The organism is Imhoffiella purpurea, from assembly GCF_000585215.1.
Taxonomy (GTDB): Bacteria; Pseudomonadota; Gammaproteobacteria; order Chromatiales; family Chromatiaceae; genus Imhoffiella; species Imhoffiella purpurea.
The window spans coordinates 1-42,678 of record NZ_AONC01000042.1 but is presented as its reverse complement, the minus strand read 5'-3'; the positions used below and the strand labels follow the sequence as shown (position 1 = coordinate 42,678).

General features: G+C 64.9%; 36 protein-coding genes. 9 read left to right on the top strand and 27 right to left on the bottom strand.

Features of this window, described 5'->3' with window-relative positions; translation table 11 throughout:
- A partial coding sequence (locus tag D779_RS22910; protein ID WP_043755275.1) for a hypothetical protein occupies positions 1-247 on the bottom strand: 247 nt, incomplete at its 3' end.
- Positions 244-1,641, bottom strand: a complete 1,398-nt coding sequence (locus D779_RS14205) for a tyrosine-type recombinase/integrase (RefSeq protein ID WP_198295723.1) — start codon at positions 1,639-1,641, stop codon at positions 244-246. The genes D779_RS14205 and D779_RS22910, both read right to left, overlap by 4 nt.
- 1,107 nt (positions 1,642-2,748) lie before the next feature.
- Between D779_RS14205 and rnk the strand changes: the two genes are divergently transcribed.
- On the top strand, positions 2,749-3,162 hold the full coding sequence (rnk, locus tag D779_RS14195; protein ID WP_043755288.1) for a nucleoside diphosphate kinase regulator: 414 nt from the start codon (positions 2,749-2,751) through the stop codon (positions 3,160-3,162).
- A gap of 197 nt (positions 3,163-3,359) precedes the next feature.
- On the opposite strand, the gene D779_RS14190 is transcribed toward rnk, so the two are convergent.
- Positions 3,360-4,241, bottom strand: a complete 882-nt coding sequence (locus tag D779_RS14190; protein WP_043755270.1) for a LysR family transcriptional regulator — start codon at positions 4,239-4,241, stop codon at positions 3,360-3,362.
- A 208-nt stretch (positions 4,242-4,449) separates the two neighbouring features.
- On the opposite strand from D779_RS14190, the gene D779_RS14185 reads away from it, so the two are divergent.
- Positions 4,450-5,091, top strand: coding sequence for a TusE/DsrC/DsvC family sulfur relay protein (locus D779_RS14185; RefSeq protein WP_043755286.1), 642 nt, complete (start codon positions 4,450-4,452; stop codon positions 5,089-5,091).
- A 15-nt stretch (positions 5,092-5,106) separates the two neighbouring features.
- On the opposite strand, the gene D779_RS22290 is transcribed toward D779_RS14185, so the two are convergent.
- The 3 genes from D779_RS22290 to D779_RS14175 form a co-directional block, all read right to left on the bottom strand.
- Positions 5,107-5,256, bottom strand: a complete 150-nt coding sequence (locus D779_RS22290; protein WP_232424195.1) for an NnrS family protein — start codon at positions 5,254-5,256, stop codon at positions 5,107-5,109.
- A gap of 72 nt (positions 5,257-5,328) precedes the next feature.
- Positions 5,329-6,618: a citrate synthase gene (locus D779_RS14180; RefSeq protein WP_043755268.1), complete on the bottom strand. Its 1,290-nt coding sequence runs from the start codon at positions 6,616-6,618 to the stop codon at positions 5,329-5,331.
- A 2-nt stretch (positions 6,619-6,620) separates the two neighbouring features.
- Complete coding sequence (locus D779_RS14175; RefSeq protein WP_043755265.1) at positions 6,621-7,604, bottom strand: aldolase catalytic domain-containing protein; 984 nt, start codon at positions 7,602-7,604, stop codon at positions 6,621-6,623.
- Positions 7,605-7,898: 294 nt separating this feature from the next.
- Here D779_RS14175 and D779_RS14170 point away from each other — a divergent pair, with 294 nt between their 5' ends.
- From D779_RS14170 to D779_RS14160, 3 genes are read left to right on the top strand one after another with little or no spacing between them, the layout of a single operon-like run.
- Positions 7,899-9,116: a DUF3419 family protein gene (locus D779_RS14170; RefSeq protein WP_043755263.1), complete on the top strand. Its 1,218-nt coding sequence runs from the start codon at positions 7,899-7,901 to the stop codon at positions 9,114-9,116.
- Positions 9,113-9,841, top strand: coding sequence for a class I SAM-dependent methyltransferase (locus tag D779_RS14165; protein WP_043755260.1), 729 nt, complete (start codon positions 9,113-9,115; stop codon positions 9,839-9,841). The genes D779_RS14170 and D779_RS14165 overlap by 4 nt, the downstream gene beginning before the upstream one ends.
- A gap of 59 nt (positions 9,842-9,900) precedes the next feature.
- The gene (locus tag D779_RS14160) at positions 9,901-11,862 is read left to right on the top strand and encodes an acyltransferase family protein (RefSeq protein WP_157726411.1); all 1,962 of its coding nucleotides are present in this window, start codon (positions 9,901-9,903) and stop codon (positions 11,860-11,862) included.
- On the opposite strand, the gene D779_RS14155 is transcribed toward D779_RS14160, so the two are convergent.
- The 12 genes from D779_RS14155 to D779_RS14105 all read right to left on the bottom strand — a co-directional run bounded on the left by D779_RS14155 (position 11,822) and on the right by D779_RS14105 (position 27,279).
- Entirely contained in the window at positions 11,822-12,280 is a 459-nt protein-coding gene (locus tag D779_RS14155) for a protein tyrosine phosphatase family protein (RefSeq protein ID WP_052348147.1), read from the bottom strand. The two genes, D779_RS14160 and D779_RS14155, sit on opposite strands and share 41 nt — an antisense overlap.
- Positions 12,281-12,353: 73 nt before the next feature.
- Positions 12,354-15,491, bottom strand: a complete 3,138-nt coding sequence (locus tag D779_RS14150; RefSeq protein ID WP_043755258.1) for an efflux RND transporter permease subunit — start codon at positions 15,489-15,491, stop codon at positions 12,354-12,356.
- On the bottom strand, positions 15,488-16,711 hold the full coding sequence (locus tag D779_RS14145) for an efflux RND transporter periplasmic adaptor subunit (RefSeq protein ID WP_043755256.1): 1,224 nt from the start codon (positions 16,709-16,711) through the stop codon (positions 15,488-15,490). Before D779_RS14145 ends, D779_RS14150 begins: the two co-directional genes overlap by 4 nt.
- 88 nt (positions 16,712-16,799) lie before the next feature.
- Complete coding sequence (locus D779_RS14140; RefSeq protein WP_043755254.1) at positions 16,800-17,216, bottom strand: HIT domain-containing protein; 417 nt, start codon at positions 17,214-17,216, stop codon at positions 16,800-16,802.
- Positions 17,217-17,286: 70 nt separating this feature from the next.
- Positions 17,287-22,503 (bottom strand): EAL domain-containing protein, encoded by a 5,217-nt coding sequence (locus D779_RS21210; protein WP_157726410.1) that lies wholly within the window; start codon positions 22,501-22,503, stop codon positions 17,287-17,289.
- Between the two features lie 116 nt (positions 22,504-22,619).
- Positions 22,620-22,958: a YfiR family protein gene (locus D779_RS23295; protein ID WP_408606015.1), complete on the bottom strand. Its 339-nt coding sequence runs from the start codon at positions 22,956-22,958 to the stop codon at positions 22,620-22,622.
- A gap of 36 nt (positions 22,959-22,994) precedes the next feature.
- Complete coding sequence (locus tag D779_RS14125) at positions 22,995-23,768, bottom strand: competence/damage-inducible protein A (protein WP_043755252.1); 774 nt, start codon at positions 23,766-23,768, stop codon at positions 22,995-22,997.
- A 2-nt stretch (positions 23,769-23,770) separates the two neighbouring features.
- On the bottom strand, positions 23,771-24,193 hold the full coding sequence (locus tag D779_RS14120; RefSeq protein ID WP_043755250.1) for a PaaI family thioesterase: 423 nt from the start codon (positions 24,191-24,193) through the stop codon (positions 23,771-23,773).
- Positions 24,194-24,204: 11 nt separating this feature from the next.
- Positions 24,205-24,327, bottom strand: a complete 123-nt coding sequence (locus tag D779_RS23150) for a hypothetical protein (protein WP_269747392.1) — start codon at positions 24,325-24,327, stop codon at positions 24,205-24,207.
- Positions 24,328-24,375: 48 nt separating this feature from the next.
- Positions 24,376-25,023 carry a uracil-DNA glycosylase gene (locus D779_RS14115; protein ID WP_043755246.1) on the bottom strand — a complete coding sequence of 216 codons (648 nt, stop codon included), beginning with the start codon at positions 25,021-25,023 and terminating at the stop codon, positions 24,376-24,378.
- A 4-nt stretch (positions 25,024-25,027) separates the two neighbouring features.
- Positions 25,028-25,609, bottom strand: a complete 582-nt coding sequence (locus D779_RS14110) for a DinB family protein (protein ID WP_043755244.1) — start codon at positions 25,607-25,609, stop codon at positions 25,028-25,030.
- The gene (locus D779_RS14105) at positions 25,606-27,279 is read right to left on the bottom strand and encodes a glutamine--tRNA ligase/YqeY domain fusion protein (RefSeq protein WP_043755243.1); all 1,674 of its coding nucleotides are present in this window, start codon (positions 27,277-27,279) and stop codon (positions 25,606-25,608) included. The genes D779_RS14110 and D779_RS14105 overlap by 4 nt, the downstream gene beginning before the upstream one ends.
- A 153-nt stretch (positions 27,280-27,432) precedes the next feature.
- Between D779_RS14105 and D779_RS14100 the strand changes: the two genes are divergently transcribed.
- Positions 27,433-27,750: a DUF1840 domain-containing protein gene (locus D779_RS14100; protein WP_043755240.1), complete on the top strand. Its 318-nt coding sequence runs from the start codon at positions 27,433-27,435 to the stop codon at positions 27,748-27,750.
- A gap of 13 nt (positions 27,751-27,763) precedes the next feature.
- On the opposite strand, the gene gltX is transcribed toward D779_RS14100, so the two are convergent.
- Positions 27,764-29,179 (bottom strand): glutamate--tRNA ligase, encoded by a 1,416-nt coding sequence (gene gltX / locus D779_RS14095; protein WP_043755238.1) that lies wholly within the window; start codon positions 29,177-29,179, stop codon positions 27,764-27,766.
- A 102-nt stretch (positions 29,180-29,281) separates the two neighbouring features.
- Between gltX and D779_RS14090 the strand changes: the two genes are divergently transcribed.
- Both D779_RS14090 and D779_RS14085 read left to right on the top strand, forming a co-directional pair.
- Positions 29,282-29,653, top strand: coding sequence for an Mth938-like domain-containing protein (locus D779_RS14090; protein WP_043755236.1), 372 nt, complete (start codon positions 29,282-29,284; stop codon positions 29,651-29,653).
- Between the two features lie 27 nt (positions 29,654-29,680).
- Positions 29,681-30,364 carry a hypothetical protein gene (locus D779_RS14085; RefSeq protein WP_043755234.1) on the top strand — a complete coding sequence of 228 codons (684 nt, stop codon included), beginning with the start codon at positions 29,681-29,683 and terminating at the stop codon, positions 30,362-30,364.
- Positions 30,365-30,485: 121 nt separating this feature from the next.
- Here D779_RS14085 and D779_RS14080 read toward each other — a convergent pair whose 3' ends face one another.
- The 8 genes from D779_RS14080 to mtnA all read right to left on the bottom strand — a co-directional run bounded on the left by D779_RS14080 (position 30,486) and on the right by mtnA (position 41,132).
- Positions 30,486-31,352 carry a prephenate dehydrogenase gene (locus tag D779_RS14080; RefSeq protein WP_043755232.1) on the bottom strand — a complete coding sequence of 289 codons (867 nt, stop codon included), beginning with the start codon at positions 31,350-31,352 and terminating at the stop codon, positions 30,486-30,488.
- Entirely contained in the window at positions 31,349-32,461 is a 1,113-nt protein-coding gene (gene hisC / locus D779_RS14075; RefSeq protein ID WP_043755230.1) for a histidinol-phosphate transaminase, read from the bottom strand. The genes D779_RS14080 and hisC overlap by 4 nt, the downstream gene beginning before the upstream one ends.
- Before the next feature lie 157 nt (positions 32,462-32,618).
- Positions 32,619-33,716: a prephenate dehydratase gene (gene pheA, locus D779_RS14070; protein ID WP_043755227.1), complete on the bottom strand. Its 1,098-nt coding sequence runs from the start codon at positions 33,714-33,716 to the stop codon at positions 32,619-32,621.
- 15 nt (positions 33,717-33,731) lie between these two features.
- Positions 33,732-34,901 carry a phosphoglycerate dehydrogenase gene (locus D779_RS14065; protein ID WP_043755225.1) on the bottom strand — a complete coding sequence of 390 codons (1,170 nt, stop codon included), beginning with the start codon at positions 34,899-34,901 and terminating at the stop codon, positions 33,732-33,734.
- A 110-nt stretch (positions 34,902-35,011) separates the two neighbouring features.
- The gene (gene serC, locus D779_RS14060) at positions 35,012-36,094 is read right to left on the bottom strand and encodes a 3-phosphoserine/phosphohydroxythreonine transaminase (RefSeq protein WP_043755222.1); all 1,083 of its coding nucleotides are present in this window, start codon (positions 36,092-36,094) and stop codon (positions 35,012-35,014) included.
- A gap of 26 nt (positions 36,095-36,120) precedes the next feature.
- Positions 36,121-38,751 (bottom strand): DNA gyrase subunit A, encoded by a 2,631-nt coding sequence (gene gyrA / locus D779_RS14055; RefSeq protein WP_043755220.1) that lies wholly within the window; start codon positions 38,749-38,751, stop codon positions 36,121-36,123.
- Between the two features lie 162 nt (positions 38,752-38,913).
- Positions 38,914-39,963: an EAL domain-containing protein gene (locus tag D779_RS14050; RefSeq protein ID WP_232424194.1), complete on the bottom strand. Its 1,050-nt coding sequence runs from the start codon at positions 39,961-39,963 to the stop codon at positions 38,914-38,916.
- 113 nt (positions 39,964-40,076) lie between these two features.
- Positions 40,077-41,132 (bottom strand): S-methyl-5-thioribose-1-phosphate isomerase, encoded by a 1,056-nt coding sequence (gene mtnA, locus D779_RS14045; RefSeq protein ID WP_043755218.1) that lies wholly within the window; start codon positions 41,130-41,132, stop codon positions 40,077-40,079.
- A 68-nt stretch (positions 41,133-41,200) separates the two neighbouring features.
- Here mtnA and D779_RS14040 point away from each other — a divergent pair, with 68 nt between their 5' ends.
- The gene (locus D779_RS14040) at positions 41,201-42,523 is read left to right on the top strand and encodes a TRZ/ATZ family hydrolase (protein ID WP_043755217.1); all 1,323 of its coding nucleotides are present in this window, start codon (positions 41,201-41,203) and stop codon (positions 42,521-42,523) included.
- The last annotated feature ends 155 nt before the right edge of the window (positions 42,524-42,678 follow it).

Sequence of the window (42,678 nt, the reverse complement as noted above, 5' to 3'; positions counted from 1 at the left end):
CCTGTGGATCGGGCTGCAGCGCGCGGCTGATTTCGTGCTCGCTCTTGAGGCTCAGCGCTCTGCAGGGGCGAGTTATGGGTAAAGCCATGACCCCTGGGAAGGTGGTAACAACCGCCTCCGCTCCATCTGGAATGACGGCCACGAATATCAGCCCATCATGTCCGTGGGTGCCAAGCGCCAATGCGTCCTGCTCCGTGATGCCTAACCGCTGAGAGAGCATCGGCAGGGTATAGAGAGACTGTCTCATTCCTCGCCCTCCCCCAGCTGGCGCCGGGTCAGGTCGAGCAAGAGCCGCTGCTTCTCATCCTCGCTGAACCCGGCCAGCAGATCGGCCAGCCGTCCATCCGTGGTACGCGGTGTCAGTAGCCCGGCATCCCCTAGGATCGTGTCTTCGATGGTCTGCGAGTAGTCCAGCAGCTCATCCAGCCCGAGACGGATATAGCCCTCTGTGACCTCCTCCGCGTGGCTCATGTGGTTGAGTAGCCGCTTGATGACCACGGCGGGGATGGATGCCCGGCTGGCTGCGCTGGTCCAGACGCGCCTCAGATCGTGGGGGATGACCCATAGGCCGGTGCGCTCCTGGAGTTCCATCTGGAGCTTTCGGCAGTTGTTCAGCGGCTTGCCTTCTCGCCGCCCTGGGAAGATGAAGCCCTCGCTGCTGCCGGTCTGCTTCAGGATCTCCCGGACCCGTCGCGTGATCGGTCGGGTCAGAGCTCGCCGGTTCTTGCTCGACTCGTCCGGGATGGTCAGGAGTCCACGCTTCAGATCGACCTGAGACCACGGAAGACGGGCCAGCTCGTTGAACCGTAGACCAGTCAGCGCCAGCGCCTCCAAGAGTAGGCAGGAAACGCGCCGGGCCTCGGTAATGTCGCCCTGCTCTCGCAGCTCATAGAGCGCCTGGAACCAATCTGGGAGCTGCGCCCTGGGAATGGTGGACTCCTTCCGTGGTACGCGATTCCATCCGGTCTGTCCGGCTCTGCGCCGGTTCAGGGCCACGGAAACGGGGTTGGCTCCCAGTACCGCTTCCCCTTCCGTGGTCTGGTAGTTCTCCCGCGCCCAGTTCCAGACCAGCCTCAGAACGCGCATGTCCTGGTCGGCTCGAGCCTTGCTCTCCTTGCTGCGCTCCTCATGGATGCGCTTGACCCGTACCGGGGTGAAATAGGTCAAGGGCTCATCGGCCACGTCCCTGAAGGTGACGAAGGATTCCCGGTACTTCTTGCGGGTGCCTTTGGTCAGGCTCGGGCTCTGCTCCAAGAACGCCTCCAGGGCCTCCCGATAGGTGAGCGTTCGCAGTTTCTCGGCCTCGGCCGCCCTCCTCCGCTCGACCAAGGGGTCTTCGCCCTGGTTGAGCTTCTCCAGCAGCTCCCGCGCCTGCTTGCGGGCAGACTCCACGGACATGATGCGTCGGTCTCCGAGTAGCCGATTGACCTTGCGGCCGTGGATCTTGCGCATCAGGTAGAAGCCCACAGTCGGCTCCTCCATCGTCCATTGCCCAGCCTGCTTGCCGATCCGCAACCGCAGGTGCAGTCCTGGGACGGATCCAGGGCCGCCACGATCTTGGGCCAAGGCTTCCCCGTTGGCGGGGATGGTGGCGGGGTATTTGCTCCACTGATCGAGCTGCCCCTGAACCCAAGGGTCCAAGCTTCGCTCGGAGAAGTTAAGATGATGGGCAGCCAATGACGGCCTCCGGTACAGGTCGCGAATGGTCAGACTCCCCGTGGTGTTGGTCGCACCTCGGGGAGTCGTGCGTCTGGGGGAACTTTTGAACAAGCGGACGCCGCTTAGTCATTGAATCCCCGCGTCTATTCCCGCGAACTCGGGGAACCCTGGGGGAACTTTTGGGGTAGGTTTAGCCAGTTATCCACAGGGTTCGCCAGGGGAACGAAAGTTCGGGGAACCCTAGAAAGATAAACCAAATCGGGCTATTAGGGACCGACAAGGGGATTGCGGGGGATGGGCGGGGATGCTCTAAATCGGACTGAAAATCCGCGTGTCGGTGGTTCGATTCCGCCCCTGGGCACCAAATACCAAGCATTTAGACGCGCCTCAGAGCGCGTCTTTTTGCGTCTGGACGCCTGATTCGCATCCTGCGGTGGTACCTATATTGGTACCCGCCGGCACCCTGCCGGATCCGTGCCTGATGGTGTGCAGTCGTTCGCCGGGGGTTTGGCACCGCAGTATGAACGTCATGCATGACTGACCCCGGCGCGCACAAAACCTCGGACACTCGAGACACAGCCCCTAGATCAGTTGCGGAAGCAACTTTGCGCCGACACCGCGCTCGAGCCCTGGTCACAGTACCCGGACGTCCAGGCCATCGATCAATTGTTCACCGCCGCCTCGGGCAAGGCAGCTCTGCCGATCTCTCTGTTCGAGGCCGCGCTGATGATCGGGCGCCGCCTGCTTGACGCCTCTGCTGCTTTGAACGCTCGCGCAGCCGAATTCTTCGCCACACAGATTCCCCCTCGTCAGGATAGATGTCGCCTCCCACCCGGGAGATGATGCGCAACCTTGGGGGTATTTGGATGCTGCCGGATTCGCGCTGGCGGACGCTCAACGGGAAGGAGCCCGGAGGGCGACTGGACGTTTGGTGTACAGCATCGCTTTCTGTGACCTTCACAGTCCTGCTGGTATCATTCTTCACGACATCTCAGCATTGGTTAGAGGGGTTCAGGGCGTACGAATACCAAAATACCCCCATTGAAAATGACCCGCTCTACGAATTTGACAAAGCAGAATCATCACGAAATGAATACTAGACCGAGCATTATCATCTCTTCTCGAGATGCCGAGCGACTTGAGGCTCTTCTCGATTCTATGGAATATGGGGCTTTCCCTGGGAAGGATGAATTGGAGGCGGAGCTTGCTAGAGCCGATATCGTCGAACCAGAAGATGTGCCGCCCAATATCATCACCATGAATTCGACAGTGAAATTTTGCCTGGAATCTTCTGCCGAGCAATTTACTTTGACGCTGGTCTATCCCAAGGATATGGATTCCAGCAGCAGCAAGATTTCGATTCTCGCCCCTGTAGGAAGCGCCTTGATCGGTCTTTCGGTCGGAGACGTCATCGAATGGCCCGGCCCCGGAGCACATGTCGTTCGAGTTCGCATTGATGAGATCGTCTATCAACCTGAACGCTCTGGTGAATACCACCGCTGATCCGCCAAGCTCGTCTTGCGGAGCAGTCACCGGCGCCATATGGAGCTTATGAGGTATTCGGCTGCATATGCCTGGACCAGAACTGCTTGGCGATTTGCGACAATGCGGCGTGTTGGTGACGCACCCGGCGCATCAGGCTGATCATCGATGTCGACAGACTCCCGCAGGATTCACTACCTCGAAGCACGGACAACCCTTCATGCGCGCTCGCTAAGATCTGCCTCAACGGCGCTTGCCGCGCCTGCTTCGATCAGGTTGCGGAGCACATCGAGGGCCTTATCGAGCACGCTCGAGGCGGTCTCGACCGAGTAGACCACGTAGGCAGGCAGACGCAGCGTCGGACTGCCCCGGACCTGGTACAGGCAGCCTCCGCGCAGGTAGTGAGCGGCAACCCGCTCGGGCACGAAGCAGGTTCCGCCGTTCGCCAGAATCAACTGCAGCCCCAGCCAGCCGATATTGGCGGTCTGGGCGGGACGTTCGAAGTCCGGATAGACCTTGCGGTGCTGGGCGTAGAAGGTCGGTCCCCAGTCCACATAGACGTAGCCGTCGTCCGGAACCTGCCGATTCGGATCGGTCCCGACCAAGAGCAGCGTCTCGTCGAACAGATGCTCGACCTGAATGCCGACGCCCTGCTGCGGGCTATACATCAGGGCGAGATCCATGGTCCCGGCGATGATGCGCCGCATCAGGTCTTCCTCGAAGCCGATCTCGGTATTGAGCGAGATGTCCGGCGCGACCTGGCGCATCCGTCCGGCCCAGCGGGGCAGGAAATCGTTCCAGAGCGCAATACGCGCCCCAATGGTGAGGCTGGCCGTGAACCGGCTGGGCAATCCGACGTCATGCCGCGCCTGCTCGAAGGTCAGCATCATCGTCTTGGCATGGCGCCAAAACCGCTGGCCTGCCGGGGTGAGTGTCGCCCCTAGGCGGTTGCGCACGAACAGCCGCGCACCAAGCGCCTGCTCCAGATTCTGGATACGCGCACTGACGGTCGACTGTGTAACGTGCACCCGGTTGGCCGCTTCGAGGAAGCTGCCATGCGCGGCCACGGCGAGGAAGGTCTTGATCTGGTCGATGTCCATGCTCTGAACTCAATCGGATCCGCGCAGTGCGGTTTATATCGGAATATACGATATAAGAAGCCAATAAATTCCGTTTTCATCATATGTCAGACAACAGTATTCTTGACGCAGAAAGTGCGGTTTCGGCTTCACTCAGCGGGCGCGATTCGGCCTGATATCGAGAGTGGGCCCATAGACGCGCCCTGTCGCATGCAACGGAGAGATGACGATGATCGCAGTCAGAGTGTTCATGAAGGTGACGCGAGAGCCCTTGAAGCGCACGCCGGTCGTCCTCCGGCTCGATGCCGACGGCTCGCAAACGCCACCGGTCTTCACGGACCGCAGCGGGCTGGCCAGCTTCGACCTGCCGCCGACCAGCGGCAAGGTCCTGGTCTCTGGTATGGAGCGCTACCAAGGGCGGCTCGCCGACGAGATCCCGATCGCGCTCTGGTCGATCACCCAATCGGAACAGGGCTCACTCGGACAGCCGGGCGCCTTTCCGAGCGGAAGCAATGCCTACCCGAGCATGACCACAGAGGCCGTTCAGGTCGGCGACCGCAGCGTCCTCACAGACAGCGAGGGCTATCTGGTGGATCCCTCGGACTGGTCCGAGGACTTCGCCCGGGCACTGGCCGCGCAAGAAGGGCTGACGCTCAACGCAGAGCACTGGGAGGTGATCCGCTACCTGCGCGCGCGCTTCGCGCGCTCCGGCACCCAAGCCTCCGTGCGCGACATGATCGCCCATTTCCGCAAGGTTTGGGGGCGTGAGCGCGGCAGCAACCGGTATCTCCACCGGATCTTTCCGCGCGGTGGCCCGCAGAAGCAGGGCAACCGGCTCGCGGGGCTGCTGCGAACCAAGGGTGAGCATTGACCGAGTTGGCATCGCTCAACCCGGCCGCCCGTCCGGGCGCGCGCGCACCAGCATGGGCGCATGCACCCAGATAAAGAGTCCGAAGGCGAGGATCCAGCTCACACCGCCAGCCATCAGCCAGATGTGATACCCGGCCGGGTCGAACAGCGACCGCCCCGCGCGCAACTGGCAAGCCCGAGTTCGCTGGGAGCAGGCTCCAGCTTGGCAACCCAGCACGTCGGTTTCATCGACGCCGACCTACATCCGCTCGTCCTTGGGCACATGATCCGTAAAGCCTGGGCCAACATAAAGCTGGCGGGGACGCGCGATCTTGCTGCCCTGGGTCTGCGACTGCTCCCACCAGTGGGCGATCCAGCCGGGAAGACGGCCGATGGCGAACATGACGGTGAACATGTTGGTCGGGATGCCGACCGCGCGCATGATGATGCCGCTGTAGAAATCGACGTTGGGATAGAGCTGCCGATCGACGAAATAGGGGTCTTCCAGAGCGATCTCTTCGAGCCGGCGGGCGATGTCGAGCAGCGGATCGCGGACGCCGAGGGTCGGCAGCAGACGCTCGGCGACCTTGCCCAGCATTCGGGCGCGCGGGTCGAAGTTCTTGTAGACCCGATGACCGAAGCCCATGAGGCGCACCTTGCTGTCCCTGTCCTTGGCCAGGCGCACGTACTCCTCGGGACTGATCCGGCCCTGATGGATCTGCTCCAGCATCTGCAGCACGGCGACGTTGGCACCGCCGTGCAGCGGTCCCCAGAGTGCGCAGACGCCAGCGGCGCAGGAGGCGAAGAGGTTGGCCTGGCTGGAACCGACCATGCGCACGGTGGAGGTCGAGCAGTTCTGCTCGTGATCGGCGTGCAGCAGCAGGACCAGATTGATGGCGTCGCGCACGATAGGGTCGCACTCGTGCTCGGCATAGGGCTGCGAGAACATCATGTGCAGGAAATTCGGCACGTAGCGCAGCGCCGGATTCGGATAGATGTAGGGCTGTCCGATGGAGTGCCGATAGGCGTAGGCGGCGATCGTGCGGATCTTGCTGATGAGACCGGCGGCGGCGCAGCGGAAATGGTCCTTGTCCTCCAGCTCGAAATACTCGGGATGGAAGCAGGACAGGGCGTTGATCATGGCCGAGAGGATGGCCATGGGCGGCGCCGAGCGCGGGAAGCCCTCGAAGTGATGCTTCATGCTCTCGTCGAGGTTGGCGCAGGCGGTCAGATTCTCCGAGAAGGTCTTGTACTCCTCGGGATTCGGCAGATGGCCGAAGATCAGCAGCCAGGCGGCCTCGACGAAGTTCGGCTCGCGCTCGAACTGTTCGATGGGAATCCCGCGATAGCGCAGGATCCCCTGCTCGCCATCGATGAAGGTGATGGCGCTCCGGCAGCTGCCGGTATTGGCGTAGCCAGGGTCGAGCGTGACGTATCCGGTACGCGCTCGCAGATCCTGGATGTCGATGGCACGCTCTCCCTCGGTGCCTTCACGGACGGGAAACCGGTACTGCTCGTCGCCCAGGATCAGGATCGCGTCGTCGGACATGGCTAGATCTCCGCCACCACCTTGTCGTAGAAGCCCAGGAAATCGTCCGGAGTCGCCCCCTCGCGCCATTCGATCGCGCTGCGCGGATGCTGGTTGAGCTGCCCGGTGATGTTGTAGGGAATGGACGGCCCCCAGTCGAGTTCCTTGCGCAGCGGCTGGATGTAGTTCTGGATGACCTCGATTACCGGGCGCATCTCGAACTTGGGATTGCGCAGGAAGCCGAGCAGCAGCTCGGTGTGGCAGTTGCCGGCGCCGCGGCCGAAGCCGAACAGGGTGGCGTCGACCCGGTTGCAGCCGAGGATGATGGCCTCGATGGTGTTGGCGAAGGCCAGCTGCAGATTGTTGTGGGCGTGGATGCCGATCTCCTTGCCGGTCCCCTGCAGTGCGGTCGTGTATTTCTTGTAGAGGCGATCGATCTGCTCGCGGTAGAGGTAGCCGAAGCTGTCGACGATGACCATGGTGGTCGCCGGCGTCGGGGCGATGGCGTCCAGCACGGTGTCGATCTCTTCCTCGGTGATGTTGGAGACCGCCATCAGGTTGGCCGTGGTCTCGTAGCCGAGCCCGTGGGCGTGGTTGATCATGTCCACCGCCTCGGACACCTGATGGGCGTAGAAGGCGACGCGGATCGTCGACAGCGGACTCTCCGCCGCCGGTACGATCTGGGTCTCCCAGTCGCTCTTGCCGGCATCGGCCATGGCCACCAGCTTGAGCCCGGTCTTCTCGGGATCGTGATCGCCGACCACGCGGCGCAGATCCGCCTCGTCGCAGTGGCGCCAGGGTCCGAACTTCTCCTTCGGAAAGGTCTTGACCGAGTTCTTGTAGCCGATCTCCATGTAGTCGATGCCCGCATCGACGCAGGCGCGATAGACCGCGCTCACGAACGCGTCGCTGAATTGATGGGCGTTCACCAGGCCCCCGTCCCGGACGGTGCAGTCGAGCACCTTGAGCTCGGGTCGAAAGGTGATCCAGGGGGCTTTGTCGGACATGGGCGACTCTCCATGAGGTCTATTGATCGGCCTGCCATTGTTATCCCAAAGGCATTGTCCTAGCAAATACCTATGGCGATTCTCGGCGATAGCCGCCGGCCCGGGGCTGGAGCCCGCCTGACGGGCGATCTTCAATCGCCGCAACCGCGCCGACATGCGGCAGCAACCAAACCGTCCCCGGACAGCCATCAGGACGTCACGCCGCCGGAATAAGCTGAGGCGATTTCGCCAACCCAGTCGCGGCGCACCGGAACCAGCGCCGTCAGGAGCCTTCCTCTGAACATTCCAGCGACCATGAGCCTGCCCGCGGCCAAAACCAAACCGACGCTCGCAGACCGGATCGATCAACAGGTCTTCAACGCCATCTATTCACGGGCGCTGGTCTACAACACCTGCTGGGAGGACCCGGCGGTCGACCGGATCGCGCTCGACCTGGCGCCGGACGACACATTGCTGGTGATCACCAGCGCCGGCTGCAACGTGCTCGACTATGCCCTGACCGGCCCGCACCGCATCCACGCGGTCGACGCCAATCCGCGCCAGAACGCACTGCTCGAGCTCAAGCTGGCCGGCATCCACCGTCTGGATCACAGCGACTTCTTCGCGGTTTTCGGGCACGGCTTCCACCCGGAATTCCGCGACCTCTACCAGGACGTGCTGCGCCAGGAGCTCTCACCGCAGGCGCTCGCCTTCTGGGACCGGCGCGCCGCCTGGTTCGGCAACCCCAACGGCAGCTTCTATTTCCATGGTCTCTCGGGCATCGTCGCCCGCGTCTTCCACGGCTATCTCAAGGTCCGCCCGCGCCTCGCCAAGAGCGTGCGCGACCTCTTCGAAACGGATTCGCTCGACGATCAGCGCCATATCTACGACACCCGCGTCCAGCCACTCATCTGGACGCCGAGCGTCAAATGGACCCTGTCGCGCCAGATCACCATGAGCATGCTCGGCGTGCCGCATCCGCAGCGCAAGGAGGTCCAGGCGCAGCATTCGCACGGCGTCGCCGGATTCGTGCGCGACTCCATCGAGTACGTCTTCCGCCAGCTGCCCATCTCGAGCAACTATTTCTGGTCGGTCTATCTGCGCGGCCGCTACACCGAGCACTGCTGCCCCGAATATCTCAAGCGCGAGAATTTCGCTGCGCTCAAGGCGGGGCTGGCCGACCGCATCCATCTCCACACCTCCACGGTAACCGAATTCCTGCGCAGCACCGACGAGTCCATCTCCAAGTTCGTCCTGCTCGATCACATGGACTGGATGAGCTCCTACTATCCCGAGGCGCTCGAGGAGGAATGGGCCGCCATCCTCCAGCGCGCCCGCAGCGACGCGCGCATCATCTTCCGCAGCGCCCATGCCGCGCCCAGCTATCTGGAGCGCATCGAGCTGGGAGCCGGAGCCGCCCGGACCCGGCTATGCGATCGGCTGGAGTTCCACCCCGAACTGGCCCAGCGTCTGACCATGCTCGACCGGGTGCATACCTACGCCGGCTTCCACATCGCAGACGTGCGCCCATGATCGCGAGCGACGCCCGTATCCTGGTCAGACTGCTGCTCGGCCAGCCCAGACGCGGGACGCACGCCGAGCGCCTGCAGGCCTTCTACGCCCCGCAGGCGCGCGACTACGACCGTTTCCGCGAGCGCCTGCTGCAGGGCCGCGAGGACCTGCTGCGTCTGCTGGATCCGCCGCATGGCGCGCGCGTCTTGGAACTGGGTGGAGGGACCGGGAGCAATCTGGCCCATTTCGGGGCGAGACTCGCGGAGCTCGGCGGCGTCGAGCTGGTCGATCTCTGCCCGGCGCTGCTGGAACAGGCGCGCGAGCGAACCGCGAACCTGCCGAACGTGCGGGTGATCGAGGGCGACGCCACCCGCTACCGCCCCGCCGAGCCGCCCGACTGCGTCTATTTCTCCTACGCGCTCACCATGATCCCGGACTGGCGCGCGGCCATCCTCAACGCGGTCGAAATGCTTCCTCCGGGCGGAACGCTCGGGGTGGTGGATTTCTACGTCTCGGACGCCGAAGGCGGTCCCGGAAACGTCCGCCACGGACTGCTGTCCCGTCTCTTCTGGCCGCGCTGGTTCGGTCACGACGGGGTCCATCCCAGCCCCGAGCATTTGCGGCTGCTGCGTGAGGTCCTGCCCGACCACCAGCTGATCGAACGTCTCGCCCCCGTCCCCTACCTGCCCGGGATGCGGGTACCCTACTACATCTTCGTCGGCCGCAAGGACGCAGAGCAAGACTGAGCGCCCCTACCATTCGAGCGGCGCCGCCCCAGGGATGAATGGGATACTATGGCGCCCCTATGCCAACGCCCCCGACCCACCCTGCCCCCGGCTATCGACCCGACATCGACGGTCTCCGCGCACTCGCCATCCTGCCGGTGGTGCTGTTCCACGCGGGGGTGCCGGGATTCGCGGGCGGATTCGTCGGGGTCGACGTCTTCTTCGTCATCTCGGGATTTCTCATCACCCGCATCATCGAGGACGAGCACGCATCCGGCCGCTTCAGCATCGCCGGCTTCTACGAGCGCCGCGTCCGCCGCATCCTGCCGGCGCTCTTCACCGTGCTGGCCTGCTCCACCCTGTTCGCGGCCCTGCTGCTGATGCCGACCCAGTATCAGGCCTATTCGCGCTCGCTCATCGCCGCGACCCTCTTCGTCTCCAGCTTCCTCTTCCGGCGCGAGAACGGCTACTTCGACCTGGCCTCGGACGAGAAGCCGCTGCTGCACACCTGGTCGCTCTCGGTCGAGGAGCTCTACTACCTCTTCTTCCCCATGATCCTGATCTGGGCCTGGCGCGGATCGCGCGACCGGCAGTTCCTGGTCCTGAGTCTCATCGGCGCGGTCTCCTTCGTCGCCTCGGCCGTCGGGCTCCAGCAGGACCCCGACTCCAAGTCGGTCTTCTTTCTGCCGCACTTCCGCGCCTGGGAGTTCCTGCTGGGCGCCCTCCTGGCGCTCGCCAGGCCGCGCCCGAGCATGCCCCGGCCCCTGGCCGAACTCGCATCCCTGGCCGGGGCGATCATGATTCTGGCCGCCGTCTTCGGTTATTCCGAATCGACCGTCTTTCCGGGAACGGCCGCGCTCCTGCCCTGCCTCGGCGCCGCGCTGCTGATCGCCGCCGGACAAGGGGGAGAGACCCGGGTCGGCCGGGCGCTCGCGAGTCCCGGAACGGTCTTCCTCGGGCTCATCTCATACTCGCTCTATCTCTGGCATTGGCCGCTGCTGGTCTTCGCCCGGACCTATCTGGGCACGGAGCCGAACGCCTGGCAGACGCTCGTCCTCATCCTGCTGTCGGTAGCACTGGCGGCCGCGACCTGGCGCTGGATCGAGCGTCCGTTCCGCGGCAGGCGGGGCCTGCTGACGCGACGCGCCCTGTTCGGAACGGCGCTGGCCGGAATGCTGCTCTTCGTCGGCATCGGCATTCAGGGTCTGACGACCCAGGGCTGGGCCGGCCGCTTTCCGCCCGAGGCCCGTCATCTGCTGCTGGCCGAGGAGGACAGGGATCCGCGCCAGCGCGAATGCATGAACGTGCGCCCCGATGCCGACGGCTGTCTCTACGGCCGAACCGAGGCGGCACCGAGCATCGCACTCTGGGGCGACAGCCACGCCGCCGGCTATGCCGCCATGCTCGGGGATCTGGCCGACGCCCATGAGACCAGCGTCGCCGTCTACACCATGCCCGCCTGCCCACCGCTGGTGGACTGGAGACCCATCGATCAGGAATGGCGGGATCGCTGTACCCGGTTCCAGGGGCTGGCACTAGGGCGCATCCTGGATGCGCCCAGCATCCGAACCGTCCTGATCGGGGCGAATTTCGCCAAGTATCCCTACCAAGACGGCAGTTTCGAGCTGGCATTGGGGAATGTTGTCGAGACCCTGAAAACCGCCGGAAAGCAGGTCGCTCTCATCGACCCCACGCCGCACACCGAACGCAAGGTCCCGGAGTTGCTGAGCCGGGAGTTCCTGGCGGGGCGGACGCCAACCGAGCTGAGCCAGCCGCGCGCGCGCTTCGACTCCGACACCCGGGACGTGCGTGAGATGCTGGACCGAATCGCGAGAGGATACGGAACCGACCGCATCCGGCCCGAGTCACGGCTCTGCGACAGCAGCAAGTGTTACTTCTATCGCCACGGGACCGTCTATTACTACGACGGCCATCATCTGAGTCTCAGCGGAGCCGAGGCCCTGAAGCCGCTGTTCGCCCCCCTGTTCGAGCCGGCGGGGATCATGGATCCAGACGCAGATCCGATTCGGCGAGGTCCATGAAATCCCGCCAGACCGCGTTCGGACTCCAGGTCGGCAGCATGAGTCCGAGCGCCTCTTCGTGGCTGCGGCCCTCGACGCATCTGGCGTACTGATAGATGAAGGCCGAGGCCCGGTAATTGACGACGCAGTGGATCCAGATCCGCGAATCCGGGAAGGCGGCCATGACGCCGAGGAAGGACCGGAGATGGGTCGCGGTCGGCGCCTCGAAGGGCACCGGGATGTGCACGTAGATCATGCGCCGGGCGGTGACGATGTTGCCCTCCTCGGGGATGGCATTCTCCGAGTTGGGCATCGCCAGGTTCACGACGACCTCGAATCCGGCCTCGGCGATCGCGCGGAATTCGTGCTCCTCCGGCTGCCCGGAGGTCGAGATCCGGTCCGAGATGCGGACATGGTTGAGGATGCTGTCGATGTTCATGTGACCTGCCAGTGAATCCAATCGTCGATCGAGCCGCCGGGAACGGTTCGCGAACCGCCCCGGCGGCCTCGGATCAGCCCTCGGTCGATCCGCTCGCCGCCCGCACGGCGGACCCGCCGTGGAACCACTCGCGGAGACGCTGGAACACCACGTAGAGCATGGGGATGAGGAAGATGCCGACCAGCGAGGAGGCGAGCATGCCCCCGAAGACGGCGGTCCCGACCCCGCGTTGGCTCGCCTCGCCCGCGCCGCTGGCGATGATGAGCGGCACCAGCCCCAGGATGAAGGCGAAGCTGGTCATGAGCACCGCGCGGATACGCAGCCGCGCCGCCGTGGCAGCGGCCTCCTGTATGGACCTGCCGCTGGCTCGCTCCACCATGGCGAACTCGACGATGAGAATGGCGTTCTTGCTCGCCAGTCCGATCAGCACCACGATGCCGACCTGGGCATAGAGGTCGTTCGACAGATTGGCGATCAGCAGCGAGAGCATGGCACCGACCAGACCCACGGTCACCGACAGCAGCACCGCCGCGGGCATCGACCAGCTCTCGTAGAGCCCGACCAGGAACAGATAGGCGAAGAGCACGGCCAGACCCAGCACGATGGGCGTCTTGCCGCCGGCCTCCTTCTCCTGGAAGGCGGTGCCCGTCCATTCGTAGCCGAATCCGCTCGGCAGCGTCGAGTCCGAAAGACGCTCCATCGCCGTCAGGGCCTCGCCCGAGCTATGTCCGGCGGCCGGACCGCCCTGGAGGGTGACGCTGCGATAGTTGTTGTAGCGCTGCAGCAGCTGCGGCCCCATGATGAGCTCGGGCGACATGAGCGCCCGGATCGGCACCATCTCGCCGCCGGCGTTGCGCACGTGGATGCGGTAGACGTCGGGGAACGCCTTGCGGTCCTGCTCCTCGCCCTGGATCTTGACCTGCCATACCCGGCCGAACTTGTTGAAGTCGTTGACGTAATAGCCGCCGAGCGTGGCCTGGAGCGCTGTGAAGATGTCGCTGACCTGGACGCCGAGGGTCTGCGCCTTCTCGCGGTCGATGTCCAGATAGACCTGAGGATTGTCGGTCGCCCAGGTCGAGAAGACCTGTGACAGGACCGGCTCCTGGTTCGCCGCGACGATCAGACCGCGCATGGCGCCGGCCAGCTCCTGCGGCGTGCGCCCCTGGAGATCCTCGAGCTGGTACTCGAATCCGCCCCCGGTCCCGAGACCGATGATCGGCGGCAGATTGAAGGGCATGATGCGGGCGCTGGGGATGCCGACGGTCTGGACCAGGATGCGATGGATGACCGCATCCACCTTGAGATCCGGCGTCGTGCGTTCCTCGAAGGGCTTGAGTCGCCCGATCAGGGTGGCGCTGTTGGACTGGACGCCGCCGTCGAGGATGCTGAATCCGGGGACCGTCAGGACGTGCGCGACCGCCGGATCGGCACCGACCAGTTTCTCCAGCTGTTTGGTCACCTCCAGGGTGCGGCTGAGCGAGGCGCCCTCGGGCAGCTGGATCTGGGCCATGAAGGCCCCCTGGTCCTCTTCGGGCAGGAAACCGGTCGGCACGACCTTGAACAGCCAGCCGCTCGCCGCGCCCGCCCCCAGCACCAGGACCAGGACCAGGAGCGAGAAGCGCACCAGCTTGCGCACCACCGCGGCATAGCCGTCGCGGACCCGGTCGATCCCATCCATGACGTAGCGCATCGGCCCCCGCTTGTGGCTCGGCTTGAGCAGGATGGCGCAGAGCGCCGGCGACAGGGTCAGGGCATTGATGGCCGAGATGAGCATGGAGAAGGCGACCACGGCCGCAAACTGCTGGAACAGCTGCCCGGTGATGCCGGGGATGAAGGCGACCGGCAGGAATACCGAGAGCAGCACCAGGGTGATGGCGAGGATCGGCCCCGTGATCTGGGTCATCGCCTTCTTGGCCGCCTCGCGCGGCGCGAGCCCCTCCTCCTCCATGATGCGCTCGACGTTCTCCACCACCACGATGGCGTCGTCGACGACGATGCCGATCGCCAGCACGATGGCGAGCAGCGAGATGGTGTTGGCCGAAAAGCCGATCATCAGCAGGAAGGCGAAGGTTCCGATGAGCGCTACGGGCACCGCGACCAGGGGAACGAGTGTGGCACGCCAGCTGCCGAGGAAGAGGAAGACCACCAGGATGACCAGGAGGAATGCCTCGAAGAGGGTATGGACGACCTTCTCCAGGCTCGCCTTGACGAATTCGGTGGTGTCATAGACCACCGCATATTCGAGACCGTCCGGAAAGCGTTCCGAGAGCCGCTCCATGGCCGCCTTGATGCCGTCGGCCACCGCGACCGCGTTGGCGCCCGGGGCCAGATAGATGGCCATGGCCGCCGTGTCCCGGCCGTCGAGCCGGCTGACCGAGTCGGACTGATTGGCGCCCAGCTCGACCCGTCCGACGTCCTTGACCAGAACCGTGGAGCCGTCCTGGTTGGCCCGGATCACGATGTTCTCGAACTCCGAGACGTCGGTCAGCCGCCCCTGGGTCTGGAGCGTGATCTGGAACTGCTGGTCCGGGGTCATGGGCTGGGCGCCGATCCGCCCGACCGCCGCCTGGACGTTCTGGCTCTGGATGGCCGAGATCACGTCGGTCGGGGTGATGCCGAGCGCGGTGAGCGAGTCCGAATCGAGCCAGATGCGCATGCTGTAGTCGAGCGGGCCGAACTGGAAGACCTCGCCCACGCCGGACACGCGCGACAGCGTGTCGATGACGTTGATGGTGGCGTAGTTGCTCAGGAAGAGCGCGTCGTAGGTGCCCTTGGGGGAATAGAGCGCCACCACCTGAAGCATGGCGGTCGACTTCTTCTTGACCGTAATCCCCTGACGGGTGACCTCCTCGGGGAGCTGGGCCATCGCCAGATTGGCGCGATTCTGGACGTTGACCGTATTGATGTCCGGGTCGGTGCCCAGCGCGAAGGTCACGTTGAGCGAATAGCTGCCGTCGTTGGCGCTCGACGACTTCATGTAGAGCATCTTGTCGACGCCGTTGACCTGGGACTCGATCGGCTGGGCCACGGTCGACTCGACCACGGCCGCGCTCGCGCCCGGATAGACGGCGCTGACCGAGACCTGAGGCGGGACGATGTCCGGGAACTGGGCGACCGGGATCTGGGTCATGGCGATCAGACCGGCCAAGGTGAGGACGATCGAGATGACGATCGAGAGCCGCGGTCGATCGATGAAGATGTCTGAGATCATGGCGTCTTGCCCCCGTCCATCGGCTGCTCGGGCGATGCCTTGACCTCCTGACCGGGCCGAACCTTCTGCACGCCCTGGGTGATGACCAGATCACCCTCCTTCAGTCCCTCGCGCACGGCGATCGAGGTCCCCTTGGCCGTCCCCGTCGTGATGCGGCGCACCTGGGCCTTGCTCTCGGCGTCGACGATGAGGACGTAGATGCCCTGCTGATCGACCTGCATCGCCGACTGGGGAATCATGATCGCCGACTCAGGCGCCCCGCGCTGCACCACCACACCCACGTACTGGCCGTCGACCAGCAGATCCTCCGGGTTGGGTATCTGCGCCCGGACCAGAACCGAGTCCGTCCCCTGGTTGGTGGTGACGTCGACGAAGTCCAGATAGCCGGTCTGGTCGTAGAGGCTACCGTCCGGCAGACGCACCTGGACCGCCACCTGATTCGGGTTGCCGCCCTTGGCCTTGATCTCGCGCCGCGCCTCCAGCAGTTCGCGCTGGGTGATGGGGAACTGGACGTAGATGGGATCGCGGCTGACGATGGTGGCAAGCACGCCGGTCGAGGGAGAGACCAGATTGCCGACCGTGAGGCTCGCCAGACCGATCCGCCCCGCCACCGGCGCAACGATCTCGGTATAACCGAGATCCAGCTTGGCCGACGTGAGCGCCGCCTCGGCCTGGGCGATGGATGCCTTGGCCACGGAGGCTGCAGCCTGGAGTTCGTCCACCTTGGCCTTGGCGATGTTCTTCTGTTTCAGCAGTTCGAGACCGCGCTGGAGCTGGGCGTCGGCATTCTCCGCGTCCGCCTTGGCCTTCTCGACGTCGGCCGCGCGCTGATCCACGATCGCCTGGTACTGATCGGGCTCGATCACGAACAGCACGGCGTCCCGCTCGACCATCTGGCCCTCTTCGAACTTTCGTTCCTTGAGGAAGCCCTCGACCCTGGCGCGCAGCTCGACCCGGTCGATCGCCGCGACCCGGCCGACGAACTGCGACTCCTCCTCCACCTGCTGGACCTTGGCCGGAACCGCCACCACGGCCGGGGGAGGCATAGGCGCGGCCGAGCCCGTCTGCTGCGGCTGACATCCCATCAGCCCCGCCAGCGCGGCGGCGATCAGGCCGAGGCCGACCCAGGAAGGAGGGCGTCGCCACCGCCCCTGAGTCCATGAAATTACCGCCTGGTCCGACCGAGTCCGAGCGATCGGCTCGGCTGTTTGGTATGACATGGATACACCTCCTTCGTGGTAGGAAATCGGGCCTGTCTCGATGGCTGCCGAGCCGGCAGCCATCGTGCGACGATCGACTCCGGATCGGTTATATCAGGCGATCGCCCATCGTCTCCAGGACGCGCGCCCTCAATCGCTCGACCTGGCCGTGTTCGTAGTCCCGCCGCTCGGGGCGCCCCCAGACGGGCGCGGGCCAGCAAGGGTCGGAGCGATAGCGCGCGATCACATGGATGTGCAATTGCGGCACCAGATTGCCGATGGTCGCGATATTCAGCTTGTCCGGGGCGAATTCCGACTCGACGAACGCGGCAAGCCGATCGGTCTCATCCCGCACGCTCCGGCGCAGCCCGGGCTCCAACCTGTGCAGCTCGGTGCGATCGGTCTTGGGGACGAGGATAAACCATGGCAGGAGCGCGTTGTCCATCAAGAGCAGTACCGTGGAAACCGACTCGCACAGGACATGCGTGTCGGCCATCAATCTGGGGTGCAGTTCGAACTGAATCATGAGGCATGGATCCGCTGGAAGATACCGCAATCGCATGAAAAACGGATGGCGACCGGGAAGACACGGGACGTCAGACGGAGGTGGCCCGAGCGAGCTCGCCGGATGGCGCCGACTCGCGCGCGAGTTTGATCAGCGTATCGCCCCGCAGCAGATAGGTGGCGAGCTGCGAGGGCGAGAGGGGTCGCGCGAAGAGATAGCCTTGCACGGCGTCGCATCCCTCACGCGCCAGGAAGCTCAGTTGCTCCTCGGACTCGACCCCCTCGGCGATGATCCGCAGCCCGAGACCGCGCCCCAGCGCGATGATGGTGCGAACCACCGGATCGCTCGGCGGCTGCCGTCCGATCTCACGGACGAAGCGACGGTCGATCTTGAGCGTATCGATGGGCAGATTCTGCAGATAGGCCAGCGAGGAATAGCCGGTGCCGAAATCGTCGATGGCGATCCGCACGCCCCCCCGGCGCAGGTCGGACAGGACATTGGTCAGGGCAGGACTCTGATCCAGGAGGAGACTTTCGGTGATCTCGATCTCGATGGCGCCCGGCTTCAATCCGTCAGCGGCACCGAGCAAGCGCTCGACCAGACCCGGCTGTCCGAACTGGCGCGGGGACAGATTCAGCGATATCCCAAGATCGAGCCCCTGACGCGACCATTCATGGAGCTGCCGTCCGACCTCTTGGATGACCCAGTCGCCCAGGGGCAGGATGATCCCGGAATCCTCGGCAACCTTGATGAAGGCGTCGGGACCGATGAGTCCCTGCTCCGGATCCTGCCAGCGCAGCAGGGCCTCCAGGCCGAGCGTCTCGCTGGTGGCGATATCGATCACCGGCTGATAGTGGATCTGGAACTCGCCGCGCTCGATCCCGCGCCGCAGACGGGCCTCGATATCCAGCTTGCGCGAGGCGGCCTCGCCCATCGACGGGGTGAAGAAACGATAGGTGTTGCGCCCCGTGACCTTGGCGGCGTACATAGCCGTATCGGCATGCTTGAGCAGCATCTCGAAGCTGTCGCCATGGTCGGGACCGAGCGCGATGCCGACCGACACGGTGCAGACGATATCCTTCCCCGAGCAGGGGAAGGGCTCGCGGAAACTGTCGACGATGCGCTCGGCGACATCCTCGGCGACCTGGGCCGCCTTGCTGCCGCCGATGATCACGGTCAGCTCGTCGCCGCCGAGCCTGGCGACCGTCGTGGTGAGGGAACCGCCCTGCTCGACCGCGGCCGAGACGACCGTTTCGACCTCGGACTGGAGACGTCTGGCGGCACCGCACAGCAGTTCGTCGCCCACACCGTGTCCCAGCGAGTCGTTGATGCGCTTGAATTCGTCCAGATCCAGGAACAGCAGTGCCACCCGGTCGTCGCGACGCCGGGCGTGAGCCAGGGCATCCGACAGATCCTGATTGAACTGACGCCGATTGGCCAATCCGGTCAGACCGTCGCGATAGGCGAGCTGATGGATGACCCGCTGGCGACGGCGCCGCTCGGTGATGTCGCGCAGCAGCAGGATGACCTGGCGATCGTCGATCGCGATGAAACGCGCGTCGAAACCGAGGGTCTCGCCATCTCCGCCGGGCATCTCGATCTCCAGCTCTCGCATCGCTTGCCCCGACAGCGTCAAGTGGATCTCGCGCATGATCGAGCTGCAGACGACCTTGGGCAGCAGATCGGACAGATTCGAGGCGACCTGTTCCGAGTTGTCGGACAGTCCCTGGATCATGCGCCCCGGCTTGAACTGCAGGATGTGCCCCTCGGCATCGAGCCTCAGCAGCGCATCCGGAATGGCGGAGATCAATGCGCTGTTGCGTGCCTCGCTGCCATGCAGGGCGGCCAGGGTGGCGCTGCTGCGCAGCAAATAGCGGATGCGGTAGAGGATCAGATTCCAGTTGATCGGCTTGGGGAGGAAGTCGGTCGCCCCGGATTCGTAGGCGCGCTCGATCGAGGCCAGATCGTCGAGCCCCGTCACCATGAGGATCGGCGTCAACCCAAGACCCGTCAGTTCGCGGAGTTTGAGACAGGTGGTGAATCCGTCCATCCCCGGCATCATGACGTCGAGCATCACCAGATCGGGGACACGAGCGCGAGCGCACTCGATGGCCGAGTTCCCGTCCAGCGCCCCCACGACCTCGAAACCCGCGTCGGTCAGATGGGAGCTGGAGAGCAACTGGACGGATTGATCATCGTCCACGACCAGGATCAAAGGCCGCTCGCGCGCCTCCGGTGTCGGGTCCAGGTCCGCCGAAGCCTTGGGGATCCGGGCATTCGGCTCAGGCGAATCCGGGCGGACCGCTTCCCCATCCCCACCCTCATCCTCTGACGCATCGGGAGCGCAATGCGCCCGAAGGGCGCTCCGGGTGTCGTCCAGGATACGCCCCATGCGCCGCGACAACTCCGCCGCCGACGGGTCCGATCCGGCCACATCTTCGGCGGCGACGCACCGTTCGAGCAGAACGCACGACTCGGCCAGACGCCTCGCCCCGACCGTGGAGGCCGCCGAGCGCAAGGCACGCGCGGCCTCGGCCACCCGCCCCAGCCGCCCCGTCTCGATTCCCTTGCTGATGCGATCGCCCAGGTCGACCGATGCGTCGAGGAAGTTGGAGATCAGGCGGCCAGGCAGCTCGCCCCCCCTGGACGGCACCGCGGATCCAAGCATCTCGAGCGAGGCGATGTCGAGAATCGGCAACGCCAAGAGCTTCTGGAGCTGGGACTCGACCTGGCCGAGGGGACGCTCCGGAGCGATGCGGATCCATTCGGCGGGGAGAGAGGATAGCGATCGGGCCTCTTCCGAGCGGATACCCAGGCCCGACCAGCGCACCAGCAGACTGCGCAACAGGGAAAGCATGACTGGTTTGGTCAGATAATCGTCCATGCCCACGGCCAGACATCGCTCCCGGTCCCCCACCATGGCGTGTGCCGTCAAGGCGATGATCGGGATATGTCGGCCGGGATCGGCCTGCTCCATCCTGCGGATGCGCTGGGTCGCCTCGTAGCCGTCGATCCTGGGCATCTGGCAATCCATGAGAATGGCATCGAAACCGCCCTGCGCAAAGACATCGACCGCCTCCTGCCCATCGGAAACGATTCGACATGCACACCCGAGCGCGTTCAGCATGGCCGCGGCGAGATCCTGGTTGATCGGGTTGTCCTCGGCGACGAGCACCCTCAATCCGAGCGGTCCATCGCTCGCCGCGCCGGCCGCGACTTGCTTCTCTTCGAAAAGGGGAACTTCTTGGGAGGAGAGCCCATGCAGACATTCGAGCAGTCTCGAGCGTCTCACCGGCTTGTACAGATAGGCATGGATGTCCAACTCCGACATCTGCCCCGACTGACAGACCAGGGTCGCAGGTACGAGCAGGATGCGCGCGGGCCCGGGCGTCGCGGCACCCTCGAGCGCATCGGATCGTTCCGCGAATGACTCGAGCCCCCCGAGATTCGAATCCAGCATCAGGAAGTCGAACGCCCGACCGCATGCGGCCGCGTCCGTCAAGGCGGCGATCGCACTCCGCCCCTCGGACCGCGCATCCACCTCGATCCCGGCCCGGGTGGCATAGTCGACGATCGTGGTACGCGTCGCCTCGTGAGGTTCCACCAACAAGAGACGCCGCCCCCTCAGCGATGCGAAATCGGGATCCGCGGCCGCCTCCCGATCGCTGATCGACAGGGGCACCGAAAACCAGAAGCGCGAGCCGCTGCATCCGTCACCCTCGACCCCGATCGCACCACCCATGAGTTCGGTCAGTTCCTTGGCGATGGCAAGCCCCAGCCCGGTGCCGCCGAACTCGCGAGAGGTGGATCCGTCACCCTGAACGAATGCCTCGAAGACCTGCCGCTGACGGTCGGGCGGGATCCCGATTCCCGAGTCCACGACCTCGATCAGGATCCTGGCCAGCAAGGCATCCCCGGACTCCAAGCGAGCACGGACCAGCACCTCGCCGGTCTCGGTGAACTTGAGGGCGTTGCCGAGCAGATTGCTCAGGACCTGGGCGATCCGGCCCGAATCGCCGATGACATGGCGGGGAAGATCGGGCGACAGATGACAGACGAGATCGAGCGACTTGGCATGCGCACGCTCGGCGAACAGATCCACGACATCCTCGATCCGCTCTTCCAGATCGAATTCGGCGCTATCGAGCGTCATGCGCCCCGCCTCGATCTTGGAGACGTCGAGCACGTCGTTGATGACCGCCAGGAGCGAGCGCCCCGAACCGATGATGGCTCGCACGAAACGGCATTGGTCCGAATCGAGATCCGTCGTCAGCAGCAGCTCGCTCATGCCGATGACACCGGTCAAGGGGGTGCGGATCTCGTGGCTCATGTTGGCCAGGAACTGCGACTTGGCCCGACTGGCCTGCTCGGCCGCCTCACGGGCCTGCTCCGCGCCGACACGGGCGGTCTGGGCCGCCTCGACCGCCTGGGTCAGCTCGGCATTGGCCCTCGACAGATCCGAGGTCCGCTCGGCAACCTCCCGCTCGAGCAGTTGACGATGCTCGGCGAGTCTGGCGTTCCGCTCGCCGATCTGCTCCAGCATGCCGTTGAATCCGTCGATGAGCCGTCCGATTTCGTCGCCGCCACCAGGAGAGGCTCGCAGGCTGTAATCCTGATCGGCCGAGACCCGTTCCATGTCGGCGGCCAGTCCGAGAATGGGGCGCGTCATGCGCCTTTGCAGCCGCTCCGAAACCAGATGAGCCAGCCCGATCGCGACCAGCAGCACGGCGATCAGGAGCGCCGAGATGTTGCGCAGATCGACATAGAGACCGTCCAGACTGGCCTCGATCGCCACCCAGCCGATCAGCTCACCATCCAATCGAATCGGCGCGGCGTAGACCAGGGATTCGAAGGAAAAGGCGGAGATCGCCTCGCCGCGCGGCAGTGCGCCCGAGATCCAGTCCGGCAGCGCGGTCTCACCGATCCCGGCCTCCGTCTCGGGGCCTTTCTCAAGCCCACGGCCGGACGCATAGGAGGCGAACGGCGTGCCCGAGCCATCGAGCAGCCAGCCATCGCGGACCTCGGGCTCGGCGCGCAATGCCTCCATCAGCCGGCCCGCGGCCTTTCGATCGCCGAACGCCAGGGCCGCCGTCGTCGTGGTGCCGACCGCCTGGGCCAGCACCGACACGTGTCGCAGCAAGGCATTGCGGTAGACCAGCGTCTCGATGCCGAGCACGGCAAGCATCGCGACCAGGAGCGACATCAGGGTCGTGGTCAGGATGATGCGCCTCAGTTTGCTGCTGATCGAGCGGCTCGCCATGGGTATCAGTCGAACGGGGATCTCATCGTGCGATACATCGGAACTCACGGATCACTCCATCAGTCGGCCGCCGCTATCCACGATATCGGCCAGATCGAGCAGTTGGGCGCTCACTCGCAGCTCGGCGTCGCGCGCCACCGACGGCGCGCTCGAATCCAAGCCGATCACCGACCCGCACCAGTGCGATCATTCCGCCACGGTGGGCGAAGCTGGGCAGATCGCCGATCTGTCAGCACAGGATGACCCCGCAACTCTCGGATGGCAACCGCCACGGATGCGGCACTCGAACGCGGGATATGGAGGACGTGGCAGCGGTGCAATCGGGCGGCCACTGGACGTTCGACGACGCGGAAAACGACTCGGCGTCCCTGCACGACACGCCCGGCGACGCTGGACAGCGTCTTGGCGAATCCACCCCGGCCCAACTGGCAGACACGCAAGGGCGTTTGCGAATTCGAGAAGGCGCTCTCGGGCCACTCGAAAGTGACGGAAACCGCACCCATCTGTCGAGCACGCATGCCACCTGGAATCCGGACTACCTACCCGGAACGGCTCCCCGAGTCCTGAATCTCATATCCGATCGACTCCCGATCGAGTTCCAGGCGCAAGGCGCTCATGGCCTCGCTCAGGTCACCGTGGCCGCGGAAGCCGAGCAGGATGTGGGGATCCTCATCCATGTGCGGCAGACTGAAGAGCTTGAAGGCCGGAAAGGCGTCGCCGAGACGCCTCATCAAGGGTATCAGGCGACTTTCGGGGACGCCGCGCACCACCAGGGCGGACTCCTGCAATGGCGGCCCACGTCCGAAGACCTCGTCCAGGGTCCATTCGGCCATCGGCCAGGCCATCTTTGGAAAGCCCGGCAGGAACCAGTGGCGGCGAATCGAAAAGCCGGGGATCCGGTTGATCGGATTGGGAACCAAATCGCTGCCCTCGGGCAGATCGGCCATGAGGATTCGGTTCGGATAGGCCTCGGCGCCGAACTTCTCCTCGAGCAGCCGCGCCGCCTCCGGGTGCCGGATCAAGGGGACGCCGGCGGCCTGGGCGGCGCAGGGACGGGTATGATCGTCCGGCGTCGCGCCAATCCCGCCGCAGACGAAGACCGGATCCGGACGCTCCATCGAGAACCTCAGATGCGCGATCAGAACCTCCGGATCGTCTGGAAGCAGCCAGCTCCAGGCCAGCTCGTGACCGCGCGACTGGATCCGCGACTTGAAGGCGGCCCGGTGCGCATCGGTCCGCGTGCCGTTGAGCACCTCGTCGCCGATCACGATGAGACCGAAACGGATGGTCGCGTCTTCCTGGTGCGCGCTCACGGTCAGTCCCCGGCGGGCATGTGGTCGATGAGGGCGTCGCGCTTGCGGTAGACGGTCCCCTGGAAGAGCGCGATCAGGTTCGACTCCTCGTCGGTCACCCGGATCAGATAGGTGGCCAGCTTGGGATTGATGGACACCTCCTCGGCCTCGGCGACCAGCACCCCCTGCCGCGCCGACTTCATGAAGGACACGGAGACGTTGACCCCTAGGGCGACCGTCCCGTACGCGTTGGAGGCGACCGCGAAGACCAGATCGGCGAGGCTGAAAATGGCTGCGCCGTGCGCCACGCCCACGGCATTCAGATGCCGTTCGCCGATCTCGAGACGGGCGCGTGCGCGACCGGGCGAGACGTCGAGCAGCTCGATGCCGACATGGGCGGCGAAACGGTCGTTGCCGAAGAAGGTGCGAAGGAGATCTGGATCCATGGAAGCTGGGCTCATATGTTTAGTTTGAAAGCGATCAGCCGCCAGCCTCCAGCGGCCAGCCGGTTGGAACGGCCCTCGAAGGTCGAGCCAGCCGCTGAACAGGGTGACGGCGCATTGGCGTCGATGAAGAACATGGAATGCTCGCGTTCCCCCGCTGGAGGCTGAAGGCTGGTCGCTGGCAGCTACTCGTCCAACAGCTCGCGCCAGGCCGGATGGGCGGCGATGAGCGCGAGCGCCTGAGCGAGCAGGGTTCGGCCCGGCTCCATCTTGAACCAGGTGGAGGCGCCGGAGGAATGCGGCAACGGGATGACGTCGGCCTCCCACCCTGCCTCGGAGCGATAGGGCCACTGGCGTCCCACCACCTCGTCGAGCTTGCCGCACGCCATCAGCTGGGAGATGGCGAGCTTGCCGATCGGCACGATCAGGCGCGGACGCAGCAGCTGCATCTCGCCGGTCCACCAGCCGCCGCACCGGGCAATCTCGTCGCGGTCTGGAACCCGGTCGCCGCCCTTGGGGTTCTTGCCCGGAAAGCAGCGGCAGACGGCGCTGATGAGCGTGCGCTCGCGCATCGCCTCCTCGTCCAGTCCGATCTTGGCGAACCAGCCGAAGAGCGTCTTGCCGGCCGTCCAGCAGAAGGGCCGGAGCTGCTCGATCTCGCGCGTGCCCGGGGCCTGGCCGATCAGCATCACCGGGGACAGGACCGTGCGGCTGTGGACCGGCGGCCCGAACATGCCGGGACAGCGCCGGCACTGCTCCAGCTCAGCATGCAGACGTTTCAGATCCGCGTGGCGCGCTTCCGGGGTTGGGTCGGACGAATCGGAAAGGGACATGGCTTCAATCCAGGCGGCGCAGGATCTTTTCGACCTGAACCCGATGCATGCGATTGTGAACGGCGGCCAAGGCGTGCCACTGACGGGCGGTCAGCGGACCGAACCAGGGATGCGGATAGCGGCTGCGCGAGGTCAGGGGGCCGAAGCGCTCGATCTGATGCGCGTAGCGCTCGACCAGATTGCTCAATGCCTCGACACGATCCGGTCCGGCATCCGCGTGGGGCCTGACGTCCTCCACGCGAATCTCGATGTCGTGATGCCGATCGGAACAGATGGCATGGATCAGGGCGGTGATGGCGGTATTGACCATCACCAGATGGTCGAGCGTCATATAGACCGACCAGTGACGGCTGCCGCTCTCGATCCCGGGAAAACGGCGGATGCGCACCGGGGAGGCCCCCTGCTCCGGTGTCAGACGCCCGCTGAGCGCGATGATGCGTTCCGCCTCAGAACTGAACCGGCGCAGGATGTTCGCCGGCGAGGCGAAGGAGGCATAGACGCGGATGCCGAGATCGGCGACCAGGCGCTCGTGCGCCGGGATCCGCGTCTCCGGCGGATGCGACTCGTCCCGCGCCCGGCCGATCATTTCCGGCTCTTGCCCCAGGTATCGCGCAGCCCGACGGTCAGGTTGAACACGGGACGATCCGGGGTCGAATCCGGATCGGCGACGAAATAGCCCTCGCGCTCGAACTGGAAGCGCTCGCCGGGCTCGACGCCGCGCAGGGCGGGTTCCAGCATGCAGCCGGTGAGGACGGTCAGCGATTCCGGATTGATGGCCTCGCGATAGTCGGCGCCGCCGGCCCCGGGCGTGGCCACGCCGAAGAGACGATCGTAGAGCCGGACCTCGGCACTGACGCCATGCTCCGCCGAGACCCAATGGATGACGCCCTTGACCTTGCGCCCCTCCGGATTCTTGCCCAGCGTCTCCATGTCGACGCTCGCCCGCAGTTCGACGACCTCACCGGCGGCGTCCTTGATTACCTCGTCGCAGCGGATGACGTAGGCGTTGCGCAAACGCACCTCGCCGCCGGGAACGAGGCGCTTGAAGCCCTTGGGCGGCTCTTCCTCGAAATCGGTGCGATCGATATGGATCTCGCGGCCGAAGGGAACGGAGCGCGTCCCCATGGAGGCGTTCTTGGGATGATTGCCGGCCTCCATCCGCTCGTCGCGGTCCTCGGGATAGTTGGTGAGCACCACCTTGAGCGGACGCAGAACCGCCATGCGGCGCGGCGCATTGGCATCCAGGTCGTCGCGGATTGAACTCTCCAACAGCGCCATCTCGACCAGGTTGTCCGACTTGGTGACGCCGATGCGCTCGCAGAACTCGCGGATCGCGCCCGGTGTGTAGCCGCGCCGACGCAGACCGGCAATGGTCGGCATGCGCGGATCGTCCCAGCCCTGGACGTGGCCCTCGCCGACCAGATCCGTCAGACGCCGCTTGCTCATCACCGTGTATTCGAGATTGAGCCGGCTGAACTCGATCTGGCGCGGCCGGCTCGGCACCGAGACGTTGGCGACGCACCAGTCGTAGAGCGGGCGATGGTCCTCGAACTCCAGGGTGCAGAGCGAATGGGTGATGCCCTCGAGCGCGTCCGAGATGGGATGCGTGTAGTCGTAGGTCGGATAGAGACACCAGGCGCTGCCGGTCTGGTGATGCACCACGCCGTGCTTGATGCGATAGAGCACCGGGTCGCGGAGATTGATGTTGGGCGAGGCCATGTCGATGCGGGCGCGCAAGGTGCGGGATCCGTCCGGGAACTCGCCCGCGCGCATGCGCTTGAAGAGGTCGAGGTTCTCCTCCACCGTGCGGTCGCGGTAGGGGCTGTCCTTGCCGGGCTCGGTGAGGGTGCCGCGATAGGCGCGCATCTGCTCGGCATCGAGCTCGCAGACGTAGGCCAGCCCCTTCTGGATCAGCTCGACGGCGAAATCGTAGAGCCGCTCGAAATAGTCGGAGGCGAAATAGAGCCGATCGTCCCAGTCGAATCCCAGCCAGCGGACGTCCGCCTTGATGGCCTCGACGAACTCGACGTTCTCCTTGTGCGGATTGGTGTCGTCGAAACGCAGGTTGCAGGTCCCGCCGAGGGATTGGGCCAACCCGAAGTTGAGCACGATGGACTTGGCGTGTCCGATGTGCAGATAGCCGTTGGGCTCGGGCGGAAAGCGCGTGGCGATCCGGTCGTGCTTGCCGGATGCCAGGTCCGCTTCGACGATCTGGCGGATGAAATTGGTGCGTGGCGGCTCGGCGGCGTCGGTCATGGTCTCTCGGGGGATGGTGAATCGGTGAACGCCGCATTCTAGCGTTTACGGCGACGAATGAAAGGATCTACCTGGGACTCGCACCACATCCACCGAGACAGGTGCGCTATCCTGATCCCCATCTTCACTCATGCCGCAAGAGACGAGGCTCAGATGCTGGTCAAATTCGAAACCAAGTCCTACGCCACCATCACCATGTTCGGCGATGTGGCGGTCGCGCTCATCAAGCTCATGGGTCACAGCGGCAGCGTACCTGGAGCATTGCTCGCCGAGGACGTCCCCGCCGCACTCGAACGTCTGAAGACCGCCGTCGCCGAGCACCCGAGTGCGCCCCTGGATCCGGAATCCTCGGCCCAACGCAAGAGCGGCGAGGAAAGCCAGCACGTCAGCCTCGCCCACCGCGCGCTGCCGCTGATCGAACTCCTCACCGCCGCCGCGGCCGATGAGGAGAACGTCATGTGGGATTACTGATCGAAGATTCGGATCAAGACGCGGCCGCGCGGGCGTCGATATAGGCCAGCGCCTTGTCGATGCGGCGCAGGGTAGCCTCCTTGCCGACCAGCATCAGGGTCTCCTCGATGCCAGGCGAGGCGGCACGGCCGACGATGGCGACCCGCAGCGGCTGGGCGACCTTGCCGAGATTGAGCTCGAGTTCCTCGGCGACCCGCTCGACGACGTGCTTGAGCTGCTCCTGGGTCCAGTCCTCGTGCGCCATCAGCTCGAATCCGGCACGCAAACGCTCGAGCGGCTCGCGGGCGACCAGACGCAGATGCTTCTTGGCCGAGCCCTCGTCGAACGCATCGAAGTCGCGATAGCAGAAGGCGCTGATCTCGGCCAGCTCGGTCAGGGTCTTGGCGCGGGCGGCCTGGGCCTTGACCACGTCGACCAGTTCCGGCCCGGTGGACGGATCGATGTCCAGGCGTCCCATCTGCGGGCTCAGCAGACGGGCGATGCGCGCCGGATCGGCATGCTGCAGATACTGCTGGTTGAGCCAGTCGAGCTTGGCCGTGTTGAAGCTGGAGGCGGCCTTGTTGACGTCGGCGATGTCGAACGCCTCGATCATCTCTTCGATCGAGAAGACCTCCTGATCGCCGTGCGACCAGCCGAGACGCACCAGATAGTTGAGCAGCGCCTCGGGGAGATAGCCCATGTCGCGATAGGAGATGACGCTCACCGCGCCGTGGCGCTTGGACAGACGGGCACCGTCGTCGCCGAGGATCATGGGGACGTGGGCATAGCGCGGCGGCTCGTGACCCAGCGCGCGCAGGATGTTGATCTGGCGCGGGGTGTTGGTGAGATGGTCGTCGCCGCGGATGACATGGGTGATCTGCATGTCGGCATCGTCGACGACCACGGTCAGGTTGTAGGTCGGCGAGCCGTCGGTGCGGCGGATGATGAGGTCATCGAGCTCGTCGTTGCTGAAGGGGACGCGACCGCGGATGAGGTCGTCGACCACGACCACGCCGTCGGCCGGGTTCTTGAAGCGGATGACGTGCGGCTGATCCGGGTCGACCTGACGGTGGCGGCAGCGCCCGTCGTAGCGGGGCTTCTGCTTGCGCGCCATCTGGTCGACACGCAGCTTCTCCAGCCGATCCTTGGGACAGTCGCAGCGATAGGCGAGGCCCTTGTCGAGCAGTTCGTCGATCACCTCGTTGTAGCGATCGAACCTCTGGGTCTGGTAGAAGGGGCCCTCGTCGTAATCCAGCCCGAGCCAGGTCATGCCCTCCAGGATGGCGTTGACCGATTCAGCCGTGGAACGCTCCAGGTCCGTGTCCTCGATCCTCAGCACGAACTGGCCGCCATGCCTCCGGGCATAGAGGTAGCAGAAGAGCGCCGTGCGGGCACCGCCCACATGGAGATAGCCGGTTGGAGACGGAGCGAATCGGGTACGAACTGTCATGGTCTTCCGGATGGGTATTGAGGTGAAAGTGCGAGATTCTACACAGAGCCTTGCGTCCCTGTCCGCTTGTTCGCTCCCCGGACCATGGGGTATGTTGCCGCCATGAGATTCACAGAGGCAGACAAGAGCAGCGGATTCCTGATCGAGGCCTATGGCGACGGCGGCATCCAGGTCAATGGACACCCCTACGCCCAGGGTCTGATCCTGACCCCGCAGCGCATCATCGCCCCCTGGGGGCCCCACTCCCCCCCCGAGCTGACCCCGGAACATCTGGAGCCATTGCTTGAGCTGGCCCCGCAGGTGGTCGTGCTCGGCACCGGATCCAGTCAGATGTTCCCCGATCCGGGCGTCTATTTCGATGTCATGTCACGCGGGATCGGGTTCGAGATCATGGACACCGGGGCGGCCTGCCGCACCTACAACATCCTGGTGTCCGAGGGGCGCCGGGTCGCCGCCGCCCTGCTCTGCTGCTGAACCCGCCCACGACAGGAGCCTCCGACCATGGATCGCACCATCGTCCTGTCCATCCTCGCCGCCGCCGTGCTGGGATTCCTCGGGATGCTCCTGATCATGCCCGACCCGGTCGATGACGGCGTCGCCCGTCTGCCCTGGCGGGTCGGGCTAACACCGTCCGGACAGACCCGGGTCTTCGGCTTCACCCTCGGCGAGACGACACTGAACGAGGTTCGGGACACCTTCGGCGAGGAAGGCGAGCTGAATCTGTTCCGAACCCTCGGCAGCCCGCCCAGCGACAGTGTCGAAGCCTATTTCGAACGCATCTATCTCCAGCGTCTGAGGGCCGATTTCGTCATTACGATGGATGTGGATGACGCCACCCTGGCAACCGCCTTCGATCGCGGATTGCGGATCAGTCAGCTCCCGAGCGGCGGCAAGAAGATCAAGCTCGATCCTGTCGACGCCGAACGGATGGCGGAGAGACCGATACGCGCGATCAGCTACCTGCCCAAGGCACGATTGGACGAGGCGCTGCTGAAGCAGCGCTTCGGAGAGCCCGGGGAGCGCCTCACCGAAACCGAGACGGGCATCGTCCACTGGCTCTATCCGACACGCGGAATCGATATCGGCCGCGATCCCGATGGGCGTGTCGTCATCCAATATGTCAACCCGGCCGACTTCCCGAAGGTGCTGGACCCGTTGCGGGCTGCGACATCGCCAGCGTCTTGAGTCTTTCGAGGGCGTATCGGGGGGGGAATCTCAGATTCGGCTTCGACCGCCTGTTTCCGATACGCACGGGCTTCGCAGCCGAAGCCGCACCGACACCAGCAGCTACTGCGGGTGACGCGGTCTAGCGTGCGCTGTCGACGTAGCGGTCGCGCGCGGCCTTGGCACGTTCGAAGATCTCGAGCAGACGATCGCCATCGGCGCGGCGAATGCTTTCGGCCAGATCCGTCATCTCGATACCGAAGCGGGCGAGCATGGCGCTGAGCGCCTCGCGGTTGGCGAGACAGATGTCGCGCCACATGACCGGACTGCTCGAGGCGATACGGGTGAAGTCGCGGAAACCGCCCGCGGCATAGCGGAAGATCTCGTCGTTCTCGCGCATGCGCGCGAGCGCGTCGACCAGGCCGAAGGCGAGCATATGGGGCAGATGGCTGGTCGCGGCCAGCACCTCGTCGTGGTGCGCGACCGACATGCGGGTCACCTCGGCCCCGCAGGTCTCCCACATGGCCGTGACCCGCGCCAGGGCGTCGGGATCCGTCTCCGGCAAGGGGGTCAGGATCACCCGGCGATTCTCGTAGAGCTCGGCGAAGGACGCCTCGACGCCACTGCACTCGGTTCCCGCGATCGGATGCCCGGGGACCAGGCGCGGCGGGACCGCCTCGAAGGCGGACAGGGCGTCGGCCACGACGCTTCCCTTCACGCTACCCCCATCGGTCACCACGGCCCCGGGCTCGAGCCGGTCGCGGATCGCGGAAAAGACGCCCTTCATGGCCCCCAAGGGAACCGCCACGAAGACCATGTCGGCCCCCGCGACGGCATCGCCCGGACTCTGGGTGAATCGATCGATCACGCCCAGCTCGACCGCGCGCTCGAGGTTCGGCAGCGAGCGGCCGCAGCCGACCACCTCGCCGACCGCATCGGCGCCGCGCAGCGCGCGCGCCAGGGAACCGCCGATCAGCCCGACCCCGAGGATGGCGAGGCGCTCGATCATGCGGCGAGCACGTCCTTGAGCGCGGCGATGAAGCGGGCGTTCTCCTGCTCCAGACCGATGCTGATCCGCAAATGGTTGGGCAGACCATAGTTCCCGACCGGACGCACGATGACCCCGAGCCTCAGCAGCGCCTCGTTGATGGGGGCGGCCGGACGCCCCAGATCGAGCATGACGAAGTTGCCGACCGAGGGGATGTAGTCGAGCCCCATCTCCTGAAAGGCGCCGGTCAGCTGCTTCATGCCAGCGCGATTGAGTTCGACCGAGGCGCGGACGTGATCACGGTCGTGGATGGCCGCCGCGGCCCCGGCCTGGGCCGGGGCGTTGACGTTGAACGGCTGACGAATGCGGTTGAGCAGATCGGCGAGACGCGGATCGCTGATGCCGTAGCCGACGCGCAGCGCGGCCAGACCGTGGGCCTTGGAGAAGGTCCGGAGCACGATCAGGTTGGGAAAGGTCTCGACCCAGTGGGTGGCGTCCGGGAAGTCCGGCTCGGAGACGTATTCGGTATAGGCCTCGTCCACCACCACGATGCAGGTCTTGGGCAGGGAGCCGATGAAGGACCGGAGCCGCTCGGCCGAGAGCCAGGTGCCCGTCGGGTTGTTGGGGTTGGCGATCCAGACCACGCGGGTACGCGCGTTCACCAGATCCGACATGGCATCGAGATCGTATCCGTAATCGCGCGCCTTGGCGACGCGCGCCGTCGCACCCACCGACTGGGTCGCGATCGGATAGACCGCGAAGGAATACTCGGAGAAGACGGACTCGACACCCGGTTGCAGAAAGACGCGGGCGATGATGTCCAGGATGTCGTTCGAGCCGTTGCCGATGGTGATCGCAGCCGGCGAGACCTGATGGTAGTCGGCGAGCGCGCGGCGCAAATCGAAACCGCCGCCGTCGGGATAGCGGCCGAGCTCGGCCAGACAGGCGGCGATGGCCTCGCGCGCCTTGGCGCCCGGGCCGAGCGGATTCTCGTTGGAGGCCAGTTTCACCGAGTCGCGGATACCGAGCTCGCGCTCCAGTTCGGACACCGGCTTGCCCGGCACATAGGGATTCAGTCCGGAGATCCAGGGTGCGGCGATGCCGAGGAAGGGATTTTCAGCTTGGGTCATTGGAAGTCACGCATGCGTTGTACCTGAACCCGGCGATCGGCACCGCAGAGGCGAAAAACATTCGACGAGATGGAACGACGCATCCATGCATGCCCCATCCCGACGCTCGAACGCTTCGCGTCCTTCGCGGTTCAATGGCCGTATTCCGGTTGGATGATCACATCACGGCCACCGGATAGGAGCCCAGGACCTTGAACAGCAGGGCATCCTTCTCCAGATGCTCCAAGGCTGCGGCGACCGGCAGGTCCTGACGGTGTCCCATGATGTCGATGAAGAAGACGTAGTCCCAGATGCCGCGGCGCGAGGGGCGCGACTCGATACGGGTCATGCTGATCCCGTGGGCCGCCAGCGGCAGCAGCAGGGCGTGCAGGCCACCCGACTTGTTGCGGCAGGAGAGCAGCAGGCTGGTCTTGTCCTGTCCGCTCGGCGGTGAATCCTGCTTGCCGATCACCAGGAAGCGGGTGGTATTGCCCGGATCGTCCTCGATCCGCTCGGCGAGCACCTCGAGACCGTAGATCTCGGCCGCCTGGAACCCGGCGACGGCGGCGCCTCCCGGATCGTCCGCCGCGATCCGCGCCGCATCGGCGTTGCTGCCGACCGGAACGCGCTCGGCATGCGGAAGATAGCGATCGAGCCAGCCGCGGCACTGGGCGAGCGATTGCTGATGCGAATAGATGGTGCGGATCGCGGCGAGATCGGTTTCCTTGCTCATCAGATGATGATGAATCCGCAGCGACACCTCGCCGGTGATGCGCAGCGGCGAACTCATGAAGAGATCCAGGGTATGGTTGACCACGCCCTCGGTGGAGTTCTCGACCGGCACCACGCCGAAATCGCAGGCGCCGGCCTCGACCTCGCGGAAGATCTCGTCGATGGTCGCCATCGCCTTGGTGACGACCGAGTGACCGAAATGCTTGATGGCGGCGGCCTGGGTGAAGGTTCCCTCGGGCCCGAGAAAGGCGGCGTTGAGCGGACGCTCCAGGGCCAGACAGGCGGACATGATCTCGCGGAAGAGACGTGCCATCTCCTCGCCGTCGAGCGGTCCGGGATTGGATTCCTTGATCCGGCGCAGGATCGAGACCTCGCGCTCCGGACGGTAGAACTGCACCGCCCGTCCATCGGATTCCGTCTTGATGTGCGCGACCCGCTGGGCGCAGCGGGCGCGCTCGCTGATCAGCTGCAGAATCTCCTGATCGATGTCGTCGATCCGCTGGCGGACCGCGTCGAGCTCGTCTTCCGTGCTGCCTGTCGTCATCGTCGATGCCTCCGGTCAGCAGCCGAGGCAGCGCACCGAGAGCACCCCATGGATCGCCCGAATCCGCGCCACTGTATCCGCGGGACAGGGCTGCTCGAGATCGATCAGGGTCACGGCGACATCCGCGCGCGAGCGGTTGAGCATGTCGACGATATTGATCCCGGCATCGGCCAGATCGGTCGAGATCTGACCGACCATGTTCGGCACGTTGCTGTTGACGATCGCCAGTCGCTGGCCACCGGTGCGCGGCAGGCTGATCTCGGGGAAATTGACCGAGTTGGTCACGTTGCCGTTCTCAAGATAGTCGCGGACCTGATCGGCGACCATGATGGCGCAGTTGTCCTCGGCCTCCTTGGTCGAGGCGCCCAGATGGGGCAAGGTGATGACGCGCGGATGGTCCTTCAGCAGGTTGCTCGGAAAGTCGCAGCAATAGGCGTAGAGATGGCCCTGATCCAGGGCGGTGACCACGGCGTCGTCGTCGAGGATGCCGGAGCGCGAGAAATTCAGCAGTACCGCCCCCTTGGGCATCAGCTGGATGCGCTCGGCATTGATCATGTGTCTGGTGTGCTCGTTGAGCGGCACGTGGAAGGTGACGAAATCGGAGCGCGACAGCAGATCGTCGATGCTGAGCGCGGCCTGGACGTCCCTCTCGAGCTGCCAGGCTCGGCTCACGGTGATACTCGGATCGTAACCGATGACCTGCATGCCGAGGGCGCGCGCCGCGTTGGCGACCCTGACCCCGATGGCGCCGAGTCCGATCACGCCGAGTGTCCGCCCAGGCAGCTCGAAACCGGCGAACCGCTTCTTGCCGGACTCGACCGCCTCGTTGATCGCCGCGTCCTCGCCCGACAGGCCGCGGGCGAAATGCCATGCCTGGGGTATGTTGCGCGCGCTCATCAGCATACCGGCGAGCACCAGTTCCTTGACCGCGTTGGCATTGGCACCGGGCGCATTGAACACGGCCACGCCGCGAGCGGTCATGTCCGCCACCGGGACATTGTTGGTTCCCGCCCCGGCGCGACCGATGGCCTTGACGGTCTCCGGAATCTCCATGTCGTGCATCTTGGCCGAGCGGACCAGGATGGCGTCCGGGTGGCTGATCTCGGATGCCACCTCGTAGAAGTCGCGCGGAAGCCGCTCCAGGCCGACCACGGAGATGTTATTCAACGTCTGGATCTTGAACATAGGAAGTCGTGGCTCGTCAGTGAACAGCGTTCAGTGAGAAGAAGTGGGGAGCATCAGCGGCCGGAGCCACAGGCGGCCGACGACCGACCACTGATCGCTGCCCACTGAATTCAGCCCTGCGTGCGCTCGAACTCTTGCATGAAAGCGACCAGCGCCTCAACCCCTTCTTCGGGCATGGCGTTGTAGATGCTCGCGCGCATGCCGCCGACGGACCTGTGCCCCTTGAGGGTGGTCAGACCGGCGGACTTGGCCTCCTTGAGGAAGCGGTCGTCCAGTTCCGGATTGGCCAGGGTGAAGGGGACGTTCATCCAGGAGCGGGCCTGGGGATCGACCGGATTGTTGTAGAAGGCGGAGGCGTCGATGATGTCGTAGAGACGCTTCGCCTTACGGGCGTTGATCTCGGCCATGGCCTCCAGCCCGCCCTTGTCCTTGAGCCATTGGAACACCAGTCCGGCCAGATACCAGGCATAGGTCGGCGGGGTGTTGTACATGGAATCGCCGTCGGCCTGGACCTTGTAGTCGAGCATGGTCGGGGTGCCGGCGATGGGCTGGCCGATGAGATCCTCGCGCACGATGACGATGGTCAGCCCGGCCGGGCCGATGTTCTTCTGTGCCCCGGCATAGATGAGACCGTACTTGGAGACATCGACCGGGCGCGACAGCAGGGTCGAGGACATATCGGCGACCAGAGGCTTGCCGTTGGTCTCGGGCACATAGGGGAACTCCACGCCCTCGATGGTCTCGTTCGGGGTGTAGTGGACGTAGGCCGCCTCCGCGCCGAGCGCGAGCTCTTCCTGAGTGGGGGCACGGGTGAACTTGCAGTCGTCGGTGGCCGCGGCAACGTTCACCTCGCAGAAGCGGCGCGCCTCGGCGATAGCCTTCTTCGACCAGGACCCCGTGTTGAGGTAATCGGCCTTGCCCCCGCCGTGCAGCAGGTTCATGGGTACGGCGGAGAACTGGGTCGAGGCGCCACCCTGCAGAAAGAGCACCTTGTAGTTGGCCGGGATCTTCAACAGCTCGCGCAGATCGGCCTCGGCTTGGGCGGCGATGGACATGAATTCCTTGCCGCGGTGGCTCATCTCGGCCACGCACATGCCGCTTCCCTGCCAATCGAGCATCTCGTCCCGTGCCTGGGAGAGGACCGGTTCGGGCAGCATCGCCGGACCGGCGCTGAAGTTGTAGACGCGAGCCATTCTGACATTCCCCATAGAGGTTTCGGTTAATCGTCGGTGTCGGAGTCGACACCCTCTTGCGGATCCGCGGCATCGTCCGGATCCGCGGCGGCATCCTCTTCGGCACCGCCGTTCTCTTTGTCGCCCTCGAGGGCGACGATACGCTCGACGAAGACCAGGCGCTCGCCCTCGGCGAGATTGATGAGCTTGACGCCCTGAGCGCTGCGGCCGACCGTCGGGATCTCGTCCACGCAGGTGCGGACCAATGTCCCACCCTCGGTGATCAGCATGATCTCGTCACCGGGCCGCACCAGCACGGCGCCGACCTGGGCGCCGTTGCGCTCCGAGGCGCCGATGCCGATGACGCCCTGGGTTCCGCGCCCCTTGGTGGGGAATTCCTCGACCCGGGTCCGCTTGCCGTAGCCGTGCTCGGTGACGCTGAGCACGGTCCCCGGCTCGGGCACCACCAGCGAGATGACCCGCTGATCCTCCTTGAGCATGACGCCGCGCACGCCGTGCGCGGTGCGCCCCATCACCCGGACCTGTTCCTCGGGGAAACGCACCGCCTTGCCGGCCGAGGTGAAGAGCATCAGGTCCTGCTTGCCGTCGGTGATGGCCACGCCGATCAGATACTCGTCGTCGCGCAGGTCGATGGCGATGATGCCGCGCGAGAGCGGCCGCGAGAAATCCTTCAGCGCGGTCTTCTTGACCGTTCCGGCGCTGGTCGCCATGAAGACGTAATAGCCTTCCTCATAGTCGCGCACCGGCAGCATGGCATTGATGCGCTCGTTGGGCTCCAGCGGCAGCAGGTTGACCATGGGGCGCCCGCGCGCGCCGCGCCCGGCCTGCGGGAACTCGTAGACCTTGAGCCAGTAGACCCGGCCGCGACTCGAGAAACAGAGCACAGTGTCGTGCGAGTTGGCGACGAAGATGCGGTCGATGAAGTCCTCCTCGCGGAAGGAGGTGGCGCTGCGGCCCTTGCCGCCGCGCTTCTGGGCCTGGTAGTCGCTGATCGGCTGGGCCTTGGCGTAGCCCTGGTGCGAAAGGGTCACCACCAGATCCTCGGGGGCGATCAGATCCTCCAGGGTCAGATCCGTATGGTCGATCTGGATCTCGGTGCGGCGATCGTCGCCGAACTGCTCGCGGACGGCGACCAGTTCGTCGCGGATCACCTCCATCAGACGGTCGGGATCGGACAGGATCAGCAGCAGGGCGGCGATCTTCTCGAGGATCTCCTCGAACTCCTTGAGGATCTTCTCCTGCTCCAGACCGGTGAGACGATGGAGTTGCAGGTCCAGGATCGCCTTGGCCTGGCGCTCGCTGAGCCGATAGCCGTCCTCCGTGAGCCCCAGGCCCGCCGCCAGATCCTCCGGACGGGTCGTCTCGGCACCGGCGCGCTCCAGCATGCCGGTCACGGCACCGGGCAGCCAGGCCCGCTCCATCAGACGCTCGCGCGCATCGGCGGGACTGGCCGATGCCTTGATGGTGGCGATGACCTCGTCGATGTTCGCCAGCGCGATGGCGTAGCCTTCCAAGACGTGCGCCCGATCGCGGGCCTTGCGCAGCTCGTAGAGGGTGCGGCGCGTCACCACGTCGCGACGATGCCGCAGGAAGTACTCCAGCACCTGCTTGAGGTTGAGGGTCAGCGGCTGGCCGTCGACCAGAGCGACCATGTTGATGCCGAACACCTGCTGCATCTGGGTATGCTGGTAGAGGTTGTTCAGCAGCACCTCGGCATGGGTGTCGCGCTTGAGCTCGATGACGATGCGCATGCCGTCCTTGTCGGACTCGTCGCGCAGACCGTCATGGGCGATGCCCTCGATCTTCTTTTCCTTGACCAGCTCGGCGATGCGCTCCAGAAGCCGCGCCTTGTTGACCTGATAGGGCAGCTCGGTGACGACGATGGCCTCGCGCCCGCTGCGCGACTGGACCTCGGTGGTGGTCCGGGCGCGCATCACGCAGCGGCCGCGGCCGGTCCGATAGGCCTCGCGGATCCCACGTACCCCATTGATCAGGGCGGCGGTCGGGAAGTCCGGCCCTGGAACCAGCTCCATCAGCTCGTCGAGGGTCGTCAGAGGATTGTCGATGATGGCCAGACAGGCATCGATGACCTCCCGCAGATTGTGCGGCGGGATGTTGGTCGCCATGCCGACGGCGATGCCGGAGGAACCGTTGACGAGCAGGTTCGGAATACGCGCCGGCAGTACCGAGGGCTCCTGCTCGGTGTTGTCGTAGTTGGGGACGAAGTCGACCGTATCCTTGTCCAGGTCGTCCAGCAGGGCCTCCGAGATGCGCTTCATGCGCACTTCGGTATAGCGCATCGCCGCCGGAGGGTCCCCGTCGACCGAGCCGAAGTTGCCTTGACCGTCGACCAGCAGATAGCGCATGGAGAAGGGCTGGGCCATGCGCACCATGGTGTCGTAGATGGCCGCGTCACCGTGCGGGTGATACTTACCCATGACGTCGCCCACCACGCGGGCGGACTTGCGATAGGCGCGGTTCCAGACGTTGCCCTGCTCGTGCATGGAGAAGAGGACGCGCCGGTGCACGGGCTTGAGTCCGTCGCGGACGTCGGGGAGTGCTCGTCCGACGATGACGCTCATGGCGTAATCGAGATAGGACTGGCGCATCTCGTCTTCGAGATTGATTGGCAGGACTTCTCTGGCGAAATCTGGCATGGGCGTGATGAACCGACTTGGTGAGACCCTTATGACGTCTCGCGCGACGCCACATCAGGCTGTTCTAAACCGGTCGATTCTATCATGACAGGGCATGAGCCGCTCTCACCGCCGACACCTGCATCCTCGCCAGGCGATACCGCTTCTCCTTGGCCGACCAGCTCAAGCCCGATCGTTCCAGTACCCGATTCCATCCGGAACGCTCAGATCGGGCGCGGGCCTGGCGAACAAATAGCCCTGAACCAGATCGGCGCCATGCTCGACGGCATATGCCAGCTCGCCCTCGGACTCGAGCCCCTCGGCCAGGACCTGAATACCGAGCTCGCGCGCGATACCGACGAGCGCCTTGAAGATAGCCTGACGTTCGCGGTCGAGATGGATATGGCGCATGATTCCCATGTCCACCTTGATGATGTCGGGCTTGAGCAATGCCAGGAGATTGAGGGAGGCATAGCCGCTGCCCACGTCGTCCAAGGCGACGCGATAGCCGACCTCGCGATAGAAGTCGAGAATGCGCTTGAGGTGATCGATGTCTTCGACCTTCTCGGTCTCGACCACTTCGAACACGATCTGATGCGGCTCGAAACCGAGCCGATTCGCCCAACGAACCGTGGTCTGCAGACAGTGCGCGGGGTCGTAGATGGCCGTCGGAACGAAATTGATAAACAGCAGACCCTCGACCCCAACGTGCGCCGCGCAGCGCAAGGCCGAGACCCGAGCGAGCCGATCCACCTGGAACAGCAGATCGCTGGTGAGCGCCTTGGAAAAGATCTCACCGGGAAACATCAGCCCACCGTCCGGACGTCTGGCGCGCAGCAAGGATTCGTGGCCCACGACCGAACCGTCTGTCGCGCTCAGAATGGGCTGGAACCAGGATAGGAAGGATTTCCGGGCGACCACCTCGACCAGATCGCGCGCATCCAGCAGTTCCAGCCAAAGGTCCAGCGTCCGTGCCCGATTGAAGCTCTGAAAGCTCAATACCTCGCCCGACGCAAGTTGCAGGACCGAGATGTCGGCGGCCTCGCTCGCGTTGAACGGCCGCGAATCGCGCACAGTCTCCAGGAACTCGACCAGACGGGTATCCGCGAGCGTGACCACCATATCGTCCCGTGACTGAACGAAGCCGTATCGGTCGAGAACCTCGACGACCTTGTCGAGCAGCTCGCGCACGCTGCAGGTGATCAAAAGATCGCCCTGACCTTCGAACAGCACGGGGGGCTTTCGGCATTGTCTACAAGGCATCTTGAGGGCCCCCTTTGCACCATCGGTCACGCCGGCATGAGGGTCTGGATCGCCCCCTCATCCCGGCACGACGGAAGGGCAGCTCAACGCATGAGTTCGCACATCTTCTCCGGCGTCGGATCCAAGACGACCCCTTTCTCGGTGACGATCGCATCCACGAGAGAGGCGGGGGTGACGTCGAAGACCGGATTGCGGGCGACGCAACCCTCAGGGGCCAGACGCCGTCCGCCGCAGCTCAGGAGTTCCTCCGGATCGCGCTCCTCGATCGGGATCTCGGCACCCGAGGCGACCTCCATGTCGATGGTCGAGGTAGGCGCCGCCACCATGAATTTGATCCCATGATATTTGGCCATCACGGCCAGGCCATAGGTTCCGATCTTGTTGGCAACGTCGCCGTTGGCCGCGATGCGGTCCGAGCCCACGATCACCCAGCCTACGCCTCCAGTCGCCATCAGGCTGGCCGCGGCACCATCCGCCTGCAGGGTCACCGGAATGCCGTCGTGCATGAGTTCCCAGGCTGTGAGACGCGATCCCTGCATCCAGGGACGCGTCTCGTCGGCATAGACCCGGGTGATCTTGCCGGCGGCGTAGGCGCTGCGCACCACCCCAAGCGCAGTGCCGTAACCGCCGGTGGCAGCCGCACCGGCATTGCAATGGGTGATGACCTCGGTCGGCCCCTCGATCAATTCGGCCCCCAGATCGCCGAGACGACGGTTCGCCGCGCGATCCTCGTCATGGATGGCGATCGCCTCCCGAAGCAGACGCTCGGTCGGGTCGGTCGTATCCAGCTGCTCGATCAGCGCACGCATACGACGGATCGCCCAGAAAAGATTGACCGCCGTGGGGCGCGAGGCGGCCAAGCGCTCCAGGTCGGCCTCGATCGCCGTCTTCCAGTCGCTCCCAGCCGAGGCGAAGGCCGAGCGCCCGGCCAGCACGACGCCATAGGCCGCGGCGACACCGATGGCGGGGGCCCCGCGGACGACCATCGCCCGAATCGCATCCGCGACCGCGTCCGCCCGATCGTAGGAGAGGAACTCGGCCCGTTCGGGCAGGATGCGCTGATCCGCGAGATAGAGACGGCCCTCGTGCCAGACGGCGGCATCGTCTGGGGTCGGAACGGTCGGGGTCGTGGTTTTCATCGAAGGCTCCTTATGGCATTTTGCCGCGCATTCTCTCTTATTCGCAGCCACAACCAAAGGACCGAGCGATGCAAGCCGAACTCCTCATTCATGCGCAATGGGTGCTTCCCGTCGATCCAAAGAATCGGCAACTGACCGACCACGCCGTCGCCATCGCGGACGGTCGTATACAGGCCGTCCTCCCCTACGAGGAGGCTCGGCGCTCGATCCAGGCCGAGCGGGTGATCGAGCTGCCCGGACATGCGCTCATCCCCGGTTTGGTCAACGCCCATACCCACGCGGCCATGACCCTGATGCGCGGATTGGCGGACGATCTGCCGCTCATGACCTGGCTTCACGATCACATCTGGCCGACCGAGAAGCGCTGGGTCGACCCGAGCTTCGTCGGCGACGGCACCCGGCTGGCCGTACTGGAGATGCTGCGCGGCGGGGTCACCTGTTACAACGACATGTATTTCTACCCGGAGGTCACCGCCCAGGTAACGGCAGAGGCCGGCATGCGTGCCGTCATCGGCATGATCGTGGTCGACTTTCCGACCGGCTATGCCGATTCCGCGGACCAGTACATCGCCAAAGGACTGGCACTGCAGGATCAGTATCGCGATCACCCATTGATCCGAGTCGCCTTCGCCCCCCATTCGCCCTATGCGGTCTCCGATGCCCCGCTGCAACGCCTCGCAGCGCTGGCCGATGAGCTGGAGGTTCCCATTCACCTCCATCTCCACGAAACGCACGACGAGGTCGTCCAGTCGCTGCGGGATCATGGCGAGAGACCCTTCGCCCGAATCGACCGACTCGGCCTGATGGGTCCATCCCTGGCATCCATCCATATGACCCAACTGGAAGACGACGAGATCCAGCGGCTCGCCGAGACTGGAGCACACGTCGTGCACTGCCCGGAATCGAACCTGAAGCTTGCCAGCGGATTCTGTCCGGTCGCCAAACTGCTGAGCGCAGGTGTCAATGTCGCGCTCGGAACGGACGGAGCCGCCAGCAACAACGATCTCAACCTGCTGGGCGAGATGCGCACGGCAGCCCTGCTCGGCAAAGGGGTCGCAAACTCGGCAGCGGCCGTTCCAGCCCATGCCGCACTGCGCATGGCGACGATCAATGGTGCCAAAGCACTTGGATTGGATGACGAAATAGGATCTCTGGAAGTGGGAAAATCGGCCGATCTGGTCGCCGTCGATCTTCGCGATTCGCACACGCAACCGCTCTACAATCCAACCTCTCACCTCGTGTATGCCGCTGGACGGCATCAGGTGCGTCAGGTATGGATTCAAGGACATCAGGTCATCAAGGACGGCGCCCCATTGACCCTGAATCCGGCCGAAACGATCTCAGCCGCACAGGTCTGGGGAAGCCGTCTGGCAGAGCATCACCAGGGATAAAGGCAGACAAAGTCCTCGAACCTTCAAACATAAAAATCATCATCCAATAGGGCGCATCTCTTCGCGCCCTTAGCGTCATTGCGGTTTTATTTTCTCACGCGCAAAGAAGAAACCCCTGGCTCCTTATGGGAGTCAGGGGTTTCGGGATAAAGCCC

Coding starts and splice junctions, on each gene's coding strand:
- gltX (WP_043755238.1), bottom strand. CDS start 29,179: ATGACAGTTCGTACCCGATTCGCTCCGTCTCCAACCGGCTATCTCCAT.
- D779_RS14085 (WP_043755234.1), top strand. CDS start 29,681: ATGGATCGCACCATCGTCCTGTCCATCCTCGCCGCCGCCGTGCTGGGA.
- D779_RS14100 (WP_043755240.1), top strand. CDS start 27,433: ATGCTGGTCAAATTCGAAACCAAGTCCTACGCCACCATCACCATGTTC.
- D779_RS14175 (WP_043755265.1), bottom strand. CDS start 7,604: ATGTCCGACAAAGCCCCCTGGATCACCTTTCGACCCGAGCTCAAGGTG.
- D779_RS14110 (WP_043755244.1), bottom strand. CDS start 25,609: ATGATCGGCCGGGCGCGGGACGAGTCGCATCCGCCGGAGACGCGGATC.
- gyrA (WP_043755220.1), bottom strand. CDS start 38,751: ATGCCAGATTTCGCCAGAGAAGTCCTGCCAATCAATCTCGAAGACGAG.
- D779_RS14105 (WP_043755243.1), bottom strand. CDS start 27,279: ATGACCGACGCCGCCGAGCCGCCACGCACCAATTTCATCCGCCAGATC.
- pheA (WP_043755227.1), bottom strand. CDS start 33,716: ATGACGACAGGCAGCACGGAAGACGAGCTCGACGCGGTCCGCCAGCGG.
- D779_RS14170 (WP_043755263.1), top strand. CDS start 7,899: ATGAGCCTGCCCGCGGCCAAAACCAAACCGACGCTCGCAGACCGGATC.
- D779_RS14155 (WP_052348147.1), bottom strand. CDS start 12,280: ATGAACATCGACAGCATCCTCAACCATGTCCGCATCTCGGACCGGATC.
- D779_RS14180 (WP_043755268.1), bottom strand. CDS start 6,618: ATGTCCGACGACGCGATCCTGATCCTGGGCGACGAGCAGTACCGGTTT.
- D779_RS14090 (WP_043755236.1), top strand. CDS start 29,282: ATGAGATTCACAGAGGCAGACAAGAGCAGCGGATTCCTGATCGAGGCC.
- D779_RS14040 (WP_043755217.1), top strand. CDS start 41,201: ATGCAAGCCGAACTCCTCATTCATGCGCAATGGGTGCTTCCCGTCGAT.
- D779_RS14145 (WP_043755256.1), bottom strand. CDS start 16,711: ATGTCATACCAAACAGCCGAGCCGATCGCTCGGACTCGGTCGGACCAG.
- D779_RS14065 (WP_043755225.1), bottom strand. CDS start 34,901: ATGTTCAAGATCCAGACGTTGAATAACATCTCCGTGGTCGGCCTGGAG.
- D779_RS14185 (WP_043755286.1), top strand. CDS start 4,450: ATGATCGCAGTCAGAGTGTTCATGAAGGTGACGCGAGAGCCCTTGAAG.
- D779_RS14165 (WP_043755260.1), top strand. CDS start 9,113: ATGATCGCGAGCGACGCCCGTATCCTGGTCAGACTGCTGCTCGGCCAG.
- D779_RS14120 (WP_043755250.1), bottom strand. CDS start 24,193: ATGGATCCAGATCTCCTTCGCACCTTCTTCGGCAACGACCGTTTCGCC.
- D779_RS14160 (WP_157726411.1), top strand. CDS start 9,901: ATGCCAACGCCCCCGACCCACCCTGCCCCCGGCTATCGACCCGACATC.
- D779_RS14115 (WP_043755246.1), bottom strand. CDS start 25,023: ATGTCCCTTTCCGATTCGTCCGACCCAACCCCGGAAGCGCGCCACGCG.
- D779_RS23295 (WP_408606015.1), bottom strand. CDS start 22,958: ATGGGTGCGGTTTCCGTCACTTTCGAGTGGCCCGAGAGCGCCTTCTCG.
- D779_RS14150 (WP_043755258.1), bottom strand. CDS start 15,491: ATGATCTCAGACATCTTCATCGATCGACCGCGGCTCTCGATCGTCATC.
- hisC (WP_043755230.1), bottom strand. CDS start 32,461: ATGACCCAAGCTGAAAATCCCTTCCTCGGCATCGCCGCACCCTGGATC.
- D779_RS23150 (WP_269747392.1), bottom strand. CDS start 24,327: ATGTTCTTCATCGACGCCAATGCGCCGTCACCCTGTTCAGCGGCTGGC.
- mtnA (WP_043755218.1), bottom strand. CDS start 41,132: ATGAAAACCACGACCCCGACCGTTCCGACCCCAGACGATGCCGCCGTC.
- D779_RS14190 (WP_043755270.1), bottom strand. CDS start 4,241: ATGGACATCGACCAGATCAAGACCTTCCTCGCCGTGGCCGCGCATGGC.
- D779_RS14140 (WP_043755254.1), bottom strand. CDS start 17,216: ATGATTCAGTTCGAACTGCACCCCAGATTGATGGCCGACACGCATGTC.
- rnk (WP_043755288.1), top strand. CDS start 2,749: ATGAATACTAGACCGAGCATTATCATCTCTTCTCGAGATGCCGAGCGA.
- D779_RS14080 (WP_043755232.1), bottom strand. CDS start 31,352: ATGATCGAGCGCCTCGCCATCCTCGGGGTCGGGCTGATCGGCGGTTCC.
- serC (WP_043755222.1), bottom strand. CDS start 36,094: ATGGCTCGCGTCTACAACTTCAGCGCCGGTCCGGCGATGCTGCCCGAA.